General features: G+C 72.7%; 51 protein-coding genes and 1 pseudogene (1 of these 52 running past the window's edge). 27 read left to right on the top strand and 25 right to left on the bottom strand.

Annotated features, from left to right (window positions below; all coding sequences use genetic code 11):
• The 8 genes in view from asnB to ACFCV8_RS04960 are tightly spaced (at most 49 nt apart) and all read left to right on the top strand, a layout consistent with a single transcriptional unit that may run on beyond the window.
• Nucleotides 1–542: the 3' portion of an asparagine synthase (glutamine-hydrolyzing) gene (gene asnB, locus ACFCV8_RS04995; protein ID WP_376683842.1), read on the top strand. Its footprint begins 1282 nt before the window's first position; only the last 542 of its 1824 coding nucleotides appear in the window; its start codon lies off the left edge, out of view; the stop codon is at nucleotides 540–542.
• Entirely contained in the window at nucleotides 539–1102 is a 564-nt protein-coding gene (locus ACFCV8_RS04990) for a flavin reductase family protein (protein ID WP_376683841.1), read from the top strand. Before asnB ends, ACFCV8_RS04990 begins: the two co-directional genes overlap by 4 nt.
• Nucleotides 1099–2562, top strand: a complete 1464-nt coding sequence (locus ACFCV8_RS04985; protein WP_376683840.1) for a 4-hydroxyphenylacetate 3-hydroxylase family protein — start codon at nucleotides 1099–1101, stop codon at nucleotides 2560–2562. Before ACFCV8_RS04990 ends, ACFCV8_RS04985 begins: the two co-directional genes overlap by 4 nt.
• A gap of 16 nt (nucleotides 2563–2578) precedes the next feature.
• Nucleotides 2579–3394, top strand: a complete 816-nt coding sequence (locus ACFCV8_RS04980; protein ID WP_376683839.1) for a class I SAM-dependent methyltransferase — start codon at nucleotides 2579–2581, stop codon at nucleotides 3392–3394.
• 49 nt (nucleotides 3395–3443) lie between these two features.
• The gene (locus ACFCV8_RS04975) at nucleotides 3444–5099 is read left to right on the top strand and encodes an ABC transporter substrate-binding protein (RefSeq protein ID WP_376683838.1); all 1656 of its coding nucleotides are present in this window, start codon (nucleotides 3444–3446) and stop codon (nucleotides 5097–5099) included.
• Complete coding sequence (locus tag ACFCV8_RS04970; RefSeq protein WP_376683837.1) at nucleotides 5096–6052, top strand: ABC transporter permease; 957 nt, start codon at nucleotides 5096–5098, stop codon at nucleotides 6050–6052. The genes ACFCV8_RS04975 and ACFCV8_RS04970 overlap by 4 nt, the downstream gene beginning before the upstream one ends.
• Nucleotides 6049–6882, top strand: a complete 834-nt coding sequence (locus ACFCV8_RS04965) for an ABC transporter permease (protein ID WP_376683836.1) — start codon at nucleotides 6049–6051, stop codon at nucleotides 6880–6882. The genes ACFCV8_RS04970 and ACFCV8_RS04965 overlap by 4 nt, the downstream gene beginning before the upstream one ends.
• Nucleotides 6879–8510, top strand: a complete 1632-nt coding sequence (locus ACFCV8_RS04960; RefSeq protein ID WP_376683835.1) for a dipeptide ABC transporter ATP-binding protein — start codon at nucleotides 6879–6881, stop codon at nucleotides 8508–8510. The genes ACFCV8_RS04965 and ACFCV8_RS04960 overlap by 4 nt, the downstream gene beginning before the upstream one ends.
• On the opposite strand, the gene ACFCV8_RS04955 is transcribed toward ACFCV8_RS04960, so the two are convergent.
• Nucleotides 8467–9906 carry a dihydrolipoyl dehydrogenase family protein gene (locus tag ACFCV8_RS04955; protein WP_376683834.1) on the bottom strand — a complete coding sequence of 480 codons (1440 nt, stop codon included), beginning with the start codon at nucleotides 9904–9906 and terminating at the stop codon, nucleotides 8467–8469. The two genes, ACFCV8_RS04960 and ACFCV8_RS04955, sit on opposite strands and share 44 nt — an antisense overlap.
• A gap of 115 nt (nucleotides 9907–10021) precedes the next feature.
• Between ACFCV8_RS04955 and trxA the strand changes: the two genes are divergently transcribed.
• Nucleotides 10022–10396 carry a thioredoxin gene (gene trxA / locus ACFCV8_RS04950; protein WP_376683833.1) on the top strand — a complete coding sequence of 125 codons (375 nt, stop codon included), beginning with the start codon at nucleotides 10022–10024 and terminating at the stop codon, nucleotides 10394–10396.
• A gap of 29 nt (nucleotides 10397–10425) precedes the next feature.
• On the opposite strand, the gene ACFCV8_RS04945 is transcribed toward trxA, so the two are convergent.
• Nucleotides 10426–10797: a hypothetical protein gene (locus tag ACFCV8_RS04945; protein WP_376683832.1), complete on the bottom strand. Its 372-nt coding sequence runs from the start codon at nucleotides 10795–10797 to the stop codon at nucleotides 10426–10428.
• 65 nt (nucleotides 10798–10862) lie between these two features.
• Nucleotides 10863–11885, bottom strand: coding sequence for a LacI family DNA-binding transcriptional regulator (locus tag ACFCV8_RS04940; RefSeq protein ID WP_376683831.1), 1023 nt, complete (start codon nucleotides 11883–11885; stop codon nucleotides 10863–10865).
• Between the two features lie 101 nt (nucleotides 11886–11986).
• Here ACFCV8_RS04940 and ACFCV8_RS04935 point away from each other — a divergent pair, with 101 nt between their 5' ends.
• Complete coding sequence (locus tag ACFCV8_RS04935; protein ID WP_376683830.1) at nucleotides 11987–12454, top strand: type II toxin-antitoxin system PemK/MazF family toxin; 468 nt, start codon at nucleotides 11987–11989, stop codon at nucleotides 12452–12454.
• On the opposite strand, the gene ACFCV8_RS04930 is transcribed toward ACFCV8_RS04935, so the two are convergent.
• Nucleotides 12439–13302, bottom strand: coding sequence for a TIGR02452 family protein (locus ACFCV8_RS04930; protein ID WP_376683829.1), 864 nt, complete (start codon nucleotides 13300–13302; stop codon nucleotides 12439–12441). The genes ACFCV8_RS04935 and ACFCV8_RS04930 overlap by 16 nt on opposite strands.
• A 147-nt stretch (nucleotides 13303–13449) precedes the next feature.
• Between ACFCV8_RS04930 and egtA the strand changes: the two genes are divergently transcribed.
• From egtA to egtD, 4 genes are read left to right on the top strand one after another with little or no spacing between them, the layout of a single operon-like run.
• Nucleotides 13450–14769: an ergothioneine biosynthesis glutamate--cysteine ligase EgtA gene (gene egtA / locus ACFCV8_RS04925; RefSeq protein WP_376683828.1), complete on the top strand. Its 1320-nt coding sequence runs from the start codon at nucleotides 13450–13452 to the stop codon at nucleotides 14767–14769.
• Entirely contained in the window at nucleotides 14766–16109 is a 1344-nt protein-coding gene (gene egtB / locus ACFCV8_RS04920; protein WP_376683827.1) for an ergothioneine biosynthesis protein EgtB, read from the top strand. The genes egtA and egtB overlap by 4 nt, the downstream gene beginning before the upstream one ends.
• Nucleotides 16109–16864, top strand: a complete 756-nt coding sequence (gene egtC, locus ACFCV8_RS04915; RefSeq protein WP_376683826.1) for an ergothioneine biosynthesis protein EgtC — start codon at nucleotides 16109–16111, stop codon at nucleotides 16862–16864. Before egtB ends, egtC begins: the two co-directional genes overlap by 1 nt.
• Entirely contained in the window at nucleotides 16861–17823 is a 963-nt protein-coding gene (egtD, locus tag ACFCV8_RS04910) for an L-histidine N(alpha)-methyltransferase (RefSeq protein ID WP_376683825.1), read from the top strand. Before egtC ends, egtD begins: the two co-directional genes overlap by 4 nt.
• Here the strand turns inward: egtD and ACFCV8_RS04905 are convergent.
• The 3 genes from ACFCV8_RS04905 to ACFCV8_RS04895 all read right to left on the bottom strand — a co-directional run bounded on the left by ACFCV8_RS04905 (nucleotide 17766) and on the right by ACFCV8_RS04895 (nucleotide 20877).
• Entirely contained in the window at nucleotides 17766–18647 is an 882-nt protein-coding gene (locus ACFCV8_RS04905; protein ID WP_376683824.1) for a lysophospholipid acyltransferase family protein, read from the bottom strand. The genes egtD and ACFCV8_RS04905 overlap by 58 nt on opposite strands.
• On the bottom strand, nucleotides 18644–19438 hold the full coding sequence (locus ACFCV8_RS04900) for a GNAT family N-acetyltransferase (protein WP_376683823.1): 795 nt from the start codon (nucleotides 19436–19438) through the stop codon (nucleotides 18644–18646). Before ACFCV8_RS04900 ends, ACFCV8_RS04905 begins: the two co-directional genes overlap by 4 nt.
• Nucleotides 19439–19626: 188 nt before the next feature.
• Nucleotides 19627–20877 carry an extracellular solute-binding protein gene (locus ACFCV8_RS04895; RefSeq protein ID WP_376683822.1) on the bottom strand — a complete coding sequence of 417 codons (1251 nt, stop codon included), beginning with the start codon at nucleotides 20875–20877 and terminating at the stop codon, nucleotides 19627–19629.
• A 203-nt stretch (nucleotides 20878–21080) separates the two neighbouring features.
• Here ACFCV8_RS04895 and ACFCV8_RS04890 point away from each other — a divergent pair, with 203 nt between their 5' ends.
• Nucleotides 21081–21296, top strand: a complete 216-nt coding sequence (locus ACFCV8_RS04890; protein WP_376683821.1) for a dodecin — start codon at nucleotides 21081–21083, stop codon at nucleotides 21294–21296.
• 77 nt (nucleotides 21297–21373) lie between these two features.
• Here ACFCV8_RS04890 and ACFCV8_RS04885 read toward each other — a convergent pair whose 3' ends face one another.
• Nucleotides 21374–21862, bottom strand: a complete 489-nt coding sequence (locus tag ACFCV8_RS04885) for a hypothetical protein (RefSeq protein WP_376683820.1) — start codon at nucleotides 21860–21862, stop codon at nucleotides 21374–21376.
• Between the two features lie 12 nt (nucleotides 21863–21874).
• Nucleotides 21875–22942, bottom strand: a complete 1068-nt coding sequence (locus tag ACFCV8_RS04880) for a hypothetical protein (RefSeq protein WP_376683819.1) — start codon at nucleotides 22940–22942, stop codon at nucleotides 21875–21877.
• A gap of 236 nt (nucleotides 22943–23178) precedes the next feature.
• On the opposite strand from ACFCV8_RS04880, the gene ACFCV8_RS04875 reads away from it, so the two are divergent.
• The 3 genes from ACFCV8_RS04875 to ACFCV8_RS04865 all read left to right on the top strand — a co-directional run bounded on the left by ACFCV8_RS04875 (nucleotide 23179) and on the right by ACFCV8_RS04865 (nucleotide 29118).
• Nucleotides 23179–24570, top strand: a complete 1392-nt coding sequence (locus tag ACFCV8_RS04875) for a polysaccharide pyruvyl transferase family protein (protein ID WP_376683818.1) — start codon at nucleotides 23179–23181, stop codon at nucleotides 24568–24570.
• A 118-nt stretch (nucleotides 24571–24688) separates the two neighbouring features.
• Nucleotides 24689–27115, top strand: a complete 2427-nt coding sequence (locus tag ACFCV8_RS04870; RefSeq protein WP_376683817.1) for an ABC transporter — start codon at nucleotides 24689–24691, stop codon at nucleotides 27113–27115.
• Nucleotides 27116–27351: 236 nt separating this feature from the next.
• Nucleotides 27352–29118: a glycosyl hydrolase family 18 protein gene (locus ACFCV8_RS04865; RefSeq protein ID WP_376683816.1), complete on the top strand. Its 1767-nt coding sequence runs from the start codon at nucleotides 27352–27354 to the stop codon at nucleotides 29116–29118.
• A gap of 77 nt (nucleotides 29119–29195) precedes the next feature.
• Here ACFCV8_RS04865 and ACFCV8_RS04860 read toward each other — a convergent pair whose 3' ends face one another.
• Genes ACFCV8_RS04860 through ACFCV8_RS04850 form a run of 3 tightly spaced genes read right to left on the bottom strand, consistent with a single transcriptional unit; the run spans nucleotide 29196 to nucleotide 32598 of the window.
• A complete protein-coding gene (locus ACFCV8_RS04860; protein ID WP_376683815.1) occupies nucleotides 29196–29942 on the bottom strand; it encodes a succinate dehydrogenase/fumarate reductase iron-sulfur subunit in 747 nt (248 codons plus the stop codon).
• Nucleotides 29939–31888: a fumarate reductase/succinate dehydrogenase flavoprotein subunit gene (locus ACFCV8_RS04855; protein WP_376683814.1), complete on the bottom strand. Its 1950-nt coding sequence runs from the start codon at nucleotides 31886–31888 to the stop codon at nucleotides 29939–29941. Before ACFCV8_RS04855 ends, ACFCV8_RS04860 begins: the two co-directional genes overlap by 4 nt.
• 2 nt (nucleotides 31889–31890) lie before the next feature.
• Nucleotides 31891–32598, bottom strand: a complete 708-nt coding sequence (locus ACFCV8_RS04850; protein ID WP_376683813.1) for a succinate dehydrogenase — start codon at nucleotides 32596–32598, stop codon at nucleotides 31891–31893.
• 95 nt (nucleotides 32599–32693) lie between these two features.
• Between ACFCV8_RS04850 and ACFCV8_RS04845 the strand changes: the two genes are divergently transcribed.
• Nucleotides 32694–33578: a LysR family transcriptional regulator gene (locus tag ACFCV8_RS04845; protein ID WP_376683812.1), complete on the top strand. Its 885-nt coding sequence runs from the start codon at nucleotides 32694–32696 to the stop codon at nucleotides 33576–33578.
• A gap of 55 nt (nucleotides 33579–33633) precedes the next feature.
• Here ACFCV8_RS04845 and ACFCV8_RS04840 read toward each other — a convergent pair whose 3' ends face one another.
• Nucleotides 33634–35808, bottom strand: coding sequence for a putative bifunctional diguanylate cyclase/phosphodiesterase (locus ACFCV8_RS04840; RefSeq protein WP_376683811.1), 2175 nt, complete (start codon nucleotides 35806–35808; stop codon nucleotides 33634–33636).
• Nucleotides 35805–36623, bottom strand: coding sequence for an SAM-dependent methyltransferase (locus ACFCV8_RS04835; protein WP_376683810.1), 819 nt, complete (start codon nucleotides 36621–36623; stop codon nucleotides 35805–35807). The genes ACFCV8_RS04840 and ACFCV8_RS04835 overlap by 4 nt, the downstream gene beginning before the upstream one ends.
• A gap of 1020 nt (nucleotides 36624–37643) precedes the next feature.
• Here ACFCV8_RS04835 and ACFCV8_RS04830 point away from each other — a divergent pair.
• The 6 genes from ACFCV8_RS04830 to ACFCV8_RS04805 all read left to right on the top strand — a co-directional run bounded on the left by ACFCV8_RS04830 (nucleotide 37644) and on the right by ACFCV8_RS04805 (nucleotide 42223).
• Nucleotides 37644–37775, top strand: a complete 132-nt coding sequence (locus ACFCV8_RS04830; RefSeq protein ID WP_376683809.1) for a hypothetical protein — start codon at nucleotides 37644–37646, stop codon at nucleotides 37773–37775.
• A gap of 15 nt (nucleotides 37776–37790) precedes the next feature.
• Nucleotides 37791–38558: a hypothetical protein gene (locus ACFCV8_RS04825; protein WP_376683808.1), complete on the top strand. Its 768-nt coding sequence runs from the start codon at nucleotides 37791–37793 to the stop codon at nucleotides 38556–38558.
• 176 nt (nucleotides 38559–38734) lie between these two features.
• Nucleotides 38735–39241 (top strand): hypothetical protein, encoded by a 507-nt coding sequence (locus ACFCV8_RS04820; protein ID WP_376683807.1) that lies wholly within the window; start codon nucleotides 38735–38737, stop codon nucleotides 39239–39241.
• 117 nt (nucleotides 39242–39358) lie between these two features.
• Complete coding sequence (locus ACFCV8_RS04815) at nucleotides 39359–39820, top strand: universal stress protein (protein ID WP_376683806.1); 462 nt, start codon at nucleotides 39359–39361, stop codon at nucleotides 39818–39820.
• A 191-nt stretch (nucleotides 39821–40011) separates the two neighbouring features.
• A complete protein-coding gene (locus ACFCV8_RS04810) occupies nucleotides 40012–41454 on the top strand; it encodes an amino acid permease (RefSeq protein ID WP_376683805.1) in 1443 nt (480 codons plus the stop codon).
• A gap of 199 nt (nucleotides 41455–41653) precedes the next feature.
• Nucleotides 41654–42223, top strand: a complete 570-nt coding sequence (locus ACFCV8_RS04805; protein ID WP_376683804.1) for a sigma-70 family RNA polymerase sigma factor — start codon at nucleotides 41654–41656, stop codon at nucleotides 42221–42223.
• Here ACFCV8_RS04805 and ACFCV8_RS04800 read toward each other — a convergent pair.
• Complete coding sequence (locus tag ACFCV8_RS04800) at nucleotides 42157–42354, bottom strand: zf-HC2 domain-containing protein (protein WP_376683803.1); 198 nt, start codon at nucleotides 42352–42354, stop codon at nucleotides 42157–42159. The two genes, ACFCV8_RS04805 and ACFCV8_RS04800, sit on opposite strands and share 67 nt — an antisense overlap.
• A gap of 125 nt (nucleotides 42355–42479) precedes the next feature.
• Here ACFCV8_RS04800 and ACFCV8_RS04795 point away from each other — a divergent pair, with 125 nt between their 5' ends.
• On the top strand, nucleotides 42480–43010 hold the full coding sequence (locus ACFCV8_RS04795) for a hypothetical protein (protein WP_376683802.1): 531 nt from the start codon (nucleotides 42480–42482) through the stop codon (nucleotides 43008–43010).
• 10 nt (nucleotides 43011–43020) lie between these two features.
• On the opposite strand, the gene ACFCV8_RS04790 is transcribed toward ACFCV8_RS04795, so the two are convergent.
• The 10 genes and pseudogenes from ACFCV8_RS04790 to ACFCV8_RS04745 form a co-directional block, all read right to left on the bottom strand.
• Entirely contained in the window at nucleotides 43021–44232 is a 1212-nt protein-coding gene (locus ACFCV8_RS04790; RefSeq protein ID WP_376683801.1) for a sensor histidine kinase, read from the bottom strand.
• Nucleotides 44229–45710 (bottom strand): cation acetate symporter, encoded by a 1482-nt coding sequence (locus tag ACFCV8_RS04785; RefSeq protein ID WP_376683800.1) that lies wholly within the window; start codon nucleotides 45708–45710, stop codon nucleotides 44229–44231. The genes ACFCV8_RS04790 and ACFCV8_RS04785 overlap by 4 nt, the downstream gene beginning before the upstream one ends.
• Nucleotides 45707–46069 (bottom strand): hypothetical protein, encoded by a 363-nt coding sequence (locus ACFCV8_RS04780; RefSeq protein WP_376683799.1) that lies wholly within the window; start codon nucleotides 46067–46069, stop codon nucleotides 45707–45709. The genes ACFCV8_RS04785 and ACFCV8_RS04780 overlap by 4 nt, the downstream gene beginning before the upstream one ends.
• A gap of 62 nt (nucleotides 46070–46131) precedes the next feature.
• Nucleotides 46132–46884 carry a LytR/AlgR family response regulator transcription factor gene (locus ACFCV8_RS04775; protein WP_376683798.1) on the bottom strand — a complete coding sequence of 251 codons (753 nt, stop codon included), beginning with the start codon at nucleotides 46882–46884 and terminating at the stop codon, nucleotides 46132–46134.
• Nucleotides 46885–46953: 69 nt separating this feature from the next.
• A pseudogene (locus ACFCV8_RS04770) lies at nucleotides 46954–47130 on the bottom strand (Fpg/Nei family DNA glycosylase); the annotation flags it as partial.
• A gap of 215 nt (nucleotides 47131–47345) precedes the next feature.
• On the bottom strand, nucleotides 47346–48200 hold the full coding sequence (locus tag ACFCV8_RS04765; RefSeq protein WP_376683797.1) for an amidohydrolase family protein: 855 nt from the start codon (nucleotides 48198–48200) through the stop codon (nucleotides 47346–47348).
• A 1-nt stretch (nucleotide 48201) separates the two neighbouring features.
• A complete protein-coding gene (locus ACFCV8_RS04760; protein WP_376683796.1) occupies nucleotides 48202–48513 on the bottom strand; it encodes an L-rhamnose mutarotase in 312 nt (103 codons plus the stop codon).
• 4 nt (nucleotides 48514–48517) lie between these two features.
• The gene (locus tag ACFCV8_RS04755; protein WP_376683866.1) at nucleotides 48518–49507 is read right to left on the bottom strand and encodes an aldo/keto reductase; all 990 of its coding nucleotides are present in this window, start codon (nucleotides 49505–49507) and stop codon (nucleotides 48518–48520) included.
• Nucleotides 49508–49627: 120 nt separating this feature from the next.
• A complete protein-coding gene (locus ACFCV8_RS04750; RefSeq protein ID WP_376683795.1) occupies nucleotides 49628–51028 on the bottom strand; it encodes a wax ester/triacylglycerol synthase family O-acyltransferase in 1401 nt (466 codons plus the stop codon).
• Nucleotides 51029–51295: 267 nt separating this feature from the next.
• Nucleotides 51296–53362: a SpoIIE family protein phosphatase gene (locus ACFCV8_RS04745; RefSeq protein WP_376683794.1), complete on the bottom strand. Its 2067-nt coding sequence runs from the start codon at nucleotides 53360–53362 to the stop codon at nucleotides 51296–51298.
• 256 nt (nucleotides 53363–53618) lie between these two features.
• On the opposite strand from ACFCV8_RS04745, the gene ACFCV8_RS04740 reads away from it, so the two are divergent.
• Nucleotides 53619–54986, top strand: coding sequence for an FAD-dependent oxidoreductase (locus ACFCV8_RS04740; protein ID WP_376683793.1), 1368 nt, complete (start codon nucleotides 53619–53621; stop codon nucleotides 54984–54986).
• Nucleotides 54987–55004: the final 18 nt, after the last annotated feature.

Raw genomic sequence — 55004 nt, 5'->3', positions numbered from 1 at the left:
ACCGGTTCGCCCAGGCACTGGCCGAAGTGCCGCACCTGCCGGGCGAGTCGGGGACCGAGCGGCGGGCCCGGCAGATCTCGTGGCTGGCGCTGACCCGCTGGCTGCCCGCCCTGCTGGACCGGAAGGACCGGATGAGCATGGCGGCCAGTCTGGAGGTGCGGGTGCCGTTCGCGGACCACCGGCTGGTCGAGTACGTGTGGAACGTTCCGTGGGCGCTGAAGAACGCGGGCGGGGTGCCGAAGGCGCTGCTGCGGCGGGCGGTCGGCGACCTGCTGCCGCCGAGCGTGCTGCACCGGCCCAAAAGCGGCTACCCGGCCAGTTCGGCCCCCGGTTACGCCGGTACGCTCCGGGCCCTGGCCGAGGACCTGGTGCACCGGGACAGCCCGGTCTTCGAGCTGGTGGACCGGGACGCGGTGAAGCGGCGCCTGACGGCGGGGACCCCGCTGCCCGGACCGCGCGCGGCCCCTCACCCGACCGGCGGCCTCGACCACCTGCTGGCCGTGGACCGCTGGCTCGACGACTACCGGGTGAGGGTGCGATGAGCCGCCTCACCGGCCACCGCGAGCCGACGGCCGCGGAGTACCTCGCCGCCGCCCGTACCTTCCCCACCGGGGTGACCGTGGTGGCCACCCGCTACCGGGACGGCACCCCCGCCAAGACCGTCTCCGCCTTCTCCTCGCTCTCCCTGGACCCGCTGCTGATCGCCGTGGCGATCGGCCGCCACAGCCCGCTGGTGTGGGCGGCGCGCGCCTCCGGCGTGCTGTCGGTGAACGTGCTCCGCCACGACCAGCGGGAGGTCGCCGACTACTACGCGGCGCCCGAACGCCACCGCGCCCAGCCGCCGCCGGTCGGCCTCGGGCGGCAGGAGACCGGGGCGCCCGTCCTCGACGACTGCCTGAGCTGGTTCGACTGCCGGCTCGTGACCGTGGCGCCGGGCGGGGATCACGCGCTGCTCATCGGCCAGGTCGTCGGCGTACGGGCCGGGAGCGGTGCGCCGCTGGTGCACCAGGCGGGCCGCTACCACGGTCTCGGCCCCGTACCGCCCCGCGTTCAGGAGTCGCTCGAACCCGCTCTTCCGCATCAGCAAGGGATCTCACCATGACCTCCTCTCTCACTTCGGCCGTCGAACCGCTCGGCGCGCTCGACGGCGCACGCTTCCGGGCCGGTCTCGACGACGGGCGCAGCGTGTGGCTGGACGGCGAAGAGATCAAGAACGTGGCCGAGCACCCGGCGTTCGCCGCGCCGGTCGCCGAACTGTCCCGGCTGCTCGACCTCCAGCACGACCCGGCGTACCGCGAACTGCTCACCGTCGAGGATCCCGGAACCGGTCTGCGGATCGGCCGGGGCTACCATCCGCCGCGCACCGCCGAGGAGTTGCGGGCGGCCCGGGACAGCGCCGAGGTGTGGATGCGGGAGTCCTGGGGCCAGCACGGCCGCTCCCCCGCCTTCATGTCCTCGATCGCCGTCGGTCTGCTGGACTTCCGGCACCGGCTGGAGACCAACCGCCCGGGTTTCGGCGCGAACGCGGAGGCGTACCACCGGTTCGCGGCGTCGCGGGACCTGCTGCTGACGCACGCGTTGGGCGATCCGCAGATCGACCGCTCGGCCAGTCCGGTCGACCATCCGGACCACGCGCTGCGGGTGCTGCGCGAGGACGGTGAGGGGATCGTGGTGCGGGGCGCCAAGCAGCTCACCACGCTCGCCCCGTTCGCGCACGAGGTGCTGGTCTATCTCTCGGCCTCGTTCGCCCAGCGCGGCGCCGAGGAGTTCGTGGTGTGGTTCTCGCTGCCGCTGAACGCGCCGGGGCTGCGCATTCTGTGCCGGGAGCCGTTCGGCGGGGAGCCGCACGGGCACGCCCACCCGTTCGCCCGCCGGTACGACGAGCAGGACGCGATGCTGTTCTTCGACGACGTGACCGTGCCGTGGGACCGGGTGTTCCTGCTCGGGGACGGGGCGCTGGCCCGGGAGGGGCTCGGCCGGATCAACGCCTGGAGCCAGTACATCGGCCAGATCCGCTACCGCGAGCGGCTGCGCACCCTGCTCGGGGTCGGTTCGCTGCTGGCGGAGTCGATCGGCGTGGACGGCTTCCGCAACATCCAGGAGGACCTGGGGGAACTCGCCGGATACGCCCAGCTCCTGGACCACTTCCTCGACGCCGGGGAGGCCACCGCCCGCCGCACCGACAGCGGACTGCTGGCCCCCGGGCCGACCCCGGCCGCGGCGGTGTGGGCGGCCCAGGTGGCCGGGCGGGCGGTGTCGATCGTCCGGGGCATCGGCCAGTCGGGAATCCTGATGCAGCCGACCGAGAACGACCTGCGCTCGGCCGAGCTGCGGCCCCTGCTGGACCGCTACATGCGCGGCAGGGGCATCGACGCCGCGCACAAGTCCCGGCTGTTCCGGCTCGCCTGGGACCTCACCGCCGACAGCTTCGGGCAGCGGCAGGACCTGTACGAGTACGTGCACCGGGGCGACCTGGCGCGCAACCGCATCAACCTCTACCGCAACCACGACCTGTCGGCGGTCCGCGAACGCATCGCGGCACTCGTCGACGCCCCGCTGTGAAGGGACCGTACCGGCCATGACCGACGACATACTCGACCGTGCCCGCACCCTGTCCGGCTACGACGAGGTGAGCCGTATCCGGCAGGCGCAGGACCACGACTGGGTCCTGTCCCTCGCGCCGCAGGCGCCGCGCACCGTGCTCGATCTGGGCTGCGGGACGGGGGCGCTGCTGGAGGCGGCGCTGGACCGCTGGCCGCGGGCGGTGCGGGCGGTGGGCGTCGACGGCTCCGCGCACCGGGTCCGGGAGGCCGGTGCGCGGCTGGCCGGGCGGGCCGAGCTGCTGACCGGGGACCTGCTGGGCCTGCCCGCCCTGGACGACCGGTTCGACGTGGCCTTCATGACGTCGGTGCTGCACTGGCTGCATCCGGACGAGGAGCGGGCGTTCGCCTGGATCGCCGCACATCTGGCGCCCGGCGGAGCCTTCGTCCTGACGACCCATCACCCGGTGACGGACGGTGCCGGCTTCGGCGGCGAGGACGTCGTGGCCCGCGACGCGCTGCGGCTGCTCGGCGCCCCGGCCGGGCTGTCCGGGATCGTGCCGATGGGGATACGGGCCCGGCCCGTCGCCGAGGTCCGGGCCCTGCTGGAGCGGCACTTCACCGTCGAGGAGACGGACGGGCGGACGGTGCCGGTGCGGGCGGACGGGGCCGGTCAGTACCGGGATTTCCACGCCGCCACGTTCGGGACCTACTTCAGCCGGCTGCTCCCCGACGACCGGCAGACCGACTTCTTCGACGCGGTGGGCCGGGCCGCCGCCGCCCGGACCGCCGAACAGGGCGAGGTCTACCGCATCACGGTGCGTGCCTGGCGTGCGGTGCGCCGCCCGCACTGACCCCCGCACCCCCTTTCCGCACCGCCGTACCTCTTTGAACGGAGCTTCCGTGCCCACTCGCCGGTCCTTCCTCCTGCTGTCCGCCGGTGCCCTGACGGCGGCCGGTCTGACCGCCTGCTCCCCCGGCGCCGCGGCCGGTCCCTCCCCGGGCGCGGACGGACCCCCGCGCGACGGCGGGACGCTCACCTTCGCCACCGACGTGGAACCGGACAACTTCGACCCCCACGTGTCCCCCGCCGACATCGTCGGCGTACTGATGCGCAACGTGTTCGACTCCCTGGTCGCCCAGCGCCCGGACGGCACGTTCGAGCCGTGGCTGGCCAGGGAGTGGAAGGTCTCGGACGACGGCCGGGCGTACACCTTCCGTCTCCGCGACGACGTCGGGTTCACCGACGGCACCCCGTTCGACGCGGCGGCGGTGCGGGCGAACTTCGACCACATCGTGGCCCCGGCCACCAAGTCGCAGTACGCGGCCACCCTGATCGGCCCGTACGAGCGCACCGAGGTCGTGGACCGGCACACGGTGACGGTCCGGCTGAAGCGGCCGTACGCGTCCTTCCTGCACGCCGTGTCGACGACGTATCTCGGCTTCCACTCGCCGAAGACGCTGCGCGAGCGGACGGACGAACTGGCGGCCGGCGGGTCGGCCTCCGTCGGCACGGGGCCGTTCACCTTCGTCTCCCGGGTGAAGGGCCAGCAGTTGGTCCTCGCCCGCAACGCCTCGTACGCCTGGCCGCCCGCCTCGGCCGGGAACGACGGCCCCGCCCATGTCGAGCGGCTGGTCGTCAGCTTCCTGCCGGAGAACGCGACCCGGGTCGGAGCGGTGACCTCCGGCCAGGCGGACGTCGCGGACTTCCTCCCGGCCAACCGGGTCGCCTCGCTGAAGTCGCAGCCGGGCCTGTCCATCAGCGGCCACGACTCGCCGGGCATCGTCTACTCCTACTTCCTCAACACCGAACGCGCCCCCTTCGACCAGCTCGACGCCCGGCTCGCCGTCCTGCACGCCGTGGACACCGCGGCCATCACCAAGGCCGTCTTCGCCGGGCAGTACCGACGCGCCTGGGGTCCGCTCAGCCCGTCCACCCCCGGCTACGCCCCGGCCGTCGAGCACAGCTGGGGGCATGATCCGGCCAGGGCGGGGGCACTGCTCGACGGGCTCGGCTGGACCGGCCGGGACTCCGAGGGCTACCGGACCAGGAACGGCGAGCGGTTCCGGCTGACCCTGCTGTACGTCCCGGCGTACACCAAGGCCGAGCGGCGCACCTTCGACACCGCCGTCCAGGCCGAACTGAAGCGGGCGGGCATCGAACTGGTCCTCGAGCCGCTGGACGCGGGCAGCTACACCCCGGTCCGCGACCGCGGCGACTACGACATCATCGCCTTCGCCTGGGGCGGCTCGGACCCGGACCTGCTGCGCACGGTCTTCCACTCGAGGAGCCGGCTCGCCGACGGCGGGGCGAACGGCTCCCGGGTGGACGACCCGCGGATCGACGGCTGGCTGGACGCGGCGACGGCGGCCACCTCGGCGAAGGAGCGCGAGGCGCTGTACGCGAAGGTGCAGCAGCGGGTCATGGCCCAGGGCTACGCGCTCCCGGCGTTCGTCGGCACCCGGCAGCTGGGGGTGCGGGGCCGGGCGCACGGAGTGACCTTCGACGCCTCGGCGTGGCCGCTGTTCCAGGGCGCGTGGGTGGACGGCGGCCGATGAGCCCCCGGGCGCGGCGGTGGACGGTGCCGGTGGTGCGGCGGCTCGGGGCCGGGTTGCTGGTGCTGTGGGGTGCGGCGACCGTGTCGTTCCTGGTGCTGCACCTGGTCCCGGGCGATGTGGTGGACACGGTGCTCGGCCCGTCGACGTCCGCGACGCCCGAGCTGCGCGACCGCATCCGGGCCGACTACGGGCTCGGCGACCCGCTGGTGGTGCAGTATCTGCGGCAGCTGGGCGGGCTGCTGACCGGCGACCTGGGCCGCTCGTACCAACTGGGGCTGCCGGTGGGCGATGTGCTGGCCGGTCAGATCGGGCCGACGGTGGAGCTGGCGCTGGCGGCGACCGCGCTGGCCCTGCTCATCGCGTTCACGGCCGCCGTGGCGACCGCGGGGCGCGGCCGGATCGCCCGTGCGGTGGCCTCGGGGCTCGAACTGCTCGCGGTGTCGGTGCCCTCGTACTGGCTGGGCATCCTGGGACTGACGGTGCTGTCGTACCGCTTCCGGCTGCTGCCCGCGGCCGGCGACCAGGGGGTGGCGGCGCTGGTCCTGCCCGCGCTGACCCTGGCCCTGCCGATCGGCGGCGTGCTGGCCCGGGTCGTGCGCCAGGAGCTGGACGAGGCGCTGGCCAGGCCGTTCGCGCTGACCGTACGGGCCAGGGGTGCGAGCGAGCGGCGGGTGCTGCTGCGGCACACCCTGCGCCATGCGGCGCTGCCCGTGGCGACGCTCTCCGGTTGGGTGGTGGGCAGTCTGCTGGGCGGTGCGGTGCTCACCGAGACGGTGTTCGCCCGGCCGGGGCTCGGGCGGGTGCTGGTGACGGCGGTGACGTCCAAGGACATCCCCGTGGTGACCTCGTTGGTGCTGTTGTCCGCGGCGGTGTTCGTCGTGGTGAATCTGCTGGTGGACCTCGCCTATCAGGTGATCGATCCGCGGCTGCGTGTGGAAGGGGCGGGCGTATGAGCGCGGGTGTACGGGCCCGGGAGGGTCGTCGGGTGGCGGTGGTGATCGCCTCGGGGGTGCTGGTCGTGCTGGCGGTGGCGGTGGCCTTCCCCGGGCTGCTGGCCCCGCACCCGCCCGACGACACGGATGTGGTGGCGGCGTTCCGGCCGCCCGGCGGCGCGCACCCGTTCGGCACGGACGAGCTGGGCCGCGACGTGCTGTCCCGGGTGGTGTACGGGGCGCGCCCGTCGCTGGCGATCGGGCTCGGCGCGACCGCGCTCGGGGTGCTGGCCGGGCTCGTCGTCGGGCTGCTGGCGGCGACCGGTCCGCGCCTGGCCGACCGGGTGCTGATGCGCGGTCTCGACGTGCTGCTGGCCTTTCCCGAGCTGCTGCTGGCCCTGCTGGTGGTCACGGTGGTCGGCTCGGGCACGGCGAACGTGCTGGTGGCGCTGGGCGTCGCGGCCGTGCCCACGTACGCGCGGCTGGTGCGGGGGCAGGCGCTGCCCGCCGTCCGGTCCCCGTTCGCGGAGGCGGCGCGGGTGCTGGGGGTGCGGCGGCCGGTGATCGTGCTGCGACACGTGCTGCCCCATGTGACGGGTCCGCTGCTGGTGCTGGCGACCGTCGGCACCGGCACCGCCGTGATCTCCGGTTCGGCGCTCAGCTTCCTGGGGCTCGGCACCCCGCCGCCGACCGCCGAGTGGGGGTCGATGCTGTCGGACGGCCGGGAGTTCCTGGCCACCGCGTGGTGGACGGCGACCTTCCCGGGGCTGGCGATCGTCGCGGTGGTGCTGTCGGTGACGGTGCTGGGCCGGTCGCTGCGGGCCGGTGCGCCCGGGGAGGCCGGGGCATGAGCGAGTTGCTGACGGTGGCGGGGCTGGACGTGCGTTTCGGGGCCGGGCGCGGCGGGTCCGGGCGGTCCGGTCCGGTGCACGCGGTGCGGGACGTGTCCTTCTCCGTCGCGCCGGGCGAGTGCCTGGCGCTGGTCGGGGAGTCGGGCTCGGGGAAGAGCACGGTGGCGCGTGCGCTGCTGGGGCTCGCCGGGCCGGGGGCGCGGGTACGGGCCCGGGCGCTGCGGGTGGACGGGCGGGACGTGACGGGTTTCCGGGCGCGCGACTGGCGTTCCGTACGGGGCCGGGTCGTGGGGCTGGTCGCGCAGGACGCGCTGGTGTCGCTGGACCCGTTGCGCCGGATCGGGGCCGAGATCGCGGAGCCGATGCGGCTGCACCGTACGGTCGACCGGTCGCGGACCGGGGACCGGGTCGTGGAGCTGCTGGACCGGGTGGGGGTTCCGGACCCGCGGGCGCGGGCCGCGCAGTATCCGCACGAGCTGTCCGGCGGACTGCGGCAGCGTGCCCTGATCGCGTCGGCGCTGGCCGCCGGTCCCCGGCTGCTGATCGCGGACGAGCCGACCACCGCTCTCGACGTGACGGTGCAGGCACAGATCCTCGATCTGCTGGCCGCGGCGAAGGCGGACGGCACCGGGCTCCTGCTGATCACCCATGACCTGGGCGTGGTGGCCCGGATCGCGGACCGTACGGCGGTGCTGCGGCAGGGCACGGTGGTGGAGTCGGGCCCGACTCCCGAACTGCTCGGCGCCCCCCATCACCCGTACACCCGGGCCCTGTTGGCGGCCTCGGTGCTGCGTCCGGCGGCGCGCCCGGCGAAGCGGACCGGGCCGGTGCTGGAGGTGGCGTCGGTGTCGGTCTCGTACGGGGCGCGCACGGCGGTACGGGACGTCTCCTTCACGCTGCGCGCGGGCGAGACGGTCGGGCTGGTCGGCGAGTCGGGCTCCGGGAAGAGCAGCGTGACGCGGGTGGTGACGGGGCTGCTGCGGCCGGACTCCGGGACGGTGCGGCTGGACGGCGAGCCCTGGTCCGCTCTGCCCGAACGGCTGCGGCGGCCGCGCCGCTCCCGTATCCAGCTGGTCCATCAGGACCCGTACAGCGCCCTCGACCCCCGGTTCACGGTGGAGCGGATCATCGCCGAGGGCATCGGGCGCCAGGAGGACCGGGCCGCCCGCACGCTGGAGCTCCTGGGGCTGGTGGGTCTCGGCACCGAGCATCTGCACCGCCGCCCCGACCAGCTCTCCGGCGGTCAGCGCCAGCGCGTCGCGATCGCCCGCGCGCTGGCCCCGTCGCCCGCCGTCCTGGTCTGCGACGAGCCGGTGTCGGCGCTCGACGCCTCGGTGCGGGCCCAGGTGCTGGATCTGCTGGACGGCATCCAGCGCCGCCTGGGCACGGCCCTGTTGTTCGTCTCGCACGATCTTTCGGTGATCCGGCGGATCAGTGACCGGGTGCTGGTGATGAAGGACGCGGAGGTGGTGGAGGAGGGCGCGGCGCAGGAGGTGTTCGACGCGCCCCGGCACCCGTACACGAAGGCGCTGCTGGCGGCCGTCCTCACCCCGGGCCCGGCCGCCGCAGCTCCTCCCGTGCCGCTCAGCCCCGGTACGTCTCCAGCAGCCGCAGCCAGACCTCGCTGATCGTGGGGTACGCCGGAACGGCGTGCCACAGGCGGTGGATCGGCACCTCGCCCGCGACCGCGACCGTCGCCGAGTGGAGGAGTTCGCCGGTGCCGGGGCCGACGAAGGTGACGCCGAGCAGGATTTCCCGGTCGAGGTCGACGACCATGCGGGCGCGGCCCCGGTAGCCGTCCGCGTAGAGGCCGGAGCCCGCCACGCCGGCGAGGTCGTAGTCGACGGCGCGGACCCGGTGGCCCGCCCGTTCCGCCTCGGCGAGGCTGAGGCCGACCGCGGCGGCCTCCGGGTCGGTGAAAACGACCTGGGGGACGGCGGCGTGGTCGGCGGTGGCGGCGTGGGCGCCCCAGGGGCCGGTCTCCAGGGGCGGGGTGCCGGTGGCGCGGGCGGTGATCGCGGCGCCCGCGACGCGGGCCTGGTACTTGCCCTGGTGGGTGAGGAGTGCCCGGTGGTTGACGTCGCCCACCGCGTAGAGCCAGTCGCTGCCCTCCACCCGGCAGCTGTCGTCGACGGTGAGCCACGAGCCGGGTTCCAGGCCCACCGTCTCCAGCCCGAGGTCGTCGGTACGCGGGGCGCGGCCGGTGGCGAAGAGGATCTCGTCGGCCTCGATCCGTTCGCCGTCGCCCAGTTCGACGGTGACCGGACCGTCGGGGGCGGGGCGGTGGACGGCGGCGACCGAGGCACCGGTGCGGATCTCCGCCCCGGCCTCGGTGAGGGCCTCGGCGATCAGCTCACCCGCGAAGGGCTCCATCCTGGGCAGCAGTCCCGTGCCGCGGACCAGCAGGGTCACCCGGGCGCCGAGGGCCTGCCAGACGGTGGCCATCTCCACCCCGACCACGCCGCCGCCGACGATCACCAGCCGGCCGGGCACCTGCTTCGCGCTGGTCGCCTCCCGGCTGGTCCAGGGGCGGGCCGTGTCCACGCCGGGCAGGTCGGGGACGACGGCGCGGCTGCCGGTGCACAGGGCGACGGCGTGGCGGGCGGTGAGGTGGTGCTCGGTGCCGTCGGGCGCCGTGACGGTGACCCGCTTCTCGCCGGTGAGCCTGCCCGTGCCCCGGTGGATGTCGGCGCCGATTCCCTCCAGCCAGGCGGCCTGGCCGTCGTCCTTCCAGTACGAGGCGTAGTAGTCGCGGTGGGCGAGGACCGCCTCGGCGTCCAGCGGTCCCTGTACGGCGGCGGCGAGGCCCGGGACGCGGCGGGCGTCGGCCCGGGCGACCACCGGGCGCAGCAGGGCCTTGCTGGGCATGCAGGCCCAGTAGGAGCATTCGCCGCCGATCAGCTCCGACTCGACGACCGCGGCGGTCAGCCCGGCGGCCCGGACCCGGTCGGCGACGTTCTCGCCCACCGGCCCCGCTCCGATGACCACGACGTCGTACTCGGTGTTCTGGGAAGCATCTGTCATGGGGACAGTCTGGTCGCGGGTGTGGACGGCGGCCACATGGGCAGGCGGAATAGCACGGGGACGGGCGCCGTTGTCCGGACAGATCCGAGCGGGCAGAGAAATGAGGTATCGGAACATGAGCACCATCGAGCTCACCAAGGAAAACTTCGATCAGATCGTCAGCGACAACGACTTCGTCCTGATCGACTTCTGGGCTTCCTGGTGCGGTCCGTGCCGGCAGTTCTCGCCGGTGTACGAGGCGGCCTCGGAGCGTCATGACGACGTGGTCTTCGCGAAGGTCAACACCGAGGAGCAGCAGGAGCTGGCGGCGGCCTTCGAGATCCGTTCCATTCCCACGCTGATGATCGTCCGGGAGAACGTGGCGGTGTTCGCGCAGCCCGGAGCGCTGCCGGAGGCGGCTCTGGAGGACATCATCGGGCAGGCCCGGAAGCTGGACATGGACGAGGTCCGCAAGTCCATCGAGGAGCAGAAGAGCCAGGGGCAGCAGTAGGCCCTGGCACGCCGGCCGGGCCCGGGGCCTCAGTCCTCGGGGCCGGTCCCGGTGTCGTCCCGTTCCCTGACCCGGGCCGTGAGGCCGTAGGTCAGCTCGGCCCCGTCGACCAGCAGGGCTTCGACCGTGCGGGTTGCCGGGTCGATGTCGGCGACGAAGCCCTCACCGGCGTACCGGGGGTAGCCGGACGCGCCCGTCTCTCCGGTCGCCGAGACGACCGCCGAGCGGACGGCACCGCCGGACGCGGCGGTGCCTTCCGTCTCCCCGGCCCCGGCGGCACTCCCGGTGCCGGGTTCCCCGGATTCCGCGGCACCCTTTGCCCCGGCGGCCTCCCCGGCCTCGGGGGTCTCTTCGACGAATCCGGGGACCAGCAGGATCTCGTAGCTCTGCGGATGGCTCATGGCCTCACGTTAAGGGCTCCTCCGCGGTCCGGGGCGGACCCGTGCGCACCGGACCGCCGGGTGTCTCAGGCGGATTCGCGCCGCACCACCGCGGCCCGCAGCAGGTCGTGGCGCTCGGGGCTGCCTCCGGGCTCCCTGACCAGCCGGTCCACCAGCTCCGCGAGCGGCTGGGCGGTGGCCAGTTCCATCCGTACGGTGGTGAGCCGGGGCCGAAGCAGGCGGCCCAGCATCAGGTCGTCGGCGCCGATCACCGCCGTCTCGCGGGGCACTTCGACACCCGCGTCCTGCAGGGCCCGCATCAGGAGCATGGCGTACGCGTCGTCGAAGGCGAAGACGGCGTCCAGGTCCAGGGCACGCCAGCGGGCGGCCAGCCGGTCGGCCGACTCCTCCTCGTAGCGCAGCGGCAGCGGTTCCACCCGGGCCGTGTGGCGTCGGGCGGCCTGCCGGGCACCGGCGAGGCGGGGTTCGGCGAGACGGTCCAGACCGCTCTCCTCGGGCATGACCACACCGATGCGGCGGCGGCCGGTCGCCAGCAGGTGCGCCACCGCGCGGTCGCCGACCACCCGTTGGTCCATGACCAGCGCGTGGGCGCCGGGCACCGGGCGCGGACCGAGGGTGATCACGGCCTTGGCCCCGGATCGCCGGAGCACCGATATCCCGGCCGGGGTGAGGTCGATGGTGCCGGGGGCGATGACGGCGACCGGGCGGAGTTCGGCCCAGGCGCGCGGCGCGTCCCGCGGGTCCAGTCCGGTGCTGCCGTACTGGACGACGGTGTAGTCGAGTCGGCGCAGCCCCGTCTCCAGCTCGTGGAAGAAGCGGTGGTGCGGCGGCCCGGCCGGGAGGCCGGTGGTGGGCAGCAGCACCATGCGGGTGTGTCCGGCGCGCAGGCTGCGGGCCGCGGCGTGCGGCACGTAGCCCAGTTCGTCGGCTGCCTCCCGGACCCGGCGGCGGGTGGTCTCGCTGATCCGTACGGATGTGCTGTTGTTCAGCACGTACGAGACGGTGGCCCTGGAGACCCCGGCGAGCCGTGCGACGTCGACGCTGGTGGGGACGGGGCGTTCGGTGGGCTTGTTCGGTAACTGGCTCATGGCGTCGGGCAGTCTTCCAGACCCGCGCCGCACGGGTGCGCCCCGGGGCACGCACCGGCCCCGCGCCCCGGCGCCCCCGGGGCGGGTTCTACGGTGTGGAGATGATCTTCGAGCACCGTGACGACAGCATCGCCCCTGCGGCAGGCGTCCCGGGCCGCACCGGCCCGGGAGCCACCACGGAGGCCGACCCGCGCGAGGTGGGACCGGTCCGCACCTCCTACGCCCCCGACCGCGACGGCGACCCGGACCCCGGGGAGATCGTGTGGACATGGGTGCCGTTCGAGGAGAACGACGGGCGCGGCAAGGACCGCCCGGTCCTGGTGGTGGCCCGGGAGGCGGCGGGCACGCTGCTCGCCGTGCGGCTCTCCAGCAGGCCGCACGACCGGGACCGCGAGTGGGTGGCGCTCGGATCCGGGCCCTGGGACGGCTCCGGCCGCCCGTCCTGGGTCGATCTGGACCGGGTGCTGCGGGTGCACGAGGACGGGATGCGGCGCGAGGCGTGCGCGCTGGACCGGGCCAGGTTCGATCTGGTCGTCGGGCGGCTGCGGGAGCGCTACGGCTGGGCCTGAACTCCCGCCGGGCCGGGCGCGGCCATGTCACCGAAGGTGTGGTCGAAGGCGGCCCGGACGGCGGAGTCCGGGGACCGGTCCAGGATGCCGAAGACGATCTGCTCGAAGTGCCCGGCGAACCGGCCGCCGTCCAGGAGCAGCGCCCGGAACACCCCGGCCACCTGCGCCGGGTCGTTGCGGAACACACCACAGCCCCAGGCCCCCAGGACCAGCCTGCGGTACCCGCGCACCGCCGCGACCTCCAGCACCCGCTCCGCCCGGGAGGCGAGCGCGGCGGGGATGCGGTGGGCCTGTTCGGGGGTACGGGTGCGCACGACCCCGGCGTTGGGTGCCGGGGAGGTCAGGAAGCCGACGGTGTACGGGGTGTCGAGGAGCTTTCCCCGGTCGTCCCGGAACACCGGTACGCCCGGGGAGTGAATCACCCGGTCGGTGTAGAAGGCGCTGCGTTCGGCGCGGTGGTGGGCGTAGTACTCGGGGGCGCGCAGCAGGGTGGCGTAGAGGGCCGAGGCCCGGCACAGGGCTTCCTCCTGGGCCTGGGCGCCGTTGAGGTAGCCGCCGCCGGGGTTGCGGGCGGAGGCGTAGTTGAGCACGGCGATCCTGCCGGGGGCCTCGCCGGTCATGCGGTGGGCGGCGGCCAGGCTGCTCTCGCCGGTGACCTCGACGGCCGTGGTGCGGTCGCCGTCCAGGACGACGAGGGGCAGCGGTTCGGGCCCGTACAGCCTGGTCCCCGAGACCGCGCTGCTCAGCGCCCGTTCGATGGATACCTCGCGGCCGTCCCCGGTGCGGTAGCGGCCCGCTGCGACGACGGCCTCGGTCTCGCGCGCGATGGCGCGCAGCCGTGCGCTCATCGGTTCTCCCCCATGTGGTGCATACGGGGCATGTTCGGCGCACCGACGGCAGGGGCGCAACCGAATTTCTCGCGGACAGGGGCACTCTTGTGCGATCCATCCGCAGGGGTTTGGCTGGTGGGAGAGAACTACGGAAGGAGGCCCGGCATGTCGTGCGACACCACCGGGGAACACGGACCGCCCGGCGGTTCCCCGCCCCTGGACGAGGGCGAGGCCGAGGACTTACTGCGCTGTATCTGCTTCAAGACGGGACCGCCCCGCAAGGTCGGTGTGGAACTCGAATGGCTCATCCACGACCGGGACCGTCCCCGCGTCCCGGTCCCGCACCACCGTCTCGAAACGGCCACCGGCGTCCTGCGGGCCCTGCCCCTGAGCGCGTCGGTCACCTTCGAGCCCGGCGGCCAGCTGGAGCTCAGCTCGCGCCCCGCCGACTCCCTGATGGCGTGCGTCGACGCCACCGCCGCCGATCTTGCCGCGGTGCGTAAGGCCCTGGACGGGCTGGGGCTCGTGCCGGTCGGCCTGGGCGTGGATCCGTGGCACTCCCCGCGCCGTCTGCTGCGTGAACCCCGTTACGACGCCATGGAGATCGCCCTGGACCGGTCGGGTCCGGCCGGACGCGTGATGATGTGCAACACCGCGTCCGTCCAGGTCTGTCTGGACGCCGGGGAGGAGGAGCCGGGCCCCCTGGGCTACGGGCGGCGCTGGCAGCTGTGCCATCTGCTGGGCGCGGTCCTGGTGGCGGTCTTCGCCAACTCGCCCTTCCGGCTGGGGCGTCCCACGTCCTGGCGGTCCACCCGGCAGTCGCTGTGGGCCGCGCTCGATCCGTGGCGGCCGGTGGCACCGCCTTCCGGCCTGCCACCGCGCGACGCCTGGGCCACGCACGTGCTGGACGCCCCGGTGATGTGCATCCGGGACGACAGCGGGCCGTGGGCCGTACCCAGCGGACTGACGTTCCGCGACTGGATCCGCACCGGCGCGCCGAGACCCCCGGTGCGCGCCGACCTCGACTACCACATCAGCACGCTCTTCCCGCCGGTGCGGCCGCGCGGCCATCTGGAGCTGCGCATGATCGACGCCCAGTACGGCGCGGACGGCTGGCTGGTGCCGCTCGCCGTCATCACCGCCCTGTTCGACGATCCGGAGGCCGCCGAGACGGTGTTCCGTACCGTGGCGCCGCTGGCCGCGGCGGCCGGGCCGGGCCCCGCACCGCTCAATCCGCTCTGGGTGCGCGCCGCCCGCGACGGCCTCGCCGACCCCGAGCTGCGGGCGGCGGCCCTCACCTGCTTCGGGGCCGCGCTGGAGGCACTGCCCCGGCTCGGGGCCTCGCCGCGGGTGCAGGCGGCCGCGGCCGGTTTCCACGACCGGTACGTGGCCCGGGGCCGCTGCCCGGCCGACGACCTCCCCGCACTGCTCGCGTCCGCCGCGCCCGGCGGTCCGGACCACCACTTCGAGGGACCCCGCTCATGACCGACTCCCCCGCACACCATGGATCCGTGCCGCACGAAGCGGACCCCGAGGCCCTGCGGCAGCGGGCCCTCGCCGCGCTGCGCACCGCCCGGGCACGCACCGCACAGCTCACCGACAGCGTGGACGACGGCGAACTGACCGCCCAGCACTCGCCGTTGATGTCCCCACTGGTCTGGGATCTCGCGCACATCGGCAACCAGGAGGAGCTGTGGCTGCTGCGCGGGGTGGCCGGGCGGGAGGCGATCCGCCCGGAGATCGACGGCCTGTACGACGCCTTCGAGCACCCCCGGTCGGCCCGCCCCTCGCTGCCACTGCTGCCGCCCGCCGAGGCACGGGCGTACGCCGCGGAGGTACGCGACCGGGCCCTGGACGTCCTCGACACCACCGTTCTGGACGAGGCCCGGCCGCTGGTGCGGTCCGGCTTCGCCTTCGGCATGATCGCCCAACACGAACAGCAGCACGACGAAACGATGCTGATCACCCATCAGCTGAGGGCGGGACCGGCCGTGCTGGCCGCGCCCGTGCCGCCGCGCGCCGACGGCCCGGCGGACCTTCCGGCCGAAGTCCTGGTCGAAGGCGGCCCGTTCACGATGGGAACGTCCACCGAGCCCTGGGCCCTGGACAACGAACGCCCGGCACATGTGCGCGACGTGCCCGGTTTCTTCCTCGACACCGCACCGGTGACCTGCGCCGCGTACCAGGAGTTCATCGAGGACGGCGGCTACACGGAGCGGCGCTGGTGGGCCCCCGAGGGATGGGCGATGGTCCGCGAGCACGACCTGGCCGCCCCGCTGTTCTGGCACCGGGACGCCGGGCAGTGGCTGCGCCGCCGCTTCGGGGTCACCGAGCCGGTGCCCGGGGACGAACCGGTCCTCCACGTCAGCTGGTACGAGGCGGACGCCTATGCCCGCTGGGCCGGTCGCCGGCTGCCGACGGAGGAGGAGTGGGAGAAGGCGGCCCGCCACGACCCGGTGTCGGGGCGCTCCCGCCGCTACCCCTGGGGCGACGAGGACCCCTCGCCCGACCGGGCCAACCTCGGCCAGCGCCATCTGCGGCCCGCGCCCGCCGGAGCGTACCGGCAGGGCCGTTCGCCCTGCGGGGCCGGACAGTTGATCGGCGACGTATGGGAGTGGACGGCCAGCGACTTCCTGCCGTACCCGGGCTTCTCGGCATTCCCGTACCGGGAGTACTCGGAGGTGTTCTTCGGGCCCGCCCACAAGGTGCTGCGCGGCGGTTCCTTCGCCGTGGACCCGGTGGTGTGCCGGGGCACCTTCCGTAACTGGGACCTGCCGGTGCGGCGCCAGATCTTCTCCGGCTTCCGTACCGCGAGGGATGTCTGATGTGCCGTCATCTCGCCTATGTGGGGCCGCCGGTGCCGCTCGGGGAGCTGCTGGCCCGGCCGCCGCACTCGCTGGTCCGCCAGTCCTGGGAGCCGCGCCACCAGCGGTACGGGACGGTCAACGCGGACGGCTTCGGTGTCGGCTGGTACGCGGACGGCGACCCGGTGCCGGGGCGGTACCGGCGCCGCGGCCCGGTCTGGGGCGACGAGACCTTCGCCGACCTGGCCCGGGTGGTGCGCAGCGAGGCGCTGCTCGCCGCCGTCCGGGACGCCACCGAGGCGGGCGCCGACGGTGAGGCGGCCGCCGCGCCGTTCACCGCCGGGCCCCTGCTGTTCAGCCACAACGGCGCGGTGAAGGGCTGGCCGCACACCGTGGCCGCGCTCGCCGCGGCGCTGCCCCCGGCCGAGCTGCTGGCTCTCACCGCCCGCTGCGACTCGGCGCTGCTCTGGGCCCTGGTGCGAAACCGGCTGGCGGACGGTGACCGGCTGCCGGAGGCCGTCACCGGCACGGTGCTGGACGTGGCCGCCGCGGCACCGGAGTCCCGGCTGAACCTGCTGCTCACCGACGGCACGTCGATCGTGGCGACGGTCTGGGGCGACACCCTGTGGTGCCTCGCCGAACCGGGCCTGCGCGCGGTCGTGGCCTCGGAACCGTACGACGACGATCCGCGCTGGCACCCGGTCCCCGACCGCACCCTGCTGGTGGCGACCCGCGCCGACGTCTCACTGACCCCGCTCAAGGAGCCCCTTGCGTGAGTCCTTTTCTGCTGACCCGCACCCTGCCGGCCGACGCGACGGACGCGGCGCTGCGCGCCGATGTCCTGCACGGTCTGACCCGGCATCCCAAGACGCTGCCGCCCAAGTGGTTCTACGACGCCCGCGGCAGTGAGCTGTTCGAGGAGATCACCCGGCTGCCCGAGTACTACCCGACCCGTGCGGAGCGGGAGATCCTGATCGAGCGGGCCGACGAGATCGCCCGCGTCTCGGGGGCCCGGACCCTGATCGAGCTGGGGTCCGGTTCGTCGGAGAAGACCCGGCATCTGCTGGACGCGCTGGATTCGCTGCACAGTTACGTACCGGTCGACGTGAGCGAGAGCGCGTTGCGCGGCGCCGCCGAGGAGCTGCTCGCGCAGCGGCCCGAGCTCTCGGTGCACGCCCTGGTCGCCGACTTCACCAGCGGGCTCGCGCTGCCCGGCACCCCCGGGCCCCGGCTGCTGGCGTTCCTGGGCGGCACGATCGGCAATCTGCTGCCGGAGGAACGCGCGGCGTTCCTGCGGTCGGTGCGGTCGCTGCTCTCACCGGGCGACGCGCTGCTGCTCGGCACCGATCTGGTCAAGGACGAGAAGGTGCTGGTGGCCGCGTACGACGACGCGGCCGGGGTGACCGCGGAGTTCAACCGGAACGTGCTGCGGGTGGTGAACCGGGAGCTGGGCGCCGACTTCGACCCGGACGCCTTCGGCCATGTGGCGCTCTGGGACCCGGAGCGCGAGTGGATCGAGATGCGGCTGCGGGCCCGGCGGGCGCAGACGGTGAAGGTACCGGCCCTGGATCTGCTGGTGGGCTTCGAGGCCGGTGAGGAGCTGCGTACGGAGGTGTCGGCCAAGTTCCGCCGGGAGCGGGTCCGGGCGGAACTGGACGCGGCCGGTCTGCGGCTGGATCAGTGGTGGACGGATTCCGGGGACCGGTTCGCGCTCTCGCTGGCGACGGCCAGCTGAGCGCGCCGGGCCAGGGCGCGGCGGTCCGGGAACCCGCCCGCCGGGACCGGCGTCAGCACGCGGATCTCGGCGGTCAGCCCGGCCGCCCTCACCACCCGCCACAGTGAGGCGATGAGGGAGTCGTCCCCGACGAAGGCGGCGGCGCCGGCCGGGGCGTGCTGCTCCGCCGGTGCCGCCCTGTCCCGGCCGGTGGTCCGTGCTCGCGGCGGGGCGGCGCGGTAGCCGATGCGTACCGGCAGGACCGTGGCGTCCGCGTCGATCGCGGCCTGGAAGGCGGCCGGTGCGAACCGGCCGCCGGTGCCGCGCCCGCACCAGGTGGTGCCCTCCGGATAGACGACCACCCGCGCCCCGCCGCGCAGCGCCGCGGCGATGGTGCGGACGGTCGCGGGCAGCGCGCGCAGCCGGTCGCGGTCGACGAAGAGGGTGCCGCCGCGTGCGGCGAGCGGGCCGAGCAGTGGCCAGTCGCGGATCTCGCGCTTGGCCAGCATCCGGCCGGGGAGCACGGCGGCGACGAGCGGGATGTCCAGCCAGGAGATGTGGTTGGCGACGACGAGCGTGCCCGGCGTCCCGGGCGGGACGGGGGCGCCGGAGATCCGCACCCGTACGCCGAAGGAGCGGACGACCACGTGGGACCAGCGCCGGATCAGCCGTTCGCGGCGGGCCGCGCCGAACAGGGGCAGGAACGGCGCCCCCAGCGCACCGGCCAGGACGCAGGCGCATCCGGCGAGCAGCAGGACCACGGCGGCCGGGCGGCGCCGCCCGGGACCGCTGTGACCGGCGCAGATGTGCGGGGTGCAGGGCGCGGTGGGCAGCCAGGGGTTCATCGCAGCGGGGCGAGGGAGAGGAAGTGGCGCAGATACCGGGGGTCGGTGCGGCGCAGCGACAGCAGGACGTACAGGTCGGCGACGTCGAAGTCCGGGTCGTGGGCGGGTGCCCCGCACACCCGTGCGCCCAGCCGCAGATAGCCGCGGAGCAGCGGGGGCAGGGTGGCCAGTCCGGTACGTACCGGCTGCGCCGAGGAGGCGGGCTGCCAGAGGCGGCGCGGGGTGACCCAGTGGTCCTCGGGGGCGAGGTACTTGGTCCGCACCGTCTCCCAGGCACCGGCCGCCGCCGCGCCGCCGTCGGCGAGGGGGATCGAGCAGCAGCCGGCCAGCCAGTTGTGGCCGGTGCGTTCCATGTAGCGGGCGAGCCCGGCCCAGATCAGGGCTATGACGGCGCCGTCGCGGTGGGCGGGGTGGACGCAGGAGCGTCCGACCTCGACCAGGTCGTCGCGGATCGGGCCGAGCCGCTGGAGGTCGAACTCGCTCTCCGCGTAGAGACCGCCCGCCTCCCGGGCCCGCTCGGGCGGCAGGACCCGGTAGGTGGCGACGACCTCGCCGGTGGTCTCCTCCCGGACGAGCAGGTGGTCGCAGTACGCGTCGAACGCGTCGCTGTCCAGGCCGGGTTCGGGGCTGTCCAGCCGGGCGCCGAGCTCACCGGCGAAGACCTGGTGGCGCAGCCGCTGGGCGGCGCGCACCTCGTCCCGGTCGGCGGCCAGGGACACGCGGTAGCGCGGCTGGGACGGAGTGGCGGAGGGCAACGTGGCGGGGAGGGAGGCAACGGGCATCGCGTTCATGACAATCTCCCGGACGGATCGGCAAGGGCGGCCGCCGGACCGCCGCACGGGTGCGACGGTCCGGCCCCTTACTTCTTCCGCGACCGGCTGGATTCGACATGACAGCCCGGGAGCGCCGACATGTGCGACGCCTGAATCCCGGGGGTGGCCGGTACCGGCCCCCGCGTTCGCCGGCGGGCGGTACCCGGTCAGCTCCCGGAGAGCTTGGCGGTGATCTTCGACGAGGCGGTACGCGCCTCGCGCCGCGGGTCGCCGCCCTCCAGGACCGCCGTCATGTACGGCTTGATCGGGTTGTCGGCCTCGACGTCGGCCCACTGCGGCGAGTTGGGGGTCGCCCGGCCCTGCGCGGCGCCCTTGGCCATCGCGGCCGTACCCGCCTGGCCCACGACGACGTTCGCGAGGCCGGGCTTGTTGGGCACGTAGCTCATGGTCCGGGCGAGCTCCTCCTGCCACTTCCGGCCCGCCAGCGCCTTGACCACCTCGATGCCCTCGGCGCGCCGGTCCGCCTTCTCCGGGACGATGAGGTCGGAACCGCCGGTGAAGACGGTGCCGGGGGCCTTCGCGGTCTTCCCCGGAATCGGGAAGTAGCCCAGCTTTCCCTTCAGTTCGGGATTCCGCTTCACGATCTGCGCGACGCTGCCGGGCACCGAAATGATCTGCGCGACGTTCCCCTCGGCGAACACGTCGGACTGCGGGGGCTTTTCCTCGTCGGCATCCTTGGGCCCGCTGCCGAGCGCCTGGAGTTCCTTGTAGAAGTCCATGCCTCGGAGCGCTTCGGGACTGTCCAGGGCACCTTTCCAGGAACCGCCCTCGTCCTCGGCGAGTTCACCGCCCTCGTCCCAGATGAATCCGGCGAGAACGTACCAGTTCTGGCCCGCGAGATAGATCCCCTGGTTGCCGCCCTCGTTCAGCAGCTGGGTGTCGGCGATCCACTCGTCCCGGGTTTTCGGCGGGTTCTTGATTCCGGCGCGCTCGAAGATTTCCTTGTTGTAGATCACCACACGGTTCGCCGCGTACCAGGGAATGCCGTACTGCAGGCCGTTGATGCTGCCCGGGTCGGCGAGGCCCGGCAGCCAGTCCTCGCTGCCGAGGTCCCGCATGGCCTCCAGGGTCAGGTCGCGCAGACCACCGCTCTCCGCGTACTGGGCGACCTGGGTATTGCCGACCTCGATGACGTCGGGGGTGTCCTCACCCTTGAGCGCGCGGATGACCTTCGGGCCTATCCCGCTCCAGCTCTGGAACTTGAACTCCAGCTCGATGGAGGAGTGTTCCTTCTCGAAGTCCGCGGTGAAACGCTTGAGGAAATCGGCGGAGACACTGTCCTTCATCAGCCAGACAGTGACTTTCTCGCTGCCGGAACCACCCGATCCCATTCCGCAGCCCCCCAGCGCGAAGGAGGAAACGAGCGCGACGGCTCCGACGAGTACGCGGTTCTTCACCAGGTTCACCTTCTGCTGAACAAAGACGGCTGAATTCAGGGACCCGGTGTGGGGGACTGCGGGCGGCGCCCGCACGGGCGTGGCTGGATTTTGGTATGGACCATTGATCTGGTCAAGGGCCGTTCACGGAAAGTTTCACGCCCCGACCTCTCGCGGAGTCGGACGGGATGGGGCACCGTGATAAGGGCGAGAGGAGACATAAGATGTCAAACCACACCTATCGGGTCACCGAAATCGTGGGAACCTCCCATGAAGGGGTCGACGACGCCATCCGCCGGGGCGTCGCAAGAGCTTCGGAAACGTTGCACAATCTCGACTGGTTCGAGATCACACAGGTGCGTGGCGAGATCCGGGACGGCCGGATCGAGCACTACCAGGTGGGCCTGAAGGTCGGGTTCCGGCTCGACGAGACGGGCTGACCGGGCCGCCGGACCCGTCACCGCACGGGTCGGGACGGGTCGACGGGGCGGGCCGGGACAGGGGCACCGGCCCGGGATCAGGTACGGCCCTCGCGCTCCTGGGCGTCCCGGAGCGCCGCGGACGCCGTCGCCCAGCGGGCCCGCACCACGGCGAAGCCCGCGCGCTCCGCCGCGTCGCAGACGAGTTCGTCGTCGTCGACCAGCATCCGCACCTCACGCTCCCGGCCCAGCCGCCGCAGGATCTCCAGCTTGGTCCGCCGGGCCGGCCTGCGGTCGTCGTTCCCGCGCATGTACACCCGCCCCTCGGGAAGCCCCTGCCCGGCCAGCCAGGCCAGGGTGTCCCGGCGGCACCGCTCGGGCCGCCCGGTGAGGTACCTCACCTCGCACTCCTCGGCGCTGCTCAGGGCCAGCCGCACCCCTTCGGGCAGCGGCGGGTCGTCGACCGCCGCGGCGAAGAAGCCGTCCCAGTCGCGCCGTGGACCTTCCAGGTAGTGCTGCCGGTGGCCGCTGTCCGCGAGCGTGCCGTCCACGTCGAATACGGCCAGGGGCCGGAGTTCGCTCTTCACTCCCCCATCCCATCAGACCAGCACGGCCACCAGAAGAACCAGAGCGACCGCCGCGGCCGCCACCGCCGCGGCGACCCGCAGCGACCGGCGCCGCGACCAGACCGGGAGCACCTCCGGGCCGCCCTGCCCGGGGAAGACGTAGAAGACGTGGTCGGGGTCGTCCGCCACGGCCACCGACACCAGGGGCAGCCACTCCAGCTCGGCCCGCCTGGCGACCTCGCCCGGCCGGGGCTCCAGCGCCGCTTCGACCGCCTTCGCATGGACCGGATCCAGCGCCTCGGGGAGCGGCGTGTGCGCCGAGGTCAGCGTGGCCCGCGCCCAGGCGCCGGTGCGACCGGTGCGCTGCCGGACGCGCAACGGCGGCGCGGGATCCGGCAGCCTCGCCGTGCTGCGCTGCGGAGTGCGGCCGACCGATCCGACGGTCCATCGGGTAAGCAGGCCCGTCCCGTCGCACGGGGTGTGCTTCGTCGTCCCCCCGCCCTCACAGGCCCGGCACTCCCGGAAGCCGGTGTCGTCGCACCGCGGGCACGGATCGGTGCCCCGGCCACGGCACTTCGGACACGCGGAGCGCGGCTTGCCGCACTTCACACAGGTGGTCCGCCCACCGGCCCCGTCGCCCACGACACCCTTCCCGCCCCGCTTCCCGGTGCCGTCGCACCACGTGCAGGATTCCTCCCCCTCGCAGGCGGGGCACGGCGTCCCGGCCGCGCAGACCAGTTTCCCCGCACCCTGGCAGCGGCGGCACGGGCTCCGGCCCGCGTCGCAGCCGCAGGCCGCCGTTCGCGCCGAGCCGCCGAGCATCAGCTCCACGGTGTGCGCCCGGGCCGGGTCCTTCGGCGGCTCGACCCGGTGGTCGCCCAGCTCTCCCTCGTACGTCGGCAGTCCCGAGGTGTCGTACCGGCCGGGTCTGGTCTCGGTCCGGGTGGCGCGGGTCTCCACGGAGCGGACGACGCGCAGGCCGAGCATCGGGAGCGGGGTGATGTCGGCGCCGGTGCGCCGCAGTTGCCGCCCCTGTCCCGGGCGGCCGATGTGCCGGGCGACCGCTTCGAGGGCATCGTCCTCGGACAGTGACTCGGCCATGACGGCGTCTCCACCTCCCCGATGGGCGCGCCACGCGCCCGGGGCAGCGTACGGTCGCCGCCGTCCGGCCTACAAGGGGCCCGCACCGGGCGCCGGACCGGGCGTCCCCGATACAGATCCCGCGCACCCGCCCGTGCGCGGAGGGGGAGCCGTCCGCTTACGTTCCGTGAAGATCGCAAAAGGTTGTACAGGATGCACGTGGAATCAAAAACGATCGTAAAGCTATATTCATCTTTGTGGCATCCAACGCAAACCAAGTGAAGCGAATACTCCTCCGTTCAGGGAAGAGCCCCTACGACGTGGTACCGGTCGAGCGCGCCCTCCATGAGGACGTGTTCGCCACCAACGCGGGCAACCTGATCTTCAGCGACTCCGCTCACAAGATCCTTGAGACGCCACACACCAAGGTGGCCTCCAACGGTGCCGCCACCCGGGTCGCCGACGCGGACCGCATCAACGACGAGTACGACGTCTTCGTCATCCCGCTCGCCAACGCCTTCCGGCCGTCCTTCGACGTGCAGCTCCAGCGGCTGACCAAGCTCATCTCGAAACTGAAGATCCCGGTGGTCGTCCCGGGTGTCGGCGCCCAGACCGGGGTCAACTTCTCCACCGAACGACTGAAGCCGCTGCAGCCCACGGTCCACGCCTTCGTCTCCGCCGTCCTCGACCACAGCGCCTCGATCGGGGTGCGCGGCGAGTTCACCGAGCGGTACCTGCGGGACATGGGTTTCCGTGACGTTGACGTCATCGGCTGCCCGTCGATGTTCCTGCACGGCGACCGGCTGGACATCCGGGAGAGCGACCTGCCGCTCGGCCCCGGATCGCGCGTCTCCGTCAACGGATCGCACGACGCGATACGCAAGACCAAACTCGGCCAGATCATCAACCGGGCCCACGCGCACTACCCGCACCTGCGCTTCGTCGGCCAGAACCTCTCCGAGGCCCGCCAGCTGCACTGGCGCGACATGTCGCACGCGAACGCCGCGCTCACCAACATCCCCACCCACCCCGACCACCCGATGTACGCGCAGGACAAGGCCCGCGTCTACATCGACCCGGTCACCTGGATGGAGGACCTGCGGGGCTTCGACTTCTCCTTCGGCTCGCGGATCCACGGCAACATCGCCGCCCTGCTGGCCGGCACGCCCGCCACCGTGCTGTGCGGCGACTCACGGACCCTGGAGCTGTGCCGCTACTTCGAGATCCCGCACCGGATGCTCTCCGAGGCACCGGCCGACCTCGACCCCGCCGAGCTGTACGAGAAGGCCGACTTCGGGCCACTGGTACGCGGTCACCGGGAGCGGTTCGACCGGTTCACCGGCTTCCTCGACAAGAATGGCCTGGAGAACACCTTCACGCACGGTGACAGCGGCGCGGCCTTCGAGAGCCGGATGAGCAAGCTGGCCTTCCCCCCGGGCGTCCGCCCCTGGACCGGCCCGGAGGCCACCGAGCTGGCGCCCCGGCTGAACTGGCTGCAGACCCAGCTCACCGACCTCACCGAGGAGAACACCAAGCTCCGGCGCAGGATCGCGAAGAACGCCGCGCTGCCCGTCCAGCGTTCGACGTACCAGCGCGCCCGCAGTGTCGTGGGACGGCCCATCAAGCGCGCGCTGCGGCCCTCCCGCTGATCCGCCGGGCCGCCGGGCCGGTCCTCCAGGACCGGCCCCGGGCCGCCGGGGAGCCTACTATCGGAGTGTTTGCCCCGGTCCGCCGGTCCCGCCCCGATCCGTACGGAGTCCCGCGCACATGCCCACCCCCCACGATCCGTACGTCCGGGTGCGCGGCGCCCGTGAGCACAATCTCAGGGACGTCTCGGTCGACATCCCGCGCGACACCCTCACCGTCTTCACCGGCGTCTCCGGCTCCGGCAAGTCCTCGCTCGCCTTCGGCACGATCTACGCGGAGGCCCAGCGCCGCTACTTCGAGTCCGTCGCCCCGTACGCCCGACGGCTGATCCACCAGGTCGGGGCGCCCGCGGTCGGCGAGGTCACCGGTCTGCCGCCCGCCGTCTCGCTGGAACAGCGCCGCTCGGCGCCCGGCGCCCGCTCGTCCGTCGGCACGGTCACCACGCTCTCCAACTCGCTGCGCATGCTGTTCTCGCGGGCCGGGGACTATCCGGCCGGGGCCGAGCGGCTGGACTCCGACGCCTTCTCCCCGAACACCGCCGCCGGGGCGTGCCCGACCTGCCACGGACTCGGTCTCGTCCACCGCACCACCGAGGAACTGCTGGTCGCCGATCCCTCGCTGTCCATCCGCGAGGGCGCGATCGCCGCCTGGCCGGGGGCCTGGCAGGGCAAGAACCTGCGCGACGTGCTGGACGCGCTGGGCCATGACGTCGACCGGCCCTGGCGCGAGCTGCCCGCGACGGAGCGGGAGTGGATCCTGTTCACCGACGAGCAACCGGTGGTGACGGTCCATCCGGTGCGCGAGGCGGGCCGCATCCAGCGCCCGTACCAGGGCACGTACATGAGCGCCCGCCGCTATGTGATGCACACCTTCGCCGACTCCAGGAGCCGTACGCTGCGGGCGAAGGCCGAACGGTTCCTGACCGCCGCGCCGTGCCCGGACTGCCACGGCAGCCGGCTGCGCCCGCAGGCGCTGGCCGTCACCTTCGCGGGGCGGACGATCGCGGAGCTGGCCGCACTGCCGCTGACCACGCTCGCCGAGCTGCTGGAAACGGCGGGCGGCGACGGCACGGCACGGCTGCTGACGGCCGATCTGCTCGCCCGGATCGGCACGGTCACCGAACTCGGCCTGGGCTACCTCAGCCTCGACCGGACGGCCCCGACGCTCTCCTCCGGCGAGTTGCAGCGGCTGCGGCTGGCCACCCAGCTCCGCTCGGGCCTCTTCGGTGTCGTCTACGTACTGGACGAGCCGTCGGCCGGTCTCCACCCGGCGGACACCGCTTCGCTGCTCGGCGTGCTGGGGCGGCTGAAGGAGGCCGGGAACTCGGTCTTCGTCGTGGAGCACCAGATGGACGTGGTGCGCCGGGCGGACTGGCTGGTCGACGTGGGGCCGCTGGCCGGTGAGCACGGGGGCCGGGTGCTGCACAGCGGCCCCCCGGCCGGGCTCGCGCAGGTGCCGGAGTCGGCCACCCGGCGCTTCCTGTTCGACGCGGGGCCGGCCCCGGAGCGTGCGGTGCGTACGCCGACGGGGTGGCTGCGGCTGAACGGGGTCGACCGGCACAATGTGCGCGGCGTGGACGCGGCGTTCCCGCTCGGCGTGTTCACCGCCGTCACGGGCGTGTCGGGGTCGGGGAAGTCCACGCTCACCGGTCAGGTGCTGGCCGGGCTGCTCGCCGACCGGCGGCCGTCCGCCGGGGGCGGGGAGCCGGACGCGGAGCCCGCGGGGCGCTGGTGCGCGTCCGCCGAGGGGCTCTCGGCGGTGGACCGGCTCGTCCAGGTCGACCAGCGGCCGATCGGCCGTACGCCCCGGTCCAACCTGGCCACGTACACGGGGCTCTTCGACGTCGTACGGAAGCTGTTCGCAGCCACGGACACGGCCCGGGAACGCGGCTACCGGGCCGGGCGGTTCTCCTTCAATGTGACGGGCGGGCGGTGCGAGACCTGTCAGGGCGAGGGCTTCGTCTCCGTGGAGCTGCTGTTCCTGCCGAGCACGTACGCGCCCTGCCCGGACTGCCGCGGGGCCCGGTACAACCAGGAGACGCTGGAGGTGACCCTGCGGGGCCTCGACATCGCGCAGGTGCTGGACCTGACGGTGGAGTCGGCGGCCGGGTTCTTCGCGGGGACACCGGCCGCCGAGCGCAGCCTGCGGACCCTGCTCGACGTCGGGCTCGGCTATCTGCGGCTCGGGCAGCCCGCCACGGAGCTGTCCGGCGGCGAGGCCCAGCGGATCAAGCTGGCCGCCGAACTCCAGCGCACCCGCCGGGGCCACACGCTGTATCTGCTGGACGAGCCGACGACGGGGCTGCATCCCGCCGATGTCGAGGTGCTGATGCGGCAGTTGCACGGCCTGGTGGACGCCGGCGACACCGTGGTGGTCGTGGAGCACGACATGACGGTGGTGGCGGGGTCCGACTGGGTGATCGACCTCGGTCCCGGCGGCGGCGACCGGGGCGGCCGGATCGTGGCGGCGGGGACACCGGCCGAGGTGGCGGCGGCGCCCGGCAGCCGCACGGCGGCGTACCTGACCGCGGCACTCCGTCGCCCGTGACGCCAACTCGACCACGAACACAGCGAGTTGCCGCATAAGGCAAGCAATGGGGAATGAAACAGCAAAGACTCTTGACCGAGCTCTGGTCCAGACCAATTATGGGCATGCCTCACGGCCGCTCCACACCGTGCGGCGTGTGACCCCCGGCCGGGATTCACAGGAACGGGCCGCGCTCCTCGACGGGCGCGGCCGAGCCGTGCGATCCGCCCGTCGTCTCACCCCCGGGAGCATCCCCCATGCGATGTCCAAGAGCACTCGGCGCAGTCCTGAGCGCCCTGGCCACCACCGTCGCCTCCGCCGGACTGGTCCTCGGATCAGGTGCCGGGGCCGAGGCCGCCCCCACCGCCGCGACCCCGATGCCGGCCCATGTCTTCGCCCCGTACTTCGAAGCGTGGAACGGCGACAGCCCGGCCGCCCTCTCGCAGGCCTCCGGCGCCAAGTACCTGACCATGGCCTTCATCCAGACCGAGGCCCGCGGCTCCTGCACCCCGTACTGGAACGGCGACTCCAGCACCCCCATCGCCCAGTCCGTGTTCGGTGCCGACTTCACCACCATGCGGTCCCGGGGCGGCGACGTGATCCCCTCGTTCGGCGGCTACACCGCCGACAACGAAGCCACCGAGATCGCCGACAGCTGCACCAACGTCGACTCGATCGCCGCCGCGTACGAGAAGGTCATCACGACCTACGACGTGTCCCGCCTCGACATGGACATCGAGGACAACTCGCTGGACAACAACGCCGGGATCGACCGCCGCAACAAGGCGATCAAGAAGGTCCAGGACTGGGCCGCCGCCAACGGGCGCCCGCTGCAGATCTCGTACACCCTGCCCACCACCACGAGCGGGCTCGCCGACAGCGGGCTCGCGGTGCTGGAGAACGCGGTGTCCAACGGCGCCAAGGTCGATGTCGTGAACCTCATGACGTTCGACTACTACGACGGTGCCTCGCACAACATGGCGCAGGACACCAAGACGGCGATCAGCGGCCTCAAGGACCAGCTCGCCGGACTGTATCCGTCGAAGACCGACGCGCAGCTGTGGGGCATGGCGGGCATCATCGAGATGCCCGGCATCGACGACTACGGCCCGGCCGAGACGTTCACCACCGCGGACGCCCCGGTCGTCTACGACTGGGCGGTCTCCAAGGGCCTGAGCACCCTGTCGTTCTGGGCGCTCCAGCGTGACAACGGCGGCTGCCCCGGCACCGGCGGCAACGACACCTGTTCCGGGATCGCGCAGGACACCTGGTACTTCAGCCACACCTTCGCGCCGTTCACCGGTGGCGGCGGCGGTCCGGTGACGGACGACTACTCGGTGGCCGTCTCCCCCGGTTCGGCCACGGTGGCCCCCGGCGGCTCGGTCTCGGCCTCGGTGAACACCGCGGTCACCTCGGGCAGTGCCAAGACCGTCGCGCTGACGACGAGCGGGGCGCCCGCCGGGGTGACGGCGACGCTCAGCGCGAATTCGGTGACCGCGGGCCAGAGCGCGAAGCTGGTGATCGCCGCCTCGGACTCCGCGGCGCCGGGCACGTACCGGATCGACGTGACCGGCACCTCCGGCACGCTGAGCCACACCGCCTCCTTCACCCTGACGGTGTCGGGTCCGGGCGGCGGCACCGGGGTCCTGGTCAACGGCGACTTCGAGTCCGGCTCGCTCACCCCCTGGACCTGCGACGCCGGCGGCGCGGTCGTCTCCACCCCGGTGCACGGCGGTGCGCACGCGCTCGCCGCGGCGGCCACCGCCTCGCAGACCGGCGAGTGCGCGCAGACCCTCACCCTGTCCCCCAACACCACCTACACGCTGAGCGGCTGGGTGCAGGGGAACTACGGGTACCTCGGGGTGCGCGGTGACGCCACCGCGAGCGTCTGGGGTTCGTCGAGCGGCTACGCGAAGCAGTCGGTGAAGTTCACCACCGGTTCGACCGGCTCGGTGACCGTCTACCTGCACGGCTGGTACGGGCAGGGCACGGTCTACGGCGACGACATCTCCGTGACGTCCTGATCCGGCGCCGCCGGTGAGTCTTCCCGGTCCCGGGGGTGGGCGGCCCCCGGGACCGGGAATCCGTGCGTACGGGCCGGTCAGCGGCGCACCTTGCGGGTGGCGCGCAGCCACTCCTTGTTCATGGCCGAGATCGACGGCAGCGGGATGCCCTTGGGGCAGGCGGTGGCGCACTCCCCGGTGAGGGTGCAGCCGCCGAAGCCCTCGGCGTCCATCTGTCCGACCATGTCGAGGACCCGGGTCTCGCGCTCCGGGGCGCCCTGCGGCAGCACGTTGAGGTGGTTGATCTTCGCCGAGGTGAAGAGCATCGCGGAGCCGTTGGGGCAGGCCGCCACGCAGGCCCCGCAGCCGATGCACTCGGCGTGCTCGAAGGCGAAGTCGGCGTCCGGCTTGGGCACCGGGGTGGCGTGCGCCTCGGGTGCGGTGCCGGTCGGGGCGGAGATGTAGCCGCCGGCCTGGATGATCCGGTCGAAGGCCGAGCGGTCGACGACCAAATCCTTGACGACCGGGAAGGCGGCGGCGCGCCACGGTTCGATGTCGATGGTGTCGCCGTCCTCGAAGGACCGCATGTGGAGCTGGCAGGTGGTGGTGCGCTCGGGGCCGTGGGCGTCGCCGTCGATGACGAGGCTGCAGGCGCCGCAGATGCCCTCGCGGCAGTCGTGGTCGAAGGCGACGGGGTCGTCACCGGCCAGGATGAGCTGTTCGTTGAGGGTGTCGAGCATCTCCAGGAACGACATGTCCCGTGAGATGCCGTCCACTTCGTAGGTGGACATGGCTCCGGGGGCGTCGGCGTTCTTCTGGCGCCAGACGCGCAGGGTGAGCTTCATGCGTAGCTCCGCTGGGTGGGGTGGACGTACTCGAAGACGAGTTCTTCCTTGTGCAGGACGGGTGCCTCGCCGGTGGCGGAGAACTCCCAGGCGGCGGCGTAGGAGAACTCCTCGTCGCGGCGGGCGGCCTCGCCGTCCGGGGTCTGCGACTCCTCGCGGAAGTGGCCGCCGCAGGACTCGGCGCGGTGCAGCGCGTCGAGGCACATGAGTTCGGCGAGTTCCAGGTAGTCGACGACGCGGTTGGCCTTCTCCAGCGACTGGTTGAACTCGGCCCCGGTGCCAGGGACCTTGATACGGCGCCAGAACTCCTCGCGGATCTGCGGGATGCGGGCGAGCGCGGTGCGCAGTCCGGCCTCGGTGCGGGCCATTCCGCAGTACTCCCACATGAGTTCGCCGATCTCGCGGTGGAAGGAGTCGGGGGTGCGGTCGCCGTCGACGGCGAGCAGCAGGTTGAGCCGGTCCTCGGTGTCGGCGACGGCCTCCTCGACGGCGGGGTGCGAGGCGTCGATCTCCTCGTGGTGCGGGTTGCGGGCGAGGTAGTCGTTGATCGTCGAGGGGAGGACGAAATACCCGTCGGCGAGGCCCTGCATCAGCGCGGAGGCGCCGAGCCGGTTGGCGCCGTGGTCGGAGAAGTTGGCCTCGCCGATGGCGAAGAGGCCCGGGACGGTGGTCTGGAGGTCGTAGTCGACCCAGAGTCCGCCCATCGTGTAGTGCACGGCCGGGTAGATCCGCATCGGGGTCTCGTACGGGTTCTCCGCCGTGATCCGGGCGTACATGTCGAAGAGGTTGCCGTACTTCTCCTCGACCTTGTCGCGGCCCATCCGTGCGATGGCCTCGGCGAAGTCCAGGTAGACGCCCTGGCCGCCGGGGCCGACGCCGCGGCCCTCGTCGCAGACGTTCTTCGCGGCGCGGGAGGCGATGTCGCGGGGGACGAGGTTGCCGAAGGAGGGGTAGATGCGTTCCAGGTAGTAGTCGCGCTCGTCCTCGGGGATCTCGGCCGCGGGGCGGTCGTCGCCCTTGGCCTTCGGGACCCAGATGCGGCCGTCGTTGCGGAGCGACTCGCTCATCAGCGTCAGCTTGGACTGGTGGTCGCCGGTGCGCGGGATGCAGGTGGGGTGGATCTGGGTGAAGCAGGGGTTGGCGAAGTACGCGCCGCGGCGGTGCGCCCGCCAGATCGCGGTGGCGTTGGAGTTCATGGCGTTCGTCGACAGGTAGAAGACGTTGCCGTAGCCGCCGCTGGCCAGGACGACCGCGTCGGCGAAGTAGGTGTCGATCCGCCCGGTGATCAGGTCGCGGGCGACGATGCCGCGCGCCCGGCCGTCGACGACGATCAGGTCGAGCATCTCGGTACGGGCGTGGAGTTCGACGTTGCCCGCGGCGATCTGCCGGGACAGCGCCTGGTACGCGCCGAGCAGCAGCTGCTGTCCGGTCTGGCCGCGGGCGTAGAAGGTGCGGGAGACCTGGACGCCGCCGAAGGAGCGGTTGTCGAGGAGGCCGCCGTACTCGCGGGCGAAGGGGACGCCCTGGGCGACGCACTGGTCGATGATCTCCACGGAGATCTGGGCGAGCCGGTGGACGTTGGACTCCCGGGCGCGGAAGTCGCCGCCCTTGACCGTGTCGTAGAAGAGGCGGTGCACGGAGTCGCCGTCGTTGCGGTAGTTCTTCGCCGCGTTGATGCCGCCCTGGGCGGCGACCGAATGGGCCCGGCGGGGCGAGTCCTGGAAGCAGAACTGGACGACGTGGTAGCCCTGTTCGGCGAGGGTGGCGCCGGCCGAGCCGCCGGCCAGGCCGGTGCCGACGACGATCACCGTGTGCTTGCGGCGGTTGGCGGGGTTGACCAGCTTCGCCTGGAAGCGGCGGGTGTCCCAGCGTTCGGCGACGGGCCCGTCGGGGGCCTTGGTGTCGGTGACGGGGGCGCCGGTCGTGTAGTGCGCGTAGTCGGTCATTGTCAGCTCACGACTCCGGTCATGACGGCGACGGGTACGGAGATGAAGCCCAGGGTCAGCACCGCGGCCACGGTGCCGGCGAGGGCCCGCAGGAGCCGGTCCCGGCTCGCCCGGCCCGCGCCGAGGGTCTGGGCGGCGCTCCACAGGCCGTGGCGGACATGGAGCCCGAGGGCGAGCACGGCGACGATGTAGACCGTGTTGCCGTACCAGGTGGAGAAGGTGTCGATGACGTTCTGGTACGGGTGGCCGGGCTGGAAGCCGCCGGGGTGCGCGGTGCCGGTCGTCAGGTCGAGGATGTGCCAGACGATGAACAGGGCGAGGATGATCCCGCCCCAGCGCATGGTGCGGGTGGCGTAGGCGGCGCGCGGCCTGCGGTGCACGTACGCGGTGGGCCGCGCCCGGATGTCGCGGCGGCTCAGCTGGTACGCGGAGACCGCGTGCAGCACCACGGCTGCCACGAGCACCACCCGGACGATCCACAGGGCCCACTCGTAGTGCAGGAAGGGTTCGCCCATGGTGCGCAGCCAGTGCGCGTAGTGGTTGAACTCGCCGGACCCGAAGAAGATCTTCAGGTTGCCGATCATGTGGACGACCAGGTAGAGCAGCATGATCAGGCCGCTGACCGCCATGACCGTCTTCTTGCCGACGGACGAGTCCCAGAGCGTGCGTGTCATGGACGGCCGTCGGTCCGTCCGGGTTGCCAATGCCATGTGCACGACGCTAGGGCCGAACGGCCTCATCAGTCCAAGACATGGAGCGGCTGATCTCCATAGGGAATGACTATCGTACGGGCTAGAGTGGGTGCATGCAGTTCCAGCAGCTGACGTATTTCGTGGCCGTGGCCGAGACCCTGCACTTCACCCGCGCCGCCGAGGCGGTGCACGTCTCCCAGCCCTCGCTCTCCCAGCAGATCCGGGCACTGGAGAACGAGCTGGGGGCGGAGCTGTTCAGCCGGGCACGCGGCAACATCACGCTGACCGACGCGGGCGAGGCCCTGCTGCCGCTGGCCCGGCGCATCCTCGCGGACGCGGACACCGCGCGCCACGAGGTGCAGGAGCTGGCGCAGCTGCGCCGGGGCCGGGTCCGGCTCGGCGCGACGCCCAGCCTGTGCACCGGGCTGCTCCCCGAGGTGCTGCGCGCCTTCCACGACCGGCATCCGGGCATCCGGCTGCTGCTGGAGGAGGGCGGCTCGCTCGATCTGGTTCGGGAGCTGGCGCGCGGCGCGCTCGATCTGGCGCTGGTGGTGCTGCCGCTGCCCGCCGCCTCCCCCGCGCTGACGACGGTCGAGCTGCTCCACGAGGACCTGGTCGTGGTGTCGTCGGCCGGGGCGCCGCGGCCGGGGCGGGGCGGGCGGGTGCGGATCGCCGATCTCCAGGACGAGCCGCTGGTGATGTTCCGGCACGGCTACGACCTGCGGGAGCTGACGGTGGCCGCCTGCCGCGCCGAGGGGTTCGAGCCGTCGTTCACGGTGGAGGGCGGCGAGATGGATGCCGTGCTGGGCTTCGTACGGGCCGGGCTCGGGATCGCGGTGGTGCCCAGTATGGTCGCCGGACGCTCCGGTCACGGGCTGCGGACGACCCCGCTGGCCGGTCCCGGACTGCGGCGCACGATCGCGCTCGCGCACCGCAGCGACGTGGCACCGCCGCGTGCGGCGCGCGAGTTGCAGAAGATGCTGCTGGCCGTCGGCTGATCCGGCCCGAGGGCCCGGTGCGGGGTACGGGCCGTGGCCCGTACCCCGCACCGGGTCACACCGCGTCGGCCAGCAGCAGCGAGTGGATGCGGTCGGGGGCGCCGGGCCGGGCGTAGTACCAGCCCTGGGCCGTGTCGCATCCCAGCTGCCGCAGCTGCTCGGCCTGGGCGCCGGTCTCCACGCCCTCCACCGTGACGGCGAGGTCCAGGCTGTGCGCCAGCGAGACGATGCCCTCGACGATCTTCAGGTCGACCGGGTCCGCCGGATGCTGCTGCATGCCCATGGTGAACGAGCGGTCCAGCTTGAGCACGCTCACCGGCAGGCGGCGCAGGTTCGCCAGGTTCGAGTAGCCGGTGCCGAAGTCGTCGAGCGCGATGTCGACGCCCATCTCGGCGAGTTGGCGCAACGGCTTGAGCAGGTCGTCGTCGGCGCCGATGAGCGCGGACTCGGTGACCTCGAGGCAGAGCGCCTCGGGTTCGAGCCCCGACCGCTCCAGCACGTCGACCGTCTCGGCGACCAGCCGGGGGTGGTGCAGCTGGGTCGGCGAGAGGTTGACGTTGATCCGTACCGGGCCGCCGTCGCTGTGCCGTTTCTGCCAGAAGTTGGCCTGCCGCACCGACTCCTCCAGCACCCAGCGGCCCAGGGGCACGATCAGCCCGGTGTGCTCGGCGAGCGCGATGAACCGGTCCGGGCCGAGCACGCCGTGCTGCGGGTGGCACCACCGCACCAGCGCCTCCGCGCCGTGCACGGTGCCGTCGCCGAGGTGCACCAGCGGCTGGTACTCGATGAAGAACTCACCGCGCTCCAGGGCGGCGGGCAGCGCGGTGGTCAGCCCGTGCCGGGTGATCGCGCGGGCGTCCGCCTCGGCGTCGGCGAACTCGAAGCGGTTGCCGCCGGCCGACTTGGCCCGGTACATCGTGATGTCGGCGCTGCGCAGCACCTCCGCGGCGTTGCGTTCACCGGCCGGCCCCTCGACGACCCCGATGGAGCCGCGCACGGTCAGCTCGCGGCCGTCCAGGCGGATCGGGGAGCCCAGCGCCCCCAGGATGCGGCAGGCCAGCTCGTCGACCTCGGTCTCGGTGTCGGGGCCGGTGGTCAGGGCCACGAACTCGTCGCCGCCGAGCCTCGCGACCATCTCACCGGGTGCGGTGGCACAGCTCTGGAGCCGGTCGGCCACCTCGACGAGCAGCCGGTCGCCCGAGGCGTGGCCGAGGCTGTCGTTGATCGCCTTGAAGCCGTCCAGGTCGAGGTAGCACAGGCCGAAGCGGTTGCCGTCGTCGGCGGAGAGCGCTTTCTCCAACCGCTCGAAGAACAGCGTCCGGTTGGGCAGCCCGGTGAGCGCGTCGTGGGTTGCCTCGTACCGCAGGCGCAGATTGAGCAGCCGGCGTTCGGTGGTGTCCTCCATCAGGGCCAGCTGGTACTGCGGGCGGCCCTCGGTGTCACGCAGCAGGGAGACCGTCAGATTGGTCCACAGCACCGTGCCGTCGTTGCGGTAGAAGGCCTTCTCGACCCGGAAGTGCTCGCGTTCGCCGCGCACCAGCTCGTCGTAGTACTTCCAGACGTACGGCGCGTCCTCGGGGTGGACCCACTCGGTGACCTTGTGGCTGCGCACATGGTTGTCGAGTCCGCCGAACATCCGGGTGAGGGTGTCGTTGATCTCCAGAATGTTGCCGTCCAGATCGGCGATGCCTATGCCGATGGCCGCGTCCTTGAACACGGCGCGAAACCGTGTCTCGGTGGCGTGCAGGGCGCGTTCGGCATCCGTGCGGGCGGTGAGCGCGGAGCGGGCGATGGCCTCCTGCTCGGCCCGGGTGCGTTCGCGCAGCGCCTGGGTGAAGCCGCCCGCGAGGGCGTGCTGGATGCGGGCGCAGCGGGCCCTGCCGTCCTCGGTGGACAGCGCGGCGGTGCCGTTGCCGCCGCAGTAGAGCACCAGGTACGAGTCGACGACGCCGAGCGTGCTGCTGAGCGCCTCCGGGTCCGTGCAGTGCGCGTCGACCAGCGCGGCACCGACCTCGCCCGCGGGGGCGGCGTCGAAGGGCCGCGCGTGCAGGATGTCGCTGAGTCCGCGGGCCAGCGGCAGCAGATGCTGCTCGAACTCGGTGCGGGTCAGGGAGGTGGCCGTCGAGGGGAAGATGGCCCGGCTCCAGATGGTGGCGAATCTTCGGAGCCGGCCCTCGGGACCGTCGGGCTCCGTGTCCGGTGTGCCCGACGACTGGGCGGGGATGCTCACGCCTTGCGTCCCACTCCCGCGAAGCCCGAGAACGCGTAGGGGTCCTCCTGCTCCGCGACGACCGGGGCGTCCGGGCGCCAGTACGGCATCGACACCAGTCCTGGCTCGACCATTTCGTATCCCTCGAAGAAGCGCGCGATCTCGGAACGGGACCGCATGACCAGGGGGTTGCGGATGCTGTTGTAGACCTCGACCGTCCCGCCCGCCTCCTCCCGGCTGAGCGGGATGCCCTCGTACGAGGCGTGGGTGAGGACGATGAGGCTGCCGGGGGCGAGGGCGTCGCGCAGTCCGGCGAGTGCGCCCAGCGGATCGTCGGCGTCCTCGATGAAGTGGAGCACGGCGACGAGCAGCAGCGCCACCGGCCGGTCCAGGTCGAGAAGTCCGGAGATCTCCGGGTTCTTCACGATGTCGCGCGGGCGGCGCAGGTCCTCGGCGGCGATCACCGTCCGGTCGTTGCCCTCCAGCACGGCCCGGCTGTGCGCGACGGCGACCGGATCGTGGTCCACGTACGCCACCCGGGCCTCCGGGTCGGCCGCCTGGGCCACTTCGTGAACATTACCGAAGGTCGGTATTCCGGATCCGATGTCCAGGAACTGGGTGATGCCCTCACTCACCGCGTATCGCACGGCTCGGCGCATAAAGGCGCGATTCGCCTGCATGATCTTGGGCAGCCCCGGCATGAACTCCATGGCTTTGCGGGCGGCTTCCCGGTCCACCTCGAAATTGTGCGAGCCGCCCAGATAGAAGTCGTACATGCGGGACACGCTCGGCACCGAAATGTCTATGCCTCGCGGTGCCCAAGCGGGACGCTCCATCAAAGTCTCCAACAAGTCGCCACGGCGATCCGGCCATGTCCATGGTCAGTGTTGACCAGAGGCTACTGATCGTCCGCCAAGAGAGCGAGCGGAAACGGAAATTAGCCGTCCGTTATTGGTCACACACCACTGGCATGTGCAACCGGACCGTCGCTGCGTGTGACATTCGGTACCGATCGGACGACGGCTCACGGCAGGCCCCATCCGCCCGCCCCGTCCCGGCCGTTGATGAATCCGGGTACGGCACCGGTTTTACCGCGCGGGAAATGGGACGGACCGGACGGCGCGCCTTGTCGGGCCACTTGCGGCCACCGGATCGATTGCGGTCGGTAAATACCCGGTCACCGAGTTTATTGGCAGCATTCTTTACCAATACGGCAGCGGCGGTCCGTCCGGCCGTCGCCGCGCACCCGCCTCCCGTGTCCGCGCGCGGCACACGCGTCAACTCCCCTACCAGAGAAAACGGTTGTGCACTCCACCCGCCCCGGCCCGGACCGCGGCGCGGATCACGCCGTGACCTGCGACGACGGCACCCCGAGGGGCCCGCCGGCGGCGAAACACCCATGGCCCGGTTCCCCACCTTCAGGCGAATCCGCACCTCGCACCGCGTGTCGCGCGACGGGCCGGACCATGCTCCCGCTCGTGTACGGATCATTCATAGGACGGTTCGGGGCGGCGCTCGCGCTGCTCTGGCTGCTGAGCACCCCGACGCCCGCGCTGGCGGACAGCTGTGCGTACGCCTCCGTCGGCAAGAGCGACGACGGCTCGTCATGGATCGCCACGGCGGGGATCGGCCCGTGCTTCGCGAGCCCGACGCCGACGCCGCGGCCGACGCCGACGCCCGCCCCGCACCCCTCCTCGCCTCCCCCCGCTCCTCCCCCGCCCGGGCCCGCACCGCCGCGACCGGTGCCGAGGCCCGCGGTGCCGCCTCCGGCGCCGGCGCCGGACCCCGCGCCGGCCCCCTCGCCCGACCCGGGGCCGTCGCCCTCCACGCGCCCCGCGCCGCCTTCGCCCCGGCCCGTGGCGCTGCCTCACTACCGCAGGCCGGAGCGCAGGGCCGTACGGCACGGCGGCTCCGTGGTGACCACCACGCTGCTGATCACGGCGCCCGCGGTGTTCGCCGTCGCCGTACTGCGTCCCCGCTCCCGCTGACCCCCGGAGAATCACATGTCGGAATGGCTTGTTCTCGCCCTGGCGATGATCGCGGCCTGTGCCGTGGTCCTGACCATCGCCGTACTCAACAACCGCCGGGTCGGGGACGACGACGACCCGTCCGAGACCCCCGACGTCATCGAGTACATGACGATGATGATCGGCGTGGTCTACGCCATCGTGCTCGGGCTCGCCATCGCGGGCGTCTGGGAGGGCCGGGGCGAGGCCCAGGAGTACGTACGGATGGAGGCCCAGGCCCTGCACGAGGTGCAGGCCCGCTCGTCGGTGTATCCGGTGGAGGTGCGCACCCGCATCCGCTCCGACGTGGACGCCTACGTCCGCCATGTCGTCGACGACGAGTGGCGGGCGATGAGCGAACACGGCACCCTCACCGCGGAGGGCACCCGCCTGCTGGACCGGGTGCGCGCCGATGTCACCGATTACCACCCGCGCAACGACCACGAGGGTGAGGCATATCAGCCACTCGTCGACCAAGTGGCCGCGGCCGACGACGCGCGCAACGCCCGGGGCCAGAGTGCCGGTGCCACCATGCCCGGCGTCGTCTGGTTCGGCCTCGTCGTCGGGGCCCTGGTGACGATCGGTCTGCTGTTCACCCTGCAGATCCGCAGAACCTTCCGGGAACTGCTGCTGGCCGGTCTCTTCAGTGTCCTGATCGCCTTTCTGCTCTTCCTGATCTGGGACTTCGACACCCCGTTCGGGCGTGACATCTCGGCCACCGCGGAGCCGTTCCTCGATCTCTTCCCGCGCGCCACCGGCGGATAGCGGTCCGGGCTCCGTCGCCCGCGATGCTCCGCCCGGGGGAAGCCGGTGCCCCGGGCGGAGCACCCGGATCGCGGGGCCATCGGGCGACTCCTAGCGTTTGGGGCGTCGAGGTGCATTTCTGACACTCTGTGGAAACTCGTTCCGCAAGTGCTCCTCGGGGACCCGGAGGCTCACCCATGCGCTCGATACGAGAAGCACCCGTCGCCCTGCTCGGCGCCGCCGCTCTCGCCCTGACCGCTCCGGCCGCGTCCGCGCACGCGGCGGCGTCGGGAGGCGTGCCGTCCGCGACCGGGTTCACCGTCACCCCGTCGGTGATCCCGCCGGGAAGCCAGGTCGTCCTGGCCGCCCGGGGGTGCCCCACCACCGCGACCGCCGGTTCCGGCGTCTTCGACACGGTCACCATCACGCGCGGCGGCTCGGCCGCCGCCACCGTCGACTGGGACGCGAAGCCCGGCGCCTCCTACGAGGTGACGTTCATCTGCGGCACGTCGCCCGCCACCACGGCGAAGGCAGCGCTGACGATCGCCGGGGCCCCGACGGCACCGGCCGAGGCGCGCGGCGGGCCCGGCGGCACCACCATGATGAGCACCGCCACGACGGCGGCCGGGACGGCGCTGGCAGTGGCCGCCGTCGCCGGAGCCGTCCTGATGGCACGTCACCGCGAGAAGAGAGGACCGCACTGACGGCAGGGGCGGTGCGGAACGGACGGAGAGTCGCCCCGGGTCCTTCCCAGGACCCGGGGCGACCGTCGTTCCGCCCCCTCTCCGCCTGCCGGAAAGCCAGCGGATAGCCTCACTGCCGTGACAGAACGGCAGCCTCATCAGTTCGAACGTGGCACAGACGGTCCGAAAGTGATCGTCGCGGGCCTGGACGGTTCCGATTCCTCCATGCGGGCCGCCGCGTACGCGGCCGGTCTCGCCCGTCGCCAGGGCGCCGTGCTCGCCCTGGTCTACGTCCAGCCCGTGATCCCCGCCGGGGCCGCGCTCGGCGCTCCGATCGCCGACACCACCGGCGAGGTCGCCCAGGGGCTGGTGGACGAGATCCGCGAGGCGACCGACCGGATCAAGGACACCTGGGACGTGCGCTGGGAGTTCCACACCTTCCGCGGTGATCCGTACAACGGGCTGGTGTCCGCGGCCGACGAGCTGAAGGCCGACGCCGTGGTCGTGGGCGCATCGGAGTCGGCCGGCCACCGCTTCATCGGCTCGGTCGCGGTGCGGCTGGTGAAGGCGGGCCGCTGGCCCGTCACGGTGGTCCCGTGACGATGACGCGCCGAACCGGGACGGACCGGATGCCGGGGCGCCGGGACGCACCCGCACGGACCTGTCCGGACATTCCACCGGAAAGATGCGGAATCATCCGTTCCGTCGAACGGCACGCCGTCTTCCACACCGGCCCCGCCTGAGCCATCATGAGCGCCCGTCAGGGACTGCCGCCGGTGGAAAGGTGACTCATGGCAAGGCTCCGAGTGGGCGAGGGTGTACTGCGTCGCAAGCCGATCGAGCAGATCGACGAGAAAGGGCCCGCGGGGGAAGCCGCCACCCAGCTCACCAGAACGCTCGGGCTGTGGCAGCTCACCGCCATCGGCGTGGGCGGCATCATCGGCGCGGGTATCTTCACCCTCGCCGGTACGGTGGCCAACGGCACCGCCGGGCCCGCCGTGCTGGTCTCGTTCCTCATCGCGGGCGTGGCGAGCGCGGCGGCCGCCTTCAGCTACGCCGAGTTCGCGGGCCTGATCCCGAAGGCCGGTTCCGCGTACACCTACGGATACGCGGTGCTCGGTGAGCTGGTGGGGTGGTTCATCGGCTGGGACCTGCTGCTGGAGTACACGGCGATCGTGGCGGTGGTCGCGATCGGCATCTCCGGCTACTTCAGTTTTCTGCTCGGCGAGGTCGGTCTCGACGTGCCGAAGTGGATGCTGGGCGCGCCCGGCACCGGCGGCGGCCACAAGGTGGACCTGTTCGCCTCGCTGCTCTGCCTGCTCATCGCGTACCTGCTGACCCTCGGCATCAAGAACGCGGCCCGTTTCGAGACGGTCGTGGTGGTCCTGAAGGTGCTGGTCGTCCTGCTGGTCATCGGCGTCGGGCTGTTCCACATCAACACCTCCAACTACACCCCGTTCTTCCCGTTCGGGGTGGGCGGGGCCTTCACCGGGGCGGCGACGGTGTTCTTCGCGGTCTTCGGGTACGACGCCATGTCGACCGCGGCCGAGGAGTCCAAGGACGCCCAGCGCCACATGCCGAAGGCGATCATCTACTCGCTGGCGATCTCGATGGTGCTGTACGTGGCGGCGTGCCTGGTGCTGACCGGGATGCAGAACTACAAGGACATCGATCCGGAGTCCGGTTTCTCCACGGCGTTCAAGTCGGTGGGGCTCAGCAGCCTCGCCGATGTGATCGCGGTGGGCGCGATCATCGGCATCCTCACCGTGATGTTCACCTTCATGCTGGGCGTGACCCGGGTGTGGTTCGCGATGAGCCGCGACGGGCTGCTGCCGAAGTGGTTCGCCAAGACCCATCCGACCCGGCACGTACCGACCCGGGTGACCTGGATCGTCGGCTTCGCCTCTGCGCTGATCGCCGGGTTCCTGCCGATCGGCGAGGCCGCCGAGCTGACGAACATCGGCATTCTGCTGGCCTTCGTGGTGGTGTGCATCGCGGTGATCGTGCTGCGCTACAAGCGGCCGGAGCTGCCGCGCACCTTCCGTACCCCCGGCATGCCGTTCGTCCCGGCCCTCGGGGTGGTGTTCTCCATCTGGCTGATCACCTTCCTCCAGTGGCAGACCTGGGTGCGCTTCGTGGTGTGGTTCCTGATCGGTCTGGTCATCTACTTCGGCTACTCGTACCGGAAGTCGGAGCTGGCCAAGGCGCCGGGACCGGCCGCGGACCAGCGCTGACCGGATGCCCGGGCGGTCGTACCCACGGCCGCCCGGGGCCCGGGGCACCGCCGCCCGACCGTTCACCGCACCACTCGCCGCACTGTGCGACCGCTCGTCGCACGGACCCGCCCGCCGCCTGTTCCTCGGCGCTCGGATGCGTTCGGATACGCGAATCGGCAGTACGGCGGCAGGGGCCTCGGCGGAAAGGGCGTTCACGATGACCACCACGACGACCGACGAGCGGGCCCTCGCGGCGCTCCAGCGGGAACACGGGCCCGCCCTGCTCCACTTCCTGCTGGGCCTGACCTTCGGCGACCGCCAGCGGGCCGAGGACCTGCTCCAGGAGACGCTGGTACGGGCCTGGCAGCACCCGGAGGCCTTCGACGCCCCGTACGAGTCGATGCGGCCCTGGCTCTTCACGGTGGCGCGACGGCTGGCGATCGACGCCCGCCGGTCCCGGCAGGCCCGGCCGGCCGAGGTCGGCGACGCGGTGCTGGAGACCACCGCCACCTGCACCGACACCGCCGAGGCCACCGTCTGCGCGCTCGATGTGCGCGAGGCCGTGCGCACGCTGAGCCCGGAGCACCGCGCGGTGCTCGTCCAGATGTACTTCCGCGGCCTCACCGTCGACGAGACGGCCCGGGTGCTCGGCATTCCGCCCGGCACGGTCAAGTCCCGGTCCTACTACGCGCTGCGCCGGCTCTCCGGCAGCCTGCCCGGCTACTCGAGCAGGTCCTCCTCGCGCAGCAGGGCGAGCAGCGAGACCGCCTCCGCGGCCGCCACGTAGTCGGCGGCGCAGCGGTCGCAGGACTGAAGGTGCCGGGAGACCTCGCGGGTCTCGCCGGCCGTGAGCGCGTCGAGCACATAGGCGCCGAGCACATGCCGCACGTGCGTGCCCTCCCCGGGGTCGGCGGTCATCGCATCCTCGTGTCGTGAACGGAGCCGGTCCTGACGGATCCTGTACTTCTGGCCACGCGGGGCGCACTCCCCCGGTTCAATGCTCCCTGAAGCGCGGTACCGAACAGAGAAAGAGGCGAGACGGGATGCGCCCGGAGCGTCAGGACGGAACCAGTGGTGGCGGGCTGCTGGTCCCGATGGACTGGATGTACGCGGAGTACGTCGCCGACGGCATGCTGCGGACCGGCGATCTGATGGAGCCGTCCACACTGGAGTACCGGGCCGGGCGCGACGCCCTGGCGCTCACGGTCTTCCTCTCCGGCGGTGCGGTGCCCGACGCGCTGCCCGCGTCCCGGCTGGACGAGCTGATGCTGCTGACGGCGTACGGGGCGGCCTGGTGCGGCTGGGTCCGTGAGCGGCTCGACGCGCTCGGCGCGGCCCCGGCCCACGGGGCGGACGGCCGCGGCCCCGATCTGCGGCTGGCCCGGGCGGCCTGGCGGTGGCTGGAGGAGACCGAGCTGCTCGCGGCCGACCTGGACGCGATCGGCACACCGCTCCCGGACCCGCCGCAGGAGTGGCCGGAGCGGGGTGATGCGGCCCAGGACGCGGCCCAGGTCTGGACTCCGGCCTGGCAGCTGGGGCTGCCGCTCGGTCATCTGGCGATCCATCTCCACTGAGTGCCGCCGGTCAGGAGCCGTGCACTCCGGCACGGTACTTCGGCAGTCGTACGGTGATCTTCATCCCGGCGCCGACACCGGTCTCCATGACGAGTCCGTAGTCGTCGCCGTAGACCTGGCGGAGCCGTTCGTCGACGTTGAGGAGGCCGATGCCGGTGGAGCGGCCGCCCTCGCCGCGCAGGATCCGGCGCAGCCGTTCCGGGTCCATGCCGGTGCCGTCGTCCTCGATGACGACCTCGGCCTCGGCGCCGGCGTCGAAGGCGCTGATGGTGATCCGGGTCGAGGTCCGCTCCTCCTCGGCGCCGGGCACCGCCCCTTCGAGGCCGTGCTTGACGGCGTTCTCGACGAGGGGCTGGAGGCAGAGGAACGGCAGGGCGACGGGCAGCACCTCGGGGGCGATCTGGAGGGTGACGGCGAGGCGTTCACCGAACCGGGCCCGCACGAGCGCCAGGTACTGGTCGATGGAGTGGAGTTCGTCGGCCAGGGTGGTGAAGTCGCCGTGGCGACGGAAGGAGTAGCGGGTGAAGTCAGCGAATTCCAGCAGGAGTTCGCGGGCCCGTTCGGGATCGGTGCGGACGAACGAGGCGATGGCCGCGAGTGAGTTGAAGATGAAGTGCGGGGAGATCTGGGCCCGCAGCGCCCGGATCTCGGCTTCGATGAGCTGGGTGCGGGAGCGGTCGAGTTCGGCGAGTTCCAACTGTACGCAGGCCCAGCGGGCGACCTCTCCGGCGGCCCTGGCCAGGACCGCGGATTCGCGGGGCGCGTAGGCGACCAGGCTGCCCAGCACCCGGTTGTCGACGGTGAGCGGTACGGCGACGGCCCAGCGCAGCGGACAGTCGAGGTCGTCGCAGTCGCTGTGGAAGGCGGTGTCCCGTCCGTTGGCGAGCAGTTCGCGTACCTGGTCCATCACCTGGCGGCCGTGGTGCTCGCCCTCGCCGTCCCAGACGAGCACCCGGTCGCGGTCGGTGAGGCAGAGGGCGTCGGTGCCGAGCAGGGAGCGCAGTCGCCGGGCGGCCTTGCGGGCGCTCTCCTCGGTGAGCCCGGCGCGCAGCGGGGGCGCGGCGAGCGAGGCGGTGTGCAGGGTCTCGAAGGTGGCGTGCTCGACGGGCGTGCCGACGTCACTGGTGCGCAGGGGGCGGGCGGTGCGGCGGCCGAGCAGGTATCCGGCGCCGAGCAGCAGGAGGGCGAGCAGGACGACTGCCGCCCAGCCGGCTCCGGTCATCGGTGTCTCCCGGAGGTCAGCGCTTCCGGCAGGTGGAAGCGGGTCATGGCGGCGTTGGTGCCGGGGGGTATCCGGCCGGGGGTGGCGAGGGACACCAGGATCATCGCGAGGAAGCCGACCGGCACCGACCAGACGGCGGGCCAGGCGAGCAGGGCGTGCGGCCAGCCGGGCGGCCGCACCGCACCGCTGACGGTGATGGTGACGGCCAGGAACGCGGAGCCGCCGCCGAGGAGCAGTCCGGCGATGGCTCCGGGCGGGGTGAGCCGCCGCCACCAGATGCCGAGGACGAGCAGAGGGCAGAAGGACGAGGCGGAGACCGCGAACGCCATGGCCACGGAGTCGGCCACCGGCACCCGGCTGACCAGCAGCGAGCCGGCCAGCGGGACGGATGTGGCGAGGACCGTGGCGAGCCGGAAGTGCCGTACCCCGCGCGAGGGGAGCACGTCCTGGGTGATGACGCCGGCGACGGCCATGGTGAGCCCGGAGGCGGTGGAGAGGAACGCGGCGAAGGCGCCGCCCGCGACGAGTGCGCCGAGCAGGTCTCCGCCGAGACCGCCGATGACCCGGCCGGGCAGCAGCAGGACGGCGGCGTCCGCGTCCCCGCCGTGGACCAGCTCGGGGGCGTAGAGGCGGCCGAGTGCCCCGTAGACCGGGGGCAGCAGGTAGAACACGCCGACGAGGGCGAGGACGGCGACCGTGGTGCGGCGGGCGTCGCGGCCGTTGGGGCTGGTGTAGAAGCGGACGACGACGTGCGGCAGGCCCATGGTGCCGAGGAAGGTCGCGACGATCAGCCCGTAGGTGGCGTACATGGGATGTTCGGCGCGGAAGACGGGGAGCTGTTCGGTGAAGGTGACCCGGGGGCTGCCGTCGCCCCGCCAGGCGAGCACCAGGAAGATCGCGGGGACCAGGAGCGCGGTCAGCTTCAGCCAGTACTGGAAGACCTGGACGAAGGTGATGGAGCGCATGCCGCCCGCGGCCACGGCTATGACGACGACGGAGGCGACGAGCACGTCGCCGAGCCAGCCGGGCGCCCCGGTGAGGATCTTGAGGGTGAGGCCCGCGCCCTGGAGCTGCGGGACGAGATAGAGCCAGCCCGCGGCGACCACGAAGACGCTGACCAGCCGGCGTACCTGCCGCGATTCCAGCCGTCCCTCGGCGAAATCGGGCAGGGTGTACGCGCCGGAGCGGCGCAGCGGCGCGGCCACGAAGACAAGGAGCACCAGGTATCCGGCGGTGTAGCCGACCGGGTACCAGAGCATGTCGGGGCCGTGCACGAGCACCAGTCCGGCGATCCCGAGGAAGGAGGCGGCGGAGAGGTATTCGCCGCTGATGGCGGCGGCGTTGAGCCGGGGGCGTACGGTGCGCGAGGCGACGTAGAAGTCGGAGGTGGTGCGGGAGATGCGCAGTCCGAATCCGCCGACGAGCAGGGTGGCGAGGACGACGACGGCGACCGCCGCCACCGCGTACGTACGGCTCACGGAGCGGGGCGGCCTTCCACGAGCCGGGCGAAGTCGCGCTCGTTGCGCTCGGCCCGGCGCACGTACCACCAGGCGATCAGGGTGAGCGGCGGGTAGGCGGCGAAGCCGAGGACCGCCCAGACCAGCGCGGAGCTGTTCAGGGCCTCGAAGACCAGCGGCAGGGTGGCGACGACCACGGCGAGCACGGTGAAAGCGGTGAGTCCGGCCCGCAGTTGGCCGCGCATCAGCGAGCGGACGTACGCGCCGCCGAGCGCGGTCTGCTCGTCGATCTCCGACTGGGTGCGGTAGCGCGGCAGCGGGCGCACCCGCCGGGGCTCCCCCGTCACCACTTCGCGCCGGGGCGCTGGCTCTGCGGACATGGGCCCGGAGTGTACGCAGCACCGGACCTTCGTGGGAAGGCCGGACTCCGGTAAGCGGGTGGTCAGCGCCCGGTCTGGCGCATCAGCAGATCGCGCAGGGCGCGGGTGTGGCGGCGGCTGACGGCGAGTTCGGCGGCACCGATGCGGACGCTCATGCTGCCCGCGTCGAGGCGCAGTTCGTCGATCCGGCCGAGTGCCACCAGGTGGCGGCGGTGGATGCGGACGAAGCCGCGCGCACGCCAGCGCTCCTCCAGGGTGGTGAGCGGTACGCGGACGAGGTGGCTGCCGGTGGCGGTGTGCAGCCGGGCGTAGTCGCCCTGGGCCTCGGCGTAGGCGATGTCGTCGACGGGGATGAACCGGATGACTCCGCCGAGCTCCACCGGGATCTGGTCGCCCGGGGTGTCGAGCACGGGCGCGGTGCGGTCGCCGACCTGTTCGGCGACCCGGCGCACCGCTTCGGCCAGCCGTTCGCGGCGTACGGGTTTGAGTACGTAGTCGACGGCCTTGAGATCGAAGGCCTGGACGGCGAAGCCCTCGTGGGCGGTGACGAAGACGATGAGCGGCGGTGCGGCGAACCCGGCGAGCAGCTGGGCGACGTCCAGGCCGGTGAGGCCGGCCATGTGGATGTCCAGGAAGACGACGTCGATGGCGGCCGGATCGTCCGGGCCCGCGTCCACGGCTCCGCCGATGCGGCGCAGCGCCTCGGTGGCTCCGGTGGCCCCCTCGGCACTGCGGATGCGGGGGTCGGCGCGCAGGAGGTAGAGGAGTTCCTCCAGGGCGGGTTCTTCGTCGTCGACGGCGAGTACGCGGAGCATGGCCGGAGTGTAGAGCGCGCACCGGGCCGGAGGGACCGGTCGGGCCGCGGAATCTCCGTCCGCGGACGATCATTCGAGCAGTCGGGACGGACGGCGGTCGGCGAGCTGTCCGCCGCCGGTCCGGCAGGCCGGACGGTACTGGAGCGAGGAGTCGGCCAACGGCACCTCGCCGCTGGTGCCGCCCCGGACGGGGCACGGTTCGCCGGCGCGTCCGTGGATCCGCGTCCCGGTCTCCTTCTCCGCCCCGAACTCCTTGCCGGCGAGCTTGGCGGGGTGGTCGCCTTCGCGCCGTGCGGGGTGGTGGGCGGCGGGGCTGCGGTCTCGAGCACGCCGGTGCCGAGCGGCGGGACGCGGCCGGTCTCCTGCCCGGCCGGATGGCCGCCGAAGAGGATCCGCGGGGCTTCGGCCTCCGGCTGTCCGGGCATGGTTCCGGACTGCCGAAGGGCCCGGCGGAGCGTCTGTCAGAGCCGGTAGACCCGCTCGGCGGTGGTGGCCAGGACACGCGTCCGCTCGTCCTCGGTGAGGGTGTCGACGAGGTCGTGCGCGGTGTCGACGACCTCCCCGTACGTCGCGGCCAGCCGGCAGACGGGCCAGTCCGAGCCGAACATCAGCCGGTCGGGCCCGAAGGCGTCCAGGACGGTGTCGGCGTACGGGCGCAGGTCCCGCACGGTCCACTCGCGCACATCGGCCTCGGTGACCAGGCCGGAGAGTTTGCAGACGGTGTTGGGGCGTGCGGCCAGGGCCCGTACGTCGTCGGCCCAGGGGTGCAGTGCGCCGGAGGCGACGGGGGGTTTGCCCGCGTGGTCGAGGACGAAGGTCAGCCCGGGCAGCAGCGCCGCGGCCCGGGCGGCGGCGGGCAGCTGGTGGGCCCGGACGACGAGGTCGTAGACGAGTCCGGCGTCGGCGACGGCACGCAGCCCGCGCAGTACGTCGGGGCGGAGCAGCCAGCCCGGGTCGGGTTCGCCCTGGACCTGGTGGCGGATGCCGGCGAGCCGGTCGCCGCCGGGGAGCTCGCGCAGGGCGGCCAGGGTGTCGGCGACGTCCGGTGCGGTCAGGTCGCACCAGCCGACGACCCCGGCGACCAGGTCGCTGTCCTGGGCGAGGGCCAGGAATTCGGGGGTCTCCTCGGCGACGGTGACGGTCTGGACGAGGACGGTGGCCCGCACCCCGGCGGCGCGGGCCTCGGGCTCCAGGTCGGCGAGGGTGAAGTCGCGGCGCAGGGGGGCGAGTTCCTCGCCGGTGATCCAGTCCTGGTCGCGCACCGCGAGGTCCCACACATGGTGGTGGGCGTCGACGATGCGCCGTTCCCCGGTCATGTCACAGCTCCCAGGCGACCGGGAGGCCGGCCTCGGCGCCCTCGGCGGAGTAGTCGTGGGAGACGTCGAGCAGTTCGTCCATCCGGGCCTGCCAGGCCACGTTGACGGGGAGCTGCTCCAGTTCGGCGAGGAGTGCGGCGTAGTCCGCGCATTCGATGACGTGGAAGAGGTCGGTGCCGCTGCGCCAGATCGTCCAGGAGGTGGCGCCCGCGGCCCGGATCGCGGCGGTGAGTTCGGCCGGGACCTCGCGGTGCGCGGCCTCGTACTCCTCGATGCGGTCGGCGCGGACCTTGGTGTGCAGGGCGATCCTCATGGCGTCAGTGTCCGTTCTCGGTGAGCAGGCCCTCGGCGCGCAGCTCCTCCCAGAGCTGGTCCGGGACGGGGCGGCGGAGCAGGGCGGCGGCGTCGCGGACCTCGTCCGGGGAGCGGGTGCCCACGAGGACCGTGGCGACGGCGGGGTGGGCGAGCGGGTAGTGGAGGGCGGCGGCCCGCAGCGGGACGCCATGGCGTTCGGTGACGGCCTTGATGCGCAGGGCCCGGTCCAGGAGGGTGCGGGGGGCCGCGGTGTAGTCGTAGGTGGCGCCGGGGCGCGGGTCGGCGAGCAGCCCGGAGTTGAAGACCCCGCCGACGACCACACCGCGGCCCCGGGCGGCGGCCTCGGGCAGCAGTTCGTCGAGCGCGGACTGGTCGAGGAGGGTGTAGCGCCCGGCGCAGAGCACCACGTCGGCGTCGGTGTCGCGGAGGAAGCGGGTCAGCATGGCGGTCTGGTTCATCCCGGCGCCGATGGCTCGGACGACGCCCTCGGCACGCAGCTTCTCCAGCTCCGGATAGGCCTGGTGGAAGGCCGCTTCGGCGTGGTCGTCCGGGTCGTGGAGATAGGCGATGTCGATGCGGTCGAGGCCGAGCCGTTCCAGGCTCTCCTCGATGCTCCGGCGTACGCCTTCCGCGCTGAAGTCCCAGCGCCGGATGTGGGTGGCGGGGACGGCGAAGCCCTCGCTGAGCCGGTCGGGGCCGGTTTCGTGGGTGGCCCCGGCGGGGAGCGGGTCGAGGACCCGGCCCGCCTTCGTGGACAGGACGAACGCGTCGCGGGGCCGGTCGCGCAGGGCCTCGCCCAGCCGTCGTTCGGAGAGGCCGAGCCCGTAGTGCGGCGCGGTGTCGAAGTAGCGGACGCCCTCGCCCCAGGCTGCGTCGACGGCGGCGGCGGCCCGGTCCGGGTCGACGGCGGTGTAGAGGTTGCCGATGGCGGCCGCCCCGAAGGACAGCTCGGTTACCTCCACCGCGCTGTTTCCCAGCGTGCTGCGCCGCATGCTTCCGCCGCCCTCCCCGATGATCGCTTCTTGCACACAGCGAATATTCATCGGATCACTTGGGCACGTCAACACCCCAGGCACCACCGAATCCGGCACCTACCGGGAAATCTGTCCGATCTATGGCCGTTCGACGGGGCGAGGACTCAGGGCCGCGGCGGGCGGCAGCAGGGCGAGCAGCCGCGCGACCTCCTCGTCGGCGCAGCGCGCCAGCCGTTCCAGATCGGGCAGTGCCTCGCCGTCGGCGACCAGCCCGACCCGCACCCGGCCGCCGTAGGTGGCGAGCGCGACGGCGAGGGCCTGGCCGCGGGCCAGCGGAGCCATCGGGTAGACGGCGCGCAGCGGGCAGCCGCCGAGCGAGAGCGCCGAGCGCGGCAGGGGCACGCTGGTGACCAGGACGTCGAAGAGCATCCTGGCCGCGCCCCCGGCGAGCGGCGCGCCGAAGCGGTGGGCGAGCGAGGGGAGCTGGTCGGCGAGGACGGCGACCGCCCCGGCGCCGCGCAGCGGACCCGCGGCCTTGTTGCGGTCCATGGCGGCGCGTACGGCGCCGAGCCGCCGCCAGGGGTCGGGGTCGCGGACCGGGAGGTCGAGCAGATAGCCGGAGAGCAGGTTCCCGCCCGCCGCGGCCCGGCCGGGCCTGCGGCGCGAGACCGGAACCAGGGCGCGCGGGTCCTGGCCGGGCGGCGGATCGCCGCGCTCGTGCATCCAGCGGCGCAGCGCCCCGGCGACGACCGCGAGCAGGATGTCGTTGACGGTGCCGCCCGCGGCGCGGCGGATGCGGCGGAGGGCATCGAGGTCCAGGTCGGCGGTGGCCAGTCGCCGGGTGCCGCTGGAGCGTGCGGTGAGCGCGGGTGCGCCGCGCGGGTCGAGGCGGCTGGCCCGCACCATGGAGGCGCCGACACCGAAGGCCCGCCCGAGGTCCTCGATCCGGCGCAGCGCGAGCGGGCCCGGCAGCCAGGAGCGGGGCGGGACGGGGCGTGCCCGGCGGTCGGGGGGCCGCCCGGCGGCGGCGATCTCGTCGAAGATCCCGGACCCGATGGCGACCGCGCGCATGCCGTCGGCCAGCGCGTGGTGGAGCTTGACCAGTACCGCGAAGGGACCGCCGCGCACGCCGTCGATCAGGTACATCTGCCAGGGCGGCAGCCCCCGTTCGAGGGGGCGTTCCATCAGCTCACCGGCGAGCCGGGTGGCGCCGGCCGTGAAGCCGCCGTTCTCCTCCCGCGCCTCGGCCCCGGTCAGCCGCACCCGGCGCACGTGCCGCCGGACGTCGAAGTCCGGGTCGGCGAACCAGGCGGCCCCGCCGACCGGCAGCAGTACGTCCCTGACCCGCATCCGCAGCCGGGGAACGGCCGCGGCCCGGCTGCCCAGCAGGGCCAGCACGGCTTCCGCGTCCGGGCCCGGTTCCCCCTCGGGGGACGGGGCCGGCTCGAAGACGGCGAGCGCGCCGAGGTGCATCGGATGGGCGGCGGATTCGAGGTGCCAGAAGGCCAGGTCGAGCGGGGCCAGCAGCTCGGTGTCCAACGGGTCCTCCTGTCGTCGAGCCGTGGTCGAGGTGGTGCCGGGATGGCGTCGGGAGACAGCACCGACGAGACCGCAGTCAATCCCTACGGTCGGTTACGGTCAAGTACAGACATGTAGTGATCCGTTATGGTCCGGCAGGGCGGCGTGCGGCATCACTCGGGTGCCGGGAGGTCACCACTGCCGCTCGGGTACCGGAGGGGCACCGGCTGCCGCTCGGGGGCCGGGAGCGGCACAGGCTGTCACTCGGGTGCCGGGGGCCGGGGACGGTCACTCGTGTGCCGGGATGACGAACTCGCACCAGACGCATTTGCCGCTGCCGCGGGGTTCCACGCCCCACAGGTCGGCCAGCCGGTCCACCAGCATCAGCCCCCGTCCGGACACCCCGGTGTCCCCCGCGTCGCGCCTCCTCGGCAGGGCGCTGGAGCGGTCCTCGACGTCGACCCGCAGGCGGCGCTCGGGACCGGCGAGCACCCGGATCGTGACGATGGCCCCGCCGTCGGTGTGCATGAGCGCGTTGGTGATCAGCTCGTCGGCGGCCAGTTCGATCTCGTCGGCCCGCTCCTTGGCGCCCCAGGCGCGTACCGCCGCCCTGATCATGTGGCGGGCGGAGCTGAGCGCCTCCGGGTCGCTCTGCGCGACGTGCTGCTGGAGGCGCCCGCCGGGCTGCGGGGCGTGCGCGACCTTGCGGCGCAGCAGCAGGACCGCGACATCGTCCTCGCCGCCGCGCTCGTCGACCGCCGCGCAGAGCCGGTCGGCGAGCCGCTGGAGGTCCTGCGGACCGTTGCGCACCATGGCGGTGAGCAGCTGTACACCCTCGTCGAGATCGGCGCCCGGCAGCTCCACGAGCCCGTCGGTGAACAGCACCAGCGTCTGGCCGGGGTCCAGTTCCATGGTGCTGACCGGGTACTCCAGCCGCCCGAACTCGGCCGAGAGCCCCAGCGGCAGGCCGCCCTCCGCGGGAAGCCTGCGGCAGTGGCCGTCGCTCTCGCGCACCAGCGGGTCGACGTGCCCGGCCCGGACCAGCTGCACCACCCCGGTCGTCAGGTCGGCCTCCGCGTAGGTGCAGGTCGCGAAACGGTCGGTGTCCAGCTCGTGCAGGAAGACCGAGGCCCGCGCCATCACCGTCGCGGGACTGTGCCCCTCGGCCGCGTAGGCCCGCAGCACGATGCGCAGCTGCCCCATGACGGCCGCCGCATGGGTGTCGTGGCCCTGCACGTCCCCGATGACGGCGCCGACCCGGCCTCCGGGCAGCGGGATCACGTCGTACCAGTCGCCCCCGATGTCCCGGCCCAGCCGGGCCGAGCGGTAGCGGACGGCGATCTGCGCGCCGGGCACGTCCGGGATCCTGCGCGGCAGCATCGCCTGCTGGAGGCCCTCGGCGAGATCGTGCTCCTGCTCGTAGAGCATGGCCCGCTGGAGGCTCTGCGCGATCGAGCTGCCGAGCGCGACCAGCAGATTGCGTTCGTCCGGGGTGAAGCCGTCCTTGTCGCTGTAGAGCAGGCCGAGCGCGCCGATCGGCCTGGCCTGGGCGATCAGCGGCAGATAGGCGGCCGAGGTGATCCCGAGGTGACTGATGTGCGGCCACAGGATCGGGTACGAGGCGGCGAAGTCGGCGGCGGACTCGATGAAGCGCGGTGCGAGCGTGCGCACCACCTCGCTCATCGGGTACTGCTCGTCCGTGCGGGTGTACCGGGTGCCCGGCACGAACGAGTCCTCCGGGCCGTCGGCCACCAGATGGATGCGCCCGGACTCCATCAGCCCCATCACCAGGCTGGTCGCGCCCAGGAGCGCCAGGCCCTGGGAGTTCTTCAGCACCTCGATCACGTCCGCGACGGTCCGGGCGTGCGCCAGGGCGGCCGTGGTGCCGTCCACCAGGCTGGTGCGGCGGCGCCGCTCCAGGTCCAGTTCGCGGCGGGCGGTGGAGTCGGCCAGTTCCTGGGTCGCGTCGCGGACGATGCCGATGATGCGGCGCGCGCGGCCCTCCGCGTCGCGCCGGATGAAGCCCTGGGTGTGCGTCCAGCGCAGACCGCCGTCGCGCCGCCTGATCCGGAAGTACGCGCCGTAATTGGCCTGCCCGCCCTTCAGCGCCCGCGCGACCATGCCGTCGAGCCGTTCGCCCTCGTCCGGCGGAACCCGGACCGCGAGCGATTCCGGCCGGCTGTCGTACTCCTCCGGCCGCAGGTCGAACACGTCCAGCGCGGGCCGGTCCATGTGCAGGAAGCCGCTGTCGAGATCCCAGTCGAAGCTGCCCATACGGTTCAGGGCGAGACTGAGGTCCGGGTGGGCGGGCCAGTCGTCCGGGAGTGACAGGGCACCCGCTACCCGATCATCCATGTGGGTCACTTTGCCATCATTTGTCCGATTCTTCGAGCGAACCCCGCGCGGTCGGGCGAATCGCCCCGAGTGCCACCCGGCCGCCACCGGGAGCCGCCCCGGATGCCGGCCGGCGGGATGCGGCGTCTCGCAGGGCGAACCGGTCGGGGCAGGCCGGCGGGCAGCGGCTAACGTGACCGCAGGGGCGGTAAGTCCAGCCTTACCTTTACCCTGAACTGCACAGACCGCACCAGTTCGTTCTAAGGACCAGCACCTGATGACCCGCCCCGTCCGTGTCGCCATAGTCGGAGCCGGCCCCGCCGGCATCTACGCGGCGGACGCGCTGCTGAAATCCGACGCCGCCCAGGACCCGGGTGTTTCGATCGACCTGTTCGAGCGGATGCCCGCCCCCTTCGGCCTGATCCGCTACGGCGTGGCCCCTGACCACCCGCGGATCAAGGGCATCGTCCAGGCGCTGCACCAGGTGCTCGACAAGCCCCAGCTGCGCCTGTTCGGCAACGTCGACTACCCGAACGACATCGGCCTGGACGACCTGCGCTCCTTCTACGACGCGGTGATCTTCTCCACCGGCGCCGACGCCGACCGCGCGCTCGGCATCCCGGGCCACGAACTGGACGGTTCGTACGGCGCCGCCGACTTCGTCTCCTGGTACGACGGCCACCCGGACGTCCCGCGCACCTGGCCCCTGGAGGCCGAGAAGGTGGCCGTGCTCGGCGTCGGCAACGTGGCGCTGGACGTGGCGCGCGTCCTCGCCAAGACGGCCGACGAGCTGCTGCCCACCGAGATCCCGGCGAACGTCTACGACGGCCTCAAGGCCAACAAGGCGCTGGAGGTGCACGTCTTCGGACGGCGCGGCCCCGCGCAGGCCAAGTTCAGCCCGATGGAGCTGCGGGAGCTGGACCACTCGCCGAACATCGAGGTCATCGTCAACCCCGAGGACATCGAGTACGACGCGGGCTCGATCGAGACCCGGCGCAACAACAAGCAGGCCAACATGGTCGCCTCCACCCTGGAGAACTGGGCCATCCGCGACGCCGGCGACCGGCCGCACAAGCTGTTCCTGCACTTCTTCGAGTCCCCGGTGGAGGTCCTCGGCGAGGACGGCCGGGTCGTCGGCCTGCGCACCGAGCGGACCGAGCTGGACGGCACCGGCAACGTCAAGGGCACCGGCACCTTCACCGACTGGGACGTGCAGAGCGTCTACCGCGCGGTCGGCTACTACTCCCAGGAGCTCCCGAAGCTCCCGTTCGACGTGGTCTCCGGCACGGTCCCGCACGCCGCGGGCCGGGTCATGGACGGCGGGGAGCACCTGCCCTCGGTGTACGTCACCGGGTGGATCAAGCGCGGCCCGGTCGGGCTGATCGGCCACACCAAGGGCGACGCCAACGAGACGGTGGCCTGCCTTCTGGAGGACCGCGCCGAGGGCCGGCTGGCCGCGCCCGTCCGCCCCGAGCCGGAGGCCGTGACCGCCTTCCTGGAGGACCGCGGCATCCGCTACACCACCAAGGAGGGCTGGCACCGCCTGGACGCCCACGAGCAGGCGCTGGGCGCGGAGCAGGGCCGCGAGCGGATCAAGGTCGTGGACCGCGAGGCCATGCTGGACGCCTCCGAGCCGCGCGACTGACCTCGTGCGGGACCGGCC

The organism is Streptomyces sp. NPDC056347 (assembly GCF_042262625.1).
Classification (GTDB): Bacteria; Actinomycetota; Actinomycetes; order Streptomycetales; family Streptomycetaceae; genus Streptomyces.
Note: the sequence above shows the minus strand (reverse complement) of the source record. Positions and strands in the feature narration are given on the sequence as shown.

What these genes read in the sequence shown, in the direction of transcription:
- egtA (WP_376683828.1), top strand. Translation starts at nt 13,450, where the DNA reads ATGTCGTGCGACACCACCGGGGAACACGGACCGCCCGGCGGTTCCCCG.
- ACFCV8_RS04790 (WP_376683801.1), bottom strand. Translation starts at nt 44,232, where the DNA reads ATGACCGGAGCCGGCTGGGCGGCAGTCGTCCTGCTCGCCCTCCTGCTG.
- ACFCV8_RS04755 (WP_376683866.1), bottom strand. Translation starts at nt 49,507, where the DNA reads ATGCGGCGCAGCACGCTGGGAAACAGCGCGGTGGAGGTAACCGAGCTG.
- ACFCV8_RS04865 (WP_376683816.1), top strand. Translation starts at nt 27,352, where the DNA reads ATGCGATGTCCAAGAGCACTCGGCGCAGTCCTGAGCGCCCTGGCCACC.
- ACFCV8_RS04970 (WP_376683837.1), top strand. Translation starts at nt 5,096, where the DNA reads ATGAGCCCCCGGGCGCGGCGGTGGACGGTGCCGGTGGTGCGGCGGCTC.
- ACFCV8_RS04960 (WP_376683835.1), top strand. Translation starts at nt 6,879, where the DNA reads ATGAGCGAGTTGCTGACGGTGGCGGGGCTGGACGTGCGTTTCGGGGCC.
- ACFCV8_RS04805 (WP_376683804.1), top strand. Translation starts at nt 41,654, where the DNA reads ATGACCACCACGACGACCGACGAGCGGGCCCTCGCGGCGCTCCAGCGG.
- ACFCV8_RS04860 (WP_376683815.1), bottom strand. Translation starts at nt 29,942, where the DNA reads ATGAAGCTCACCCTGCGCGTCTGGCGCCAGAAGAACGCCGACGCCCCC.
- ACFCV8_RS04880 (WP_376683819.1), bottom strand. Translation starts at nt 22,942, where the DNA reads ATGGCCGAGTCACTGTCCGAGGACGATGCCCTCGAAGCGGTCGCCCGG.
- ACFCV8_RS04850 (WP_376683813.1), bottom strand. Translation starts at nt 32,598, where the DNA reads ATGGCATTGGCAACCCGGACGGACCGACGGCCGTCCATGACACGCACG.
- ACFCV8_RS04900 (WP_376683823.1), bottom strand. Translation starts at nt 19,438, where the DNA reads ATGAACGCGATGCCCGTTGCCTCCCTCCCCGCCACGTTGCCCTCCGCC.
- ACFCV8_RS04905 (WP_376683824.1), bottom strand. Translation starts at nt 18,647, where the DNA reads ATGAACCCCTGGCTGCCCACCGCGCCCTGCACCCCGCACATCTGCGCC.
- ACFCV8_RS04775 (WP_376683798.1), bottom strand. Translation starts at nt 46,884, where the DNA reads ATGCTCCGCGTACTCGCCGTCGACGACGAAGAACCCGCCCTGGAGGAA.
- ACFCV8_RS04845 (WP_376683812.1), top strand. Translation starts at nt 32,694, where the DNA reads ATGCAGTTCCAGCAGCTGACGTATTTCGTGGCCGTGGCCGAGACCCTG.
- ACFCV8_RS04945 (WP_376683832.1), bottom strand. Translation starts at nt 10,797, where the DNA reads ATGAGCCATCCGCAGAGCTACGAGATCCTGCTGGTCCCCGGATTCGTC.
- ACFCV8_RS04965 (WP_376683836.1), top strand. Translation starts at nt 6,049, where the DNA reads ATGAGCGCGGGTGTACGGGCCCGGGAGGGTCGTCGGGTGGCGGTGGTG.
- ACFCV8_RS04980 (WP_376683839.1), top strand. Translation starts at nt 2,579, where the DNA reads ATGACCGACGACATACTCGACCGTGCCCGCACCCTGTCCGGCTACGAC.
- ACFCV8_RS04990 (WP_376683841.1), top strand. Translation starts at nt 539, where the DNA reads ATGAGCCGCCTCACCGGCCACCGCGAGCCGACGGCCGCGGAGTACCTC.
- ACFCV8_RS04985 (WP_376683840.1), top strand. Translation starts at nt 1,099, where the DNA reads ATGACCTCCTCTCTCACTTCGGCCGTCGAACCGCTCGGCGCGCTCGAC.
- egtC (WP_376683826.1), top strand. Translation starts at nt 16,109, where the DNA reads ATGTGCCGTCATCTCGCCTATGTGGGGCCGCCGGTGCCGCTCGGGGAG.
- ACFCV8_RS04740 (WP_376683793.1), top strand. Translation starts at nt 53,619, where the DNA reads ATGACCCGCCCCGTCCGTGTCGCCATAGTCGGAGCCGGCCCCGCCGGC.
- ACFCV8_RS04930 (WP_376683829.1), bottom strand. Translation starts at nt 13,302, where the DNA reads ATGAGCGCACGGCTGCGCGCCATCGCGCGCGAGACCGAGGCCGTCGTC.
- ACFCV8_RS04835 (WP_376683810.1), bottom strand. Translation starts at nt 36,623, where the DNA reads ATGGAGCGTCCCGCTTGGGCACCGCGAGGCATAGACATTTCGGTGCCG.
- ACFCV8_RS04820 (WP_376683807.1), top strand. Translation starts at nt 38,735, where the DNA reads ATGCGCTCGATACGAGAAGCACCCGTCGCCCTGCTCGGCGCCGCCGCT.
- ACFCV8_RS04795 (WP_376683802.1), top strand. Translation starts at nt 42,480, where the DNA reads ATGCGCCCGGAGCGTCAGGACGGAACCAGTGGTGGCGGGCTGCTGGTC.
- ACFCV8_RS04760 (WP_376683796.1), bottom strand. Translation starts at nt 48,513, where the DNA reads ATGAGGATCGCCCTGCACACCAAGGTCCGCGCCGACCGCATCGAGGAG.
- ACFCV8_RS04955 (WP_376683834.1), bottom strand. Translation starts at nt 9,906, where the DNA reads ATGACAGATGCTTCCCAGAACACCGAGTACGACGTCGTGGTCATCGGA.
- ACFCV8_RS04780 (WP_376683799.1), bottom strand. Translation starts at nt 46,069, where the DNA reads ATGTCCGCAGAGCCAGCGCCCCGGCGCGAAGTGGTGACGGGGGAGCCC.
- ACFCV8_RS04940 (WP_376683831.1), bottom strand. Translation starts at nt 11,885, where the DNA reads ATGAGCCAGTTACCGAACAAGCCCACCGAACGCCCCGTCCCCACCAGC.
- ACFCV8_RS04745 (WP_376683794.1), bottom strand. Translation starts at nt 53,362, where the DNA reads ATGGATGATCGGGTAGCGGGTGCCCTGTCACTCCCGGACGACTGGCCC.
- ACFCV8_RS04800 (WP_376683803.1), bottom strand. Translation starts at nt 42,354, where the DNA reads ATGACCGCCGACCCCGGGGAGGGCACGCACGTGCGGCATGTGCTCGGC.
- ACFCV8_RS04810 (WP_376683805.1), top strand. Translation starts at nt 40,012, where the DNA reads ATGGCAAGGCTCCGAGTGGGCGAGGGTGTACTGCGTCGCAAGCCGATC.
- trxA (WP_376683833.1), top strand. Translation starts at nt 10,022, where the DNA reads ATGAGCACCATCGAGCTCACCAAGGAAAACTTCGATCAGATCGTCAGC.
- egtB (WP_376683827.1), top strand. Translation starts at nt 14,766, where the DNA reads ATGACCGACTCCCCCGCACACCATGGATCCGTGCCGCACGAAGCGGAC.
- ACFCV8_RS04825 (WP_376683808.1), top strand. Translation starts at nt 37,791, where the DNA reads ATGTCGGAATGGCTTGTTCTCGCCCTGGCGATGATCGCGGCCTGTGCC.
- ACFCV8_RS04935 (WP_376683830.1), top strand. Translation starts at nt 11,987, where the DNA reads ATGATCTTCGAGCACCGTGACGACAGCATCGCCCCTGCGGCAGGCGTC.
- ACFCV8_RS04890 (WP_376683821.1), top strand. Translation starts at nt 21,081, where the DNA reads ATGTCAAACCACACCTATCGGGTCACCGAAATCGTGGGAACCTCCCAT.
- ACFCV8_RS04870 (WP_376683817.1), top strand. Translation starts at nt 24,689, where the DNA reads ATGCCCACCCCCCACGATCCGTACGTCCGGGTGCGCGGCGCCCGTGAG.
- ACFCV8_RS04855 (WP_376683814.1), bottom strand. Translation starts at nt 31,888, where the DNA reads ATGACCGACTACGCGCACTACACGACCGGCGCCCCCGTCACCGACACC.
- ACFCV8_RS04765 (WP_376683797.1), bottom strand. Translation starts at nt 48,200, where the DNA reads ATGACCGGGGAACGGCGCATCGTCGACGCCCACCACCATGTGTGGGAC.